This window comes from Pedobacter sp., assembly GCF_037719805.1.
Lineage (GTDB): Bacteria > Bacteroidota > Bacteroidia > Sphingobacteriales > Sphingobacteriaceae > Pedobacter.
This window is the reverse complement of record NZ_JBBJLZ010000003.1, coordinates 749,730-792,217: the sequence shown is the minus strand read 5'-3', so window position 1 is coordinate 792,217 and position 42,488 is coordinate 749,730. Positions and strand designations below refer to the sequence as shown.

Sequence of the window (42,488 nt, the reverse complement as noted above, 5' to 3'; positions counted from 1 at the left end):
CAATTTGATCAACCGGTGTGAAACGTCGTATAAAATATTGTTGAAGCAAAAGTCTCGGTGAGCAACACCAAATTGGTTTTACTCATTTTGGTGGGTTTTAAGTTTAAAAAGCTTATCCTTAAGCTTTCCGTAACCGAGGCAGTTCGTACCATTTATAATCAAATCATTGGTTATGAGGTACTGCAAGTCAGGCTTAAGGGACTGATAAAACTCGCTTACCCGCTGTTCGATTTTGCCGGTATAAAAGTCATTAAAGGCACCCAAGCCAATGGAATATCTTTCTTTCCGAAACTGCGATACTACTTTTTTAAGGTCGGCAAATACCCTATCCCACACCTCATCTTTCAAGTCCCAATACAACTGTAATTCCGCCAAACTCGGATAACCATAAAATTCCATGGCATAGCTTCCTCTTTTGTTAGCAGAATCATAAGTAAATCCTTCAATAATACGGGGGAAAAAAATCGACAAGTCAGAGGGAATGGCTGTTATAAAATTCGATTCGTCCTTAAGCTTTTTAAAATTAGAGGAGCTTTTAATTAGCACTCCTGATTCATTTACCATGACCGCATTAAAAGAACGGCTTGAGATAAGTTTCAGTTTCGATTGATAGTAATTGAGTTCGTGACCTGCATCAATCCATTCTGTGAGCTCATAACGGAATTCCTCTGGAAATGAGCTGTACCACAGCTTGATAACCTCCAGCAAATCCGATTGGTTCTCTACCTTACCAATGATTTGTCTCAAGATCTCGGTGTCAATATTAAAAATACCAATAAATGCATTGCTCATGTGTTTCTCCTCATCTCCCTTGAAGAGAAAGACGAGCTCATTTTCTAGCGACTTAATACCGGACCAGTCGTTATTAAAAGTCGGTTCCGTTTCCAGATACACTGTCTTACTTTTCGGGAATTCAGTGGGTATTGTAGTAACAAGATTAACGATGGTCTCTTCACCTCCAGCAACCCGAGACAATGCATACTCGAGAGATTCATTAACTCCATGCGAGTCTGGCACGCCCAAGATCTCGTACTCAAATTCTCGGAGATTGACACTCTCTTCAATATACTGCACATCACGCTGATTCACTACCAGGTAAATCTTACAATCAAAATTATTATAAAACTCAAGATGATAAAGGATAAGGGGTTTGGTGTTAATAGGTATCAAAGCAGGAGAAGCATAATAAGCCTTAATAAATGATAATTTATTCGAAATATTGCCTGCGGCGAGGATGAGTACATTTTTCATTTTATAGTAGATAAATTACTTCCGGGACTCTCATTTGCGTGAAGGACTTGTGGCTGCGAATTGCGTACGTCTCGAATTCCAGGCCTTAAATAGGGAAGCATGGACTTGAAAAGGTTTGCAAACCCAAATTTTCCAATTCGGTGTTGAATCCTCCAGACAATTCTGGATACATTACTATAATACACCACTAAAATTAATTTAAGTTCATACAACCGCGATACACCTTTTGAGTATTTTAAAGAAAGCTCTTTCCATTCTTCATGAGTGTAAAGGTCCCTAATTGGCCGAGAATGCATTTTTTTAGGTAAGAGCACGCCTAATATCAATGCATCATCAATTATGAAATTATTAATAATTGATATATCAGAGGCGAGTATCTTATCATACGGTATATGGCTATAATGCTTCAACTCAATATTTAACCCGTGCTTCTTACAGAGCATATGCCAATTGTATTGCTCAGCTCCGAATTTCATTCTAAAATGCCCCCAGTCAAGTGCATTATTGAATATTTTCTTTTCTATAGGGATAGCTCTTGTAGTTTGAGGCTCTGGCTGCAACGGGATATCCCATAGATCCAACAGATCTTCCAATAGTCCAATCTGAAAAATATCACTTGGATGGATCAATTGAGCAATGCGTCTTGGGTTCCTCGTATATTTAGTTGGAATGACAATTCTTTGTTTAAAAAATCGATATTTTTCTCCCCTTGGATGTTCCATCAAATAGTCCGTAAAATCTGTGTCAGAAAATTTACAGTCGCCGCGCATTTTTACAGCATAGGTCTTGGTCGCTGCCTTTAAACCATTATAAGTAGAAATCGTTTGCCGCTTGTTGTTGTTAAAAAAATTAGGCTCCACGATACTATAAGCTATAGCGCCGGGATCTTCATTGAGTATAAGCTTATCGAAATCTAAGTGCGAAACATCAGTGCCATCCCAAGTAGATAAGATGATTTCGGCCTTCGGCATCAAGCTTCTTACACTTTCAATACACTGTAATGTTTGTTGGTTTTCGTAGACGTCACCCGGCAATCCAAACACTTTTCCTTGAATCACAACAGAAATATCACTTAACACCTTCTCCTTTAAAATTACCCTGTCTACAACGTCTTTTTCCAAGGCATTCTCTTTTACTTTATCTTTTTCCATAATGTGAGCATTTAGTACTTGGATTGTATAGCCAGATACTTCTCTAAATCTTCCGGGGTTCCTAATCCATGCATCTGGTCAAAGTCAATATTAAAAATGCCAATCTTCATTCCATGGCTAATGCTATAATTGTACACCGGACAAGTATAAAATTCATTATTAACTCTATCGTTATTTTCAATCATTTCGAGTGCTCCATCCACAAAATCTTTGCCTCTGCGGAATAGATATATGCCTATTGTAGCAAACTCTGATATAACTTTTTTCTCTTGAACCTCCGTGACGATTCCCGCATCATTTATCTTGGCAAATGACCATTTTGGATTTAGCTCCAAATCTGTAAAAGTCATAATGGAACCATCAAGATTCCTATTGAGACAATCATTGATGAAATCTTCAACTGAAATGTCAACTAGTTGATCAGAATTGGCAATAAGCAATGGGAATTCGTTATCAATAATGTGCCTGCTAAACAAAACTGTGCAAGCCGTACCCTCCGTTAATTGATCAAGAGAAATAAAAGTGGCGTTGTATCTGCTCTTTATTTCTTCTACGATTTCACTTTCAGTATTAAAGTGCTCTTCTCTCCCAATAAGTATAAAATTCGCGTCCGGGTAAAAAAGGTTATCCATGACCCTAGTGATCATTGGCTTTTCGGCGACGTCTATGAATGGTTTTGGTTTTAGATATCCTGCATTCGCAAAACGGCTGCCCAAACCAGCCATGGGGATTACGATATTAATCATATCAGCGCTATATTAAAGTATACTTATCGTTGTTTGCTCCAGGTAGTTTTACTACAACGGTCGTTACATCCGTCAAAGCAACAAAGTCAGTTGCAATGCCTGGACGAATCGTTACAATGTCACCATGACCAAAAGTCTCACCGCTCATTCTAACAGTTCCATTGAGTATCACCGTAATTTCTGTGGCTATCTTATGATAGTGAAACTTATCAACATCTCCTGCTTTGTAAGTGATTACAGCCACCTCCACATCATTTGTCGAAAACAACGTTGGAGTGAAATTCCCGACAAACCAGCCACGTGTCATTTCCTCCAGCCTATATTTTTCTAAACTCATAACTATTTATAATTCTTTTCATACTCTTCAATCATTTGAGGGGAATAAAATGAATGATGCTGCTCGGCCTTAATTTTGAAATCCAACACCTTTTTATTCAGCAATACATATTCATTTATTACGGGCGAGATGTAAAAATTGCCTTCGAGTTGTACGTCATTTTTGATAACCTGAAATGCCGCTCGAAAAAATGTTCCTGCATTTTCGAAATAGTAGTATCCCACGATCGCACTATTGCTTATCGGGTTTTTTTCCGCGGTCTGTACTACAAGGCCACTCTCTATGCGTGCATAAGACCATCTCGGATGTACAGATTTAAAAGTGATAACCCCCGCGTCTGCTTTTTCTTTCTTCCAGTAACTCAAAATGTCATCGTATACAACATCTAAAATTTGATCGCCATTTAATATGACCAAGCTGTCATTATCATCTATTTTATCTATAGCCATAAGTACACTGCAAAGCCCTCCCTTAGTGTCCCGCTTAAGTTTTATTACTTCAGAGCGGGGTGCCAATAACTTCAATGTGTTGTCTAGATGAAATTTTAGCGCTTCTTCTTCCCTCATAATAAAAATGAACTCATACTCATCCGATAAGGCACCGGCGTCCTCAATAACCCTTTGAATCATTGGAACTCCATTAATTTCAATTAATGGTTTAGGGTAACTGTAACCAGCGTTGATAAATAATGCAGATGAGCCCGCAATAGGTATGATTATCTTAAGCATTGTTTATCTCCTCTATTCTTCGTTTAATATTATAATAATGGACGTCATCCGGGTTCTCTACCTTCATGACATGGGCACCCGACAAGAAAGCGGCCTTTATACCGTTCTCATTGTCCTCTACAATTAAACACTCCTCTGGAGTCAGTCCAAGTCTTTTAATAGCGGTATTGTAGATTTCTGGATCAGGCTTACTTTTGCCAACATCTTGATTGGACAGAAAAAAGTCAAGATATCTGGCGAGCCCCGACTTTTCCATCATAATTTCAATTGTTTTACGGACCGAATTTGAGCCTACTGCAAGTCCATAACCTTCTGCCTTTAACTTAGATAGTGCGAACTGGTGCTGAAAAACAGGCTTGCATTTAGAATAGACAATCTCCATTGTGTACTGCTGCTTGAGATCATTCACAAAGTCATGTAGTTTTCCCGGAAATCCGCCCTCAAGACTAAGCATTTCCAGCTTCTTTTTCGTCGGTAAGCCGTCGAATGTTACCAGGTGATCGTACCTGCTTATTTGTGCGCCAAAAATGGCTAAAGCAGAGTTTAGCGACTCATAATGCCATTCTTTTGCATCTATTAGCACGCCGTCCATATCGAATATTATTGCTTTTATCATATCAACTGTTAAAAAAACTTAAAGCATCTTCGGGTATATCTGTACAAAGCATAACATCGTCACATTCGTGCAATCGATTATCTTTTAAATATTGCCACAAGGGGATCGGGTCCCGCTTGTGCAGGTCGAAAGAAACAATTGCTACTTTTTTCCGATGGGTGATATGAGCTCTTATTAAGTCAGCATCATACCATCTGTTCACAAATGCGTCAAGCCAAATACCAGCACATTTGTCATAGAATGCCGGCTCCTTTTCATGCTCGCTCTGACGACTATATACCACAAAATCGTGCTGAAGGTATAAAAGCGCATCAGGAACAGACATATCAAATACGAAATAATTAGAGATGTTAAACTTTGATAAAACTGACTTTAAAAGAGTTTGTAATCCATCGGCCTTAACATTTATAGCCAACGGTAAGTTTGAGTTGCATTTGGCATGAATACCGAAAAATTCATCTGAATTAACAGAATAAGCATCGGCAATATCATGCGATATTACTAGTTTTCCATTGTAGTCTCTAAAATCGGTCTCCGTGCCAAAGCCTAAGTTAAAAGAGTGTTCGAAAGCAACAGCCTGGTTTTTCTCCTCTCCTTTTTTCCAATAACCTCTATGGCTAATAATTTCAATCATATAGCTAGTCCTTGAAAAACATTTTTGTAAAAATTTGAATTTTTGCGTTGATATAGAGCCGCAGTCTGCTTATAAAATATTCCATTCCCCGTAAAAGACTGAACATTTGGGATCCTTTCTTACTCCTGTATCCGCGTGACAGTCTCGTAGCTTCGCGCATCGAGTAGTTGCCCTCGGGTGCAAGCGCATATCGTAACTTTTTAGGAAAAGCAACACCCAAATCGGATATGCTAAAGAATTCAAAATTGTTAAAAAGATATTGTTCAGACTTCAAGAAATGGCCAATAAAAGTAGAGTTAATACTAACGAAATCATTCTTCCTTTTTTCTATAAAGGCTATTGCACTTGTTGTTAAATGTTGCTCTGCAACCATCTTAATGTCGTTTTTATCAGTGATCATTGACTCACTTGAAACCAAGGGTGCAGAAAAGAAAAGTTCCATATCAACTTTTTTTCCAACAAGCAGGATATCACTTGCGTGATAAAGTAAATTCATTCTTACGGGATTGCGCACATAGTAGTTAGTGGACAATACGGAATTTCTAAATATTGCATAACGCCCTTTTAACGGCTTTATATAGTCAAGTCTCTTCAATAAAGAATTGTTTAAAAACATTACGTCAGACCTGGTTTTTACGACTACAGAGTGGCTAGCTATCGCTATTCCATTCCTGCTGCTGAGTATGAGCCTATTGTGATTAAATGGACTCGAAACGCCCGGAATAACTATTGCACCAGGATCATCATTTAGAATAACTTTGTCATACTCCAACCCACTAGTTTCCGTTCCCTTCCAAGTAGACAAGATGATCTCAGAGCCAGGAAAATGGGTTCGTATACTACTTAAAACATCTTTCGTTGAAAAAATGCCGTCTGCAATAGCTGAGTCTTTCAACACAGGGCCCTGCACTACAAAAGAAAGATTTTCTGTCATATCTGTTAGTTAACCACCCAGTTAGTTCTTATTAGGCTACTGTATCCTTTTTGTTCGTTCATTAAATATTTTCTACCGATCCCGTTAATGTTTACAAGCGAGAAAGAGATGTCACACAGACGATCTTCAACCAGCTTATATCTGTTATGGATGCCGAAATCAAAAGCAATTTTATAATTGCCTGCCGCTAGTGTATTTGCAGGTATCTTAAAGATTTTCTTAAACTTTTGCATAGGAAAATATTTATGATCTTCTTCCGTATCATCGTGTAATACATAGGCCAGTTCATATTCGTACTGCGACCATAGTCGGAAACCCATAACCAGATCCATTATTGGTTCCAACGCCTCACCTTCAATCTCAATCAACAGATCAGTATTGGTATGAAAACCGTTTAATTTGTCAGCTGGATAAACTGAGGTCTTATGGATACGAAGCATCTTATCGCCTTCCATACCTTCCCAGACCTGCCTTTCGATACTTTCTACGTCGCCCAGATACGAGGGAATTACAGTATCTATGTCTCCCTTACTTATTAGTTCGCCATTTTTAAGGTAAACACCCTTATTGCAAAGCGTACTGACCGCAGACATGTTATGGCTGACAAACAAAACAGTCCGACCCTCACCTTTACTCACGTCGCCCATTTTGCCTAAACACTTTCTCTGAAATTCGGCATCTCCGACGGCCAGCACTTCATCGACTATTAGTATCTCAGATTCCAGATAAGCAGCAACTGCGAAGGCGAGACGAACGTACATTCCACTACTGTAGCGCTTAACAGGAGTGTCAATGTATCGTTCCACTCCAGAGAAGTCAACAATCTCATCGAACTTTCTTTTGATCTCATGCTTTCGCATTCCTAGAATCGCGCCGTTAAGGAAGACGTTTTCCCGGCCAGTTAATTCCGGATGAAATCCAGTACCAACCTCTAGAAGACTTGCAATGCGCCCGTGTGCCCGTATCAATCCCGTAGTTGGCGCAGTTATTCTGCTCAACAATTTCAATAAAGTGCTTTTGCCAGCCCCATTGCGACCAACAATTCCAACCGCGTCGCCCTGTCTAATGTCAAAATTTATATCACTGAGGCTCCATACAATATTGCTCTTGCCCTTAACTGTTCGATCATTTCGCTCACCAATCTTTAAATATGGATCTTCCTTACCCCTTGCTTTCGTCCACCACCTATGCAAGTCATTACCAAGACTCCCCGTGTTGATTTCGCCTAAACGGTAAGCTTTAGAAACATTCTCTATTTTTATAACTGTATCCATATAGCTTATCTTTAAATTGTATCAATGAATGTCCGCTCAGCTTTGTTGAAGAGCATTACACCGAGAACTGCAACTATAAAAATTATCCCAGCGCTAGTGGCTAAAGACGACCATGTAAAAGATCCTACACCTAAAAAGCCTTTTCTAAACGCCTCTAGAATCGGCGTCATTGGGTTAAGAGCGACCAACCATCTAAATTTATCGGGCGCTGCAGATAATGGATAAACCACCGTGGAAGCCCACATTAAAAGCTGAACCCCAAAACCCACAAGAAAGGCTAAATCTCTATACTTGGTCGTTAGTGATGAAACGATCATACCTGCGCCAACACCAAACATTCCGATCATCAAGAGTAGCAGGGGCAGCAACAAGGCAAAGGAATTGACTCCGGTTATTTCACCTCTTGCGGAATACCATGCAACCATCAACAACAATAAAAAAAGATAAATCCCAAACCTGATTAAATTGCTAAAAGAAATACTAAGCGGCATAATAATTCGCGGAAAATACACCTTTCCAAAAACGTTCGCATTATCCATAAAAACATTAGATGTCTTCGTCAGGCATTCAGAAAAATACTGCCAGCAGGTAATCCCCGCCAAATAGAAAAGTGGCCTTGGAATGCCATCGGTTGAGATTCCAGCTAGTGAACCAAATATGTAAGAGTAAATGACAATCGTGAAAAGCGGTTGTAAAAAGAACCAAAGTGGCCCAAGAACAGTCTGCTTATAAAACGATATAAAGTCTCTCTTGACTAAGAGCCAAAACAAATCGCGGTAATGCCACACCTCTTGGAGCTGGAAACCTGTAAAGCCTGAAGTTGGCTTTACTACTATATTCCAATAATCTTTGTCATGAACCTCTATGTCTTCAGTACCTGATTCTTTACTCATTAATATGAAACTCAATTTATCTAAGCATTAATTATGTGAAAATTATGTATACTGGGCTTTAAACGATCTTGCGAAATCTTCCTCAATGGCTTCGTTGTAAATATGAACCTGGTGATTTACGTACATAATCCGGTTAAGTTCCTCGCGTTTTGAATGCGTATTTTTCGAAAGCATTTTAAGAAAACCGCGGTCTTCAAATAAATTTAGAATAGCATTGTTTATTTCTTGTACATCAGGATTTTCGCTTAGGAGTATACCATTAAACTTATCCTCGATTAGATCGTTACAGCCTCTGGAATCTGAAGTAATTACGGGAACGCCCATCGCGAGTGCCTCCATAATGCAAACCGGCATTCCTTCTTTAACACTAGGAAAAACGAAGACGTCTGTAACCGCGAGATACTTATTGACGTTAGACGTAAAACCTACCTTGATAATCTGTTTGTTTTTTTTGAAAAAGTCGTTTTCGATCTTAGAAAGTCCAGATGGATGTGCAGGATCTTCCCCTCCAATAAGCAATAATTTAATATGTTTGTATTGCGGTTTTTTACTCAAGACCATCATTGCTTTTATCAAAAGATCAAAACCCTTAAAAGTCACAAATCTACCCGTATACGCTAAGACGAAGTCATCTTTTGCAATTGAAAGTTGTTCTCTAACCTCAGCTTTAGTCTCTTGACTAACAATCTTCGAATCAAACTTTTCGAAATCGCAGCCAACACCGTAGGAGTTATACATAAAAGTCTTTTCCGGATACATTTGCTTTACAAGGTCATAGTCGAAACGGTTGATCAAGTAGATTTGATCCAGCTTTTTGAAGCAAAATTTTTCTACAATCTCAAAAATCTTGCGCTTAATCGCATTTCTTACCTTAGGATAGCCTATGCCATGAACAGTACCCATCGTAAAATATGCCGGCTTTTGATATAAGAGCGTAGTAAATAAAGCAGTAGTAAAGTGTATATTTATTATGTCGGGTTTGATCTTATCAATCTGATCATTAATTTTTTTGGAAGCTATGAATTGCGAGAAAAAGTTAAAAGAACGAGGAAAATCCTGGTAATGAAATACGATACCTAGCTCAGAATATGGATACTTATCATCATAATTTATCACCTTTTCCTTCGAGCAGATCACATGCACGTCGTGCCCAATATTTATTAATCTGACCGCCACCTCTGAGATGAAATTGTTAAAACTTCCATAATCAGTAATTATTAACAGAATTCTCATCTATTCCCTCACTTACTTCTTTTCTTAGACATTATCATTAAATGATACCGAGCTCTTTAATTACACTCCATTAAGCCGTATTTAAAAAGAATGTTTGTCGTTAATATAAATCAGGTAGTTTCTAAGGCTGGAGAGTATTTATACGCGATGGTATAATTACGCTCATTAAGTAGGTATAGTGCATTCGACCGCTCTGATGGCCTGTGTTAGATAGAAGCCAGTTCTAACCTTGCCACTTAACTTCCTCACATTATGTTGATAGAAACGGTGCTGAGCATATGTTATTTGTAAGTCCCTCAATTCAAACAAACTATCCACAAGTATACCGATATTGTGCGTCTCAATGAGCGATGCGATAGCTGATTGTCTTGGTGCGACTATTGGTAGGCCAGCGGCAAGATACAAGGAGAGTTTATGCGGATTGTTATACCTTAAGTAATTACCGAACTTTTCATCCAACCGGTCGACATGTTCTCCATCCCATATGAGTCCAAAAGCTCCATTCAATTCAGCAACAACCTCTATCGGCGAGAAAGTGCCCCGCCATGTCACATTACTTGTTACCCCCACTTTTTCGGTCGCATAATTCGGTCCATATGCGTTTAAGTGCCATCCCCTTAGCACTCCTATCTTATATATAAAATTGCTTTTGCTCAAGTTTCCTGCGAATACAATTGTTCGCAATTCAACTGGCGATCGGCGCTTCGCTTGCCGGACTTCAGCTGCTGTCAGGTAGTCAAAGATCGTCAACGAAACCATTGGAACCGTTACTCCTTTCAAACTGAGCCAATCTCTCATAACATTATTGTGAACAACAATCGCATCATAGTAATTTAAGCGTTGTATCTCTTTACCACCATTATAATCATCGCTCCGACCGTACCGTAGATCATCCAGATCGTGAATTATACAAAAGAACTTTACCTTCTTTAATCTCAAGATTGAGATAACATATTTGAAAATTTTGTTTCCGCTTAACAACGGGTACTGAATTGCCACCATAGAACCCGCCTCAATATGGAAGATAAGTTTTATAATTTGAAGAAATATGCTTACCAGATAACCGCTTCTACTGGCTTTAATATTCAGATTGTAGTCCTTATAACCCTGTTGAACAAGTATCTGTGTACAATCAATAATTGCCTTAGAAGAAGCCGTGTTAAGCTTGTCGTTGAAAGAAATATAGAATTGATATTTGTTCATAATCAACTGGTCGCTGGCCTTGGTAATTTAGGTGTGTTCTTTTCCCTCATTTTCGCGAGCAAGTATAAAAGCAAGATAACGAATAGGGCATAAAAGTTTGATCGGTAACGTATAGCCGAACCCGGATTTAAGAATCCAAATGGATAATGTAAAAACAAGATTCCAATAAAAACAATCAGGTATGTCATGAATACCCTCGGATTAAAACTTAATGATTTGAGGATATACTTCAGGCGGGGTGTTAACAAGATTAAAAAACATACAATTATGGCCAGACTTTCTAAGCCAGATAGCATATGGGCCGGCTTATGTATCATCTCAGAAAACGTAGGCCCAAAAAACGAAATAAACATGCCGTATAAAGCAGATTTAAAAAACCCATAATGCTCCACCCATGGCAATTCGCTGCGAGTAGACCTTGCAAGGGTTGGGTCACTACTTTTAAAATGTATCGCCATTCCTCTCGCGAGCTCATCAATAAGATCCCGGGCAAGATAGATTACGATTACATTTGCTGCTATAATGAAAATCCCTAACCAAAAAGGGAAGTTTTTTTTGTCTTTAAAGGGATGGGTTAAAGTAAGGTAAACAATCGCCTGCAGTACAAACAGTAAGTATTGAGGCTTGAAAATTAAACACAAGTAAAGTGCAAGATAGTCGATAAACTGTAAGGTGTACTTGCCATGTAGTTTTTTTACGAGAACGACGGAGATGATACACATAAAAAAACATCCTACTGCATCTTTGCCAAGTACACTGGTCCATACACCAAAATTAGGAAGCGAAAAGAGGATAAGTATATAAGTAGAATACCTATATAAGTTTAACCGGTCTACCGCATAATATACACCATAGAAAGAAAGCAGCATAAAAGGGATGCACGCAAGAATATCTAACCGTAAAGCGCTCCTGGAAATTGCACCAATAAATTGCATTAATGCTGTGGAGGAATAAAAAATTCTAGGAGTAAATTGTAAAGCAGAATTTAAGTAGTCAAAAGTATCTCCCAAGGTAGTGATGCGCGAGAAAATATAGATCGCGAAGAACATATAAAAAACTTTTATAAAGAAATAAATGGCCCATATCTTTTTAACTTTCATCTTGTCAGATACCGTTATATAATTTTAACCACCTACTTATTACGTCGGGTATTGAATAATTGTCTTTTATATGTTTGCTTGCCGCTTCCAGCTCAGCGTGAGATTTGGGAAACCGGTATGCCCTTATCATTGCTTCGGCCATTACTTGGTGATTATCTACCTCGACAAGTTCTCCAAAACCTCCCATAACCTCTTTCACACCTCCGCAGTCAGTGCCTATAACAAATCTCCCTGCAGCCATTGCTTCAGCCACAACCATCCCGAAACCTTCAAAACTAGAGCTCAGTACAAAGCAATCGCTTTGGTTTAAAAGAAACGGCATGTCGCTCCTTCTTCCTAAAAAATGCACATAGGCGCTTATTTGCAGATCACTACTTAGCTTCTTGAGTATCTTCTCGTCGTTACCTTCTCCGGCAATCACTAAATACACATTGTCAATCTGCTGCCTTACAATCGCAAACGATTGCAACAGCATGTAATAGTTCTTTTGAGGTTCGAGTCTCCCTGCTGAAAAGAATATAAATGATTCATTATCCAGGCCAAGTTCTCCATGCAAAGAATTTGACCAATTTGCACCCTCAATAAATCTTGCAGTATCTATTGCGTTTGGCATATAGGAGGATTTATTCACATCGAAATATCCTTTGCTTAAAAAGTAGGCATAGGCCTCGCGACTAACGTTAGTGGACCATTCTGGTACCTTTCTCGTAAGCGCATAAGCATGCATCACTGTGCGACCATTCTCCCGAATATTATGGGCAGTGTTGATCAGTTTATATTTCTTATTGAAAATCTTAAAAGCCCTTGCAAACAAATTGGCGTGAATCATATGAGAATGAATGATATCGGGCTTGAAATCAACGACCAATTTCTTAAACCTAACATATCCGGACCTCAGCGTAGCGAATTTTCTAATTTCTAATTCATGCACAACGATTCCCGATTGGCGAAATTGTTTTATCATCACCCCGCCAGACTCCATAGTAATCACCTCGACATCGGAGCCTTCTTTAAGCATATTTTTAGCTAGTATCAATAACTGATGCTCTGCTCCACCAAGACGCAATCCGGTAATTAGATACAGTATTTTCACGGTTTACATTGTATTTAATAGTGCTGTCCACTGTCCAACAATTACATTGATATCAAATTTATGGGAATTTCTAAGCGATCTGCTTCCCATTTCCGTCCGTAATTCGCGATCTCCCATCAGCTTGATTAGGGCATCTGCCATTAATTGCTCATTACCGTCTTCAATAAGTATTCCGTTACCATCATTTATGATTTCGGCTGGACCTGTCTTACAGTTGTAACTAACGAGCGGCAAGCCAAACGACTGTGCCTCTAATAACACCATAGGAAAACCTTCAAACCTTGAAGACAAGCAAAATATACTGGACTCCATGTAATGTGACTTAATGTTGGCGGTTCTTGGAATTAAGCGAACCGAAGCAGCAATTCCAAGTGCTTCAACCTTCTCACTTAGCAGCTGTTCGTCTTCGCCAGAGCCGACAATATGTAACTTCCAATTTGTGTCAATTTGTAATGTAACCGTTTTCCAAGCGTTTAACAGCCTATCGAAGCCCTTCTGATAGGTTATTCTGCCCACTGCCAGAACTACAGGCTTTCTATTAATGAGCTCTACAGACATAGGAGTAAACGGTGAAGGGTTAGCAATGGTAACCAGCTTTGATTTGCACTTTAAATTAGTTTTCCATTCTTCTTTGTCTCCAACGGTTAGCGTCACAATGATAGCACTGTATTTCGCGGCTAACTTCCTGGCAATGGTCCGAATGCGAGATCCTAAGGACACATGAAAGTTGAAATGCTCCCAAACAAGATGTTTGATACCTAGCCACCATGAGCTTACGAATGCATAAACGAACATTGCTGAATCAACACTAACTAATATTTCAGGATTAAGAGTTGTCAAAAGCCCTCTTATCTTAAAAACAGTATAGGGAAGAAACTTCGAACTTTGTTTTTTTTGAAAAACGCAAGCAACCTGGATTTCAGAACGTAAGGGAAAGAAAGAGACATCTCCATACATGCTTAACACAGACACCTGCCAGCCAAGCTCGGCAAGTTTATTGGCGATCGCAGAGCAGACCCGCTCGGTGCCTCCGGCGAGCTCGACTGAGGAAATAAAAAAACAAATCTTCTTCATTCTAAAATCCGCTTGTACAAATAGATAGCAGAATAAAGTGCTATCGTTAACAAGGCCGCGGCAAGAGTACCCATAGTTAATGCCTTCGCCCGGCTATCTCTGAACTTTGGTAATGGAAACACGGGCTCATCCATAATTTGAATCAATGGAGTTTCCTTACGAAGCGACATTTTAGATACTTCAAGATCTCTTACCAACTCATACAACATGCTTCTGTTGGTCTCTGCTCCCACCTGGCTACGTTGGGATGGCAACTTTAATACCTCTCTTGCGGGGTTCAAGTTCATACTTGATGAGGAGGCCACTCTATACATTGCACCATTAAGCGCCGCTCTAATGGAGTCGGTCTGATGTTGTAGTAGCCTCAGGTTTTCCGCTGATCTTTTAGTCTTTGTTTGGATGTAATAGTCATTTACCGTTTTAACGATCTGATCATTAAACAACTTAGCGAAGTCTTCGTCAGGGGATCTTACTTCAACCCTCATAAAATTTAAGCGATCATCCTTGCCAACTTGTAAATAATTTGCGTTGATGTCATCTACAAAAGCAGTGATTAAACTATCTTGTAGTCTTGTATAGCTTTTATTCGACTTAATAAAAAAGTTAATATTCTTAAGCTTAAGATGCTCTTTCCAAGCTTCCCTAAGACCATTTATCTTAAGGTAACGGTCAATTACATATTCATTTTTACTGTCCGGAACCTTACTGAGTAACGTCTTTTTAATCATAAAGCGCGTTCTGTAAAGCTGCAGAAGATTTTCACCTTGAAACAGGCCTCCAGCCTCAGGGACATTGAATCCAAGGATAGAAACAAAATCATTTCCCCGGGCATTATTTGTATTCAGTTCCTGTAAGACAAACGTGCTTACCGCCCTGTACTTCAGCGGCTTGCTGTTTGCATAAATAAAGCCCAGTACCCCTCCAACAATCGCTACAATTACAATTACGACCCATTTAGATACGATGTACCTAAACCACTTTATAAAATTAATTAGTATCTCTTTAAATGAAATCTCTTCAGAGAGGGATTCCTGAGTTTGAGTATTTTCCAATGCGGTGTATGAAATCTAACTTGACTACGCTCATTTCGTGCTGAACACTTATTTGAATTGAACAAACGTTTTTTCACATTGTTTAAATATTGACTAAAATCCTCTCATAACGCAGTCAAAACGCTATAAAAAACAGTATTAATCGCGTCTGATAGGAGAATTTACTCGTGGATAACGGTCGACTACGCAACATCTAAATACCATCAGGTCTCTTGTTCAAGCACAACACCTTTTCTTTTAAATTGCACCTGTAATCTCTGCTGGTGGCTTACCATTTAGGGCCTTTCTCATCGATACAACACGAAATGGCAAAATCTAAAAATAACAAGATCGGGCTGAAAAGCTGGTAGGGATCATTCTAATCCTGTGCCTGGCAATAATAGTTTAGCAGTTCTTTAAAAACGACCATAAAAAAACGGACTCTCAGGTAAAAAAGAAATTAACAGAGAGCTTAAAGAGATGGTAACGGAGGCAAGTGACAGCCATTAAACGCTTAACTATGCGCGTTTCCACATTAACCTTAGCTCCGGAATGTGACTTCAAACTTATACCGACAGTGCCGTTCTAGCCAAGCTTTTAGCTTATGGAGAAGTTAATGAAGGTTTTAAATATTGAAATTATGTCAATGCGCAATGCTGATCTCATGTACATCAACGAAAATTACAACAGTAAAAGCAGCAATCTCAATATGGAAGCAAGCATGACCGGACTGGCACAAAAAAGTCCGCAAAAGAGAGTAATCGGTAGGCAGTCGGTAACTAGTCTACAAAAAATGGAACATTCGCAGTCGCCACATGATTATGACCATCAGATGAGTAAACAAATAAACGATAGGCGCCAGACTTCGCTGGCACTGTAAGCATTGCACCAGTGGACAAGGCAGATTCAATCATGCCTTCTATTGGCACTGGTCTGCTTTCGCGGTCACCCCCCTGCCCCAGGTCTGTCGCTTCTGGTAGCAACTCCCATCTGAAGGTAAGATTTTCATTCTCCGGATCTGAAACCGAAAGCATCACTGTATACTTTTCCTGAGGATTTAAATGAATAGAACCAAGCGCTGTTTTGCCATCGATGGTAATCGAACTAATCTTTGGCGCCTTGTTTTGCGGCGGTTTTCCGCTCCATAAATACTGCATAACGTCCAATACCTCTGTGCTTTCACCCTTTTCGGTAAACAATCCATACCAGGTAGGCGTCCTTTCCTGCTTTTGGCCCCATAAAAACACGTAAGATCCAAGGCAATGTTTATCCTTTGCAATGGATGCTTCATACCGGGCTTTATAAACTGCGGCTTTTTCTGTGCTTGTTTCCTCTATCGGTGCTCCCCAGGTTGTTTTCGGGCATTCCCAATGCCCGGTAGGTCCCCATTCCGTAACTAAATATGCACCGGTATATCCGCTACGCTTTAACTGCTCAGGTACCTTAGCCAAATCGCCATATACCTGCACAGAAATCAAGTCCAATGCAGGGCTTTTTACCTTTATGTAGTCAATCTCTTTCTGTCCGATACCAGCAAGCATCGTTGTCGCAGGATGGTTAGGATCCACCTCATGGATCATTTTAGCGATGTCATTCACCGCATCCCAAACCTTTGTGTTTTTATAATCCAGGTTGAGCTCATTACCAATACCCCAAGCCAATAAGGCCGGATAATCTTTATATTTTTGCACCTGTGCCCGCAACTCTTCCAATTGTTTTTTCACAGCGACCGCATCATCATAATTAAATCCATGACGTTCTCTGGCAACATTGAGCCCCATTGTAACGGTTAGCCCAAGGCTTTCCGCCTTATTAAACACAGCCTCTGCCCCATCCGCACTCCAGGTTCGCACAGAATTTCCTCCGGAGGCTTTTAGCTGTTCCATTTTAGCCGTTCCTCCAGCTCCTCTCACGAAGTATGGTTCGCCATTTCTCATCAGCAGGTAGCCGTCTCCGGATTTCACTACCTTAACTACTAAAGGTTTAGGGTTTGGCCGTGCGGATACAACTAATTTACAGAAGATTAACAGGACGAAAACGCTGAAGAAGTGTCTCATATGGATGATGTATTGTTAAAGCTAAAATATATTTATTTAACACCGTATCCAATGTTTATTTAAGGAAAACCACCGCAATAGACAAATGTTGTCGGTATGTGACTGCAATTGATCAAACGGAAACTCCAAGCTACTGGCTCACTCGATTCGTTATTTTACGACTTCTAGGTGTCGTTTATGCTGTCGCATTTTTAGTCTCGATCAATCAAATTATCCCGCTAATCGGCACGAATGGCCTCCTTCCGGCAGATCTCTACTTAAGGCAGGTTGTAGATGCGCTCGGTTCCACCAGCGCGGGCTTTTTCCGTTTGCCATCCCTTTTCTGGTTCTGGCACTCAGATACGGCATTCTTAACGGTTGCCTGGATCGGTTTCATTCTTGCATGCATAGTCGCTGCCGGGTATACAAATGCGATTGTAATGAGTGTATTGTGGATTTTATATATATCCATTATTCATGTCGGCCAAGACTGGTATGGTTACGGTTGGGAAATTCAGCTTACCGAGACTGGCTTTCTAGCCATCTTCCTTTGCCCCCTCCTGGATATGCGTCCTTTCCCAAGATACGCCCCTCCTTTTCAAGTGATCGTTCTATTTCGCTGGCTAACTTTCAGGATCATGCTTGGCGCTGGGCTAATCAAGTTTCGCGGTGATGAGGTATGGCGCAATGGCACGGCGCTCTACTACCATTTTGAAACGCAGCCCATTCCCGGGCCGTTAAGTCGCTTATTCCATTTTCTTCCTCACACACTCGCTAAGATCGGTGTTTGGTTGAACTGGTTAGCGGAGTTAGTAGCGCCTTTATTCACATTTGGACCGCGTTTAGCCAGACACATTGCGGGAATGTTAATTATACTTTTCCAGGTTACTATCATTATCAGCGGTAACCTGTCGTTTCTTAACTGGTTGACAATAATCCCAGCAATCGCTTGTCTGGACGATGGAATATGGGCCAGGATCCTACCACGGCGACTTATAATAAAGGCCCAGGAAGCTGCTGACCGTGAAGAGATATCACGACCAATGGAAATAACTACATGGGTAGTTACCGCATTAATAGGCGTATTGAGTATTCAACCTGCACTCAATTTATTATCTCCGAGACAGATCATGAACACCTCATTTGACCCTTTCGAACTAGTCAATACTTATGGAGCATTTGGAGGGGTTGGCAGGGAACGCTATAACGTAGTCTTCGAAGCAACAATGGACACCGATCCAGCAACAGCGACATGGAAGTCCTATATCTATAAAGGCTTACCTGTTTCTACTACGAGTATTCCGTCTCAAATAGCACCTTATCAGTTGCGGCTAGATTGGCAAATGTGGTTCGCGGCCATGGGAAGTCCACAGGACTATCCCTGGACATTAAATCTTATTTGGAAGCTCCTGCATAACGACTCAGGTGCTACAAGTTTGTTTGCCAGTACACCTTTTCCTGGCAAAAGACCAACATACATTCGTGCCGTCCGTTACCGATATCGCTTTGCTAAGCCGGGAAATCCCCGAGGTGCCGTTTGGAACAGAGAGCCTTTAGGAATCTGGCTCCCCCCAATGTCCGCAGACGACCCGTCGCTAATACAATTTTTGAAGGAATATGCCTGGCTTCCGCTGACGTTCAATGATCAGTAAAAAAAATACCCATAAGTAGGTATTGGAAAACAGTGGTTTAGCATTCAAATTCAGGTATTCATTTAGCCACCAATCATTATTGTTGGCGCTCCAAGCAAGATACTCCCACCATGAGTAGTTGGATCTCCCATTCTTGCTGCCGGTACGCCTCCGATCATTACCGACGAGGAACCTGCAGCAATCGTATCCGGCGGGCCGGAACACGTAAGGACATCACCAACTCTTGCGGCTGGCATACCTCCAATCAATACCGTCGGGCAACCCGGCGGCCTCACCGGTCCTCCCACATGAGGTACGGTTCCCGTTACCATCGGGCATAAGTGCATATCCCCAACTCTTGCTGCTGCTGCTGACATATTTCTTTAGTTAATCTGTACGATTGCGCCTTTAATAATAACGCTTCCCCCGGAAGACACTTCTGTCCCCGTACTTCCAGCGAGCTTTGCCTCGGCGCAGGCATTCATGTTTACATTTAGTCCATCAGCCTTAATGTCACCCGTAGCCTTAAGCACAATATTCTTACTGCTCTCAAGCAGAATACCGCTATTATCCATTACTATCTTATTTCCATTCTGATCTTCCATCTTGATCGAATTGCTTTCTTCAGATAGTACTACCTTGTTGCCACGAGGAGTTTCAATACTGATTGACTTCTTCGCATCATTAAATAGGACCTTCAATTGACTTCGTGATACATAGCCTTTCTCATGGTTGTCGTTGCTACCCGCTAGTGGCGCCGCCCTATAGCTACTGTTCAACATGCCAAGGATGATTGCAAACCTTGGATCATTATTGATAAAGCCAACGATCACCTCATCACCAATCTCCGGCCTGAAAAAAGTACCGCGGTTGTTGCCTGCGTCTAGTGTGCTGATTCTGCTCCAAATGCCTTCATCCTCATTGCTGATGTTTGGCAGGCGTACCATAATTCTATCCTCTCCCTCCGGGTCTCCTTCTAAAGTGGTGACCACTCCAATTTGCAGCCCTTGTATAGCTGGCAGCATACCTCCTGCCATCGGCTGTTGCACATTAAAGCTTTCTGCAAACCACTCTGGCTTCAGACCAAATTGGTAGGTCGTTTTCCAGTTGCCAGCGCTGATCTGCTGCCTAACCCCGGTCACAAATAACTTGCCCTCAAAACGTTCACCTATCCCATTTAACTGGATCATTTGTCCGGGTCTTACGGCGGCAGTGCCATCAGTGGTTATACTTCCCCTAATCTTCGCCAGTTTGTGCTTTAGCATTTTGGCATTCGCCCACTGTTGCAGCTCCTGCTCAGATACCGAGCCACTGTGCTGCAACATAAAGCCCTCATCACCTATCACATTAGCTAGCGTATATGAAGAAAGATTGCCTGCTGGAGAAACCCCCGGGTCTTCCGCTTCAACACCAGTGATCAAGGCATTTCCTGTGGAATCCCAAGCCGTCGCCTTTACCGTTTTGAGCTGCAGCCTTGCGTCGATCTCCGCATCCAAATCATAAACAGTTGCACCATAATGTATTGACAATGCTATTTCCGCATTAAAATCCGGCTTAACAATATTGAGCTTTCCATCTTGCGGTATACAAAGCAATCCGTTCGCGTCTACCCTGCACAGCAGAAAATCCCAGTCCGTACTGTTGTACTGGACAACTTCATCGTGCTGCACCTGAGTGCCTGCTACCTGATGATCAATTCCATACATATCAATCAGTTCCTCCATGATATCGCTGTCCTTCATATCCTTGAAGTACTTGTTTTTACAGGATACGGTCATCTTCACCGCTTTATCTTTACATTCCACCATAAGTAAAGAATTGGTCTTTGTTACTTTAATGCCGTGCGTGATGACAATCCCTTTAAAAATTGTTTCTTCTATACCTCGGTACCCTGCCTTTATTTCTAATTCCCTTCCCGGCTCGAAATCAGGAGTGTTACTGACCTCAAAAGATGCTTTTGAAGGTTCTCCGTCGATGATGATAATACTTGCTGAAGGCATGCGGTTGACTTCCTTGTTCACGATGATGGACAAGACCTGGTATGTTCTTGAAACCTTATGACCATCCGATAGCATTGTGAAGGTGCAAACACTTATAGAGGCATCTGAAGGTATGGTTCTTTCGTCTGGCATAATGAATATAATCTGATTGATTAGTGGTGAAAAAAATACGGGTGTCCCTTGTTTAAGCGGGCTGAAGTGAAGAACCTATTTAACCCTCTCCACTTCCATATTTTGGTTAAATCTCAAAATGATGAACTCTGCCGGACGAACCGCAGCCAATCCGATTTCTACGATCATCCTTCCTTCGAGGATATCCAATGCAGTCATGGTTTTGTTCAAGCCAACGGCCACGTAAAATGCATGTTCTGGTTTGGCACCCTGCAATGCACCCTGGCGCCATAGTGTAGTTAAAAATTTTTCGAGCATATTCTGAACCCTAACCCAGGTATTGGAATCGTTAGGGTCGGAAACAAATCCTTCCGTTGCTTTCTTACAGCTTTCATCCACCATGTTAAAGAAACGTCTTACAGGTACATAACGCCATTCATTGTCGTTCCCAGCGAGTGTTCGCGCGCCCCATATTAATATTCCTTTGCCTGTAAAGGCCCGGATCACATTAATTGACTTGCCGTCTATAGGATCTACGTTCAGGCCGCTTTGCATCTCATCAGTAATTTGTTTAGTTAAGCCAGATACCATATTCAGCTTAATATTAGCAGGCGCCTTCCAAACACCACGTGTACTATCGATCAGCGCATATAAGCCGGCGACAGCTGCACTAGGTGGCAAAATCACCTTTAACTTGTTTAGTTCCAGCTTAACCAGAGACTGAAGTTCTGAACTCAGGGCATCAAAGGCAATTGTTTCGTCAGAAGCTTCAAATGTGCCATCATCATCCATGTCCTTCCTAAGCAAAATTTCAATAGCAGCATCGGTAGTGTCATACAAATAATTTAATGAGGTGCGCAAAAAGGGATGGTAAGCAGCACCATATTTCAGATTAGTGGTTCCAACCCCGCTGGTCGACCTTAAGGCCTCTTCAGTATCTCCATAGCAGTCCATCACCACAAAACGGTCCATGAGTTGTCCAGCCTGTAACAGTGCCATGTTGTATACATCATAACATTCCGCAGCACTGTTCATTGCCGTCGCCTGAGGGAATACAAGCAAAGTAGGCTCATCGTAACGTTTAGCCATTTCCAAACCGGCAAGCATATTAGCAGCGGCAATATCCTGTGAATCGGTACTGCCAACGCTGATTATGTAGCACCGACCGCCACCATTTGCAAAATACAATTGGATATGGTAGTACATTGTTTGCTTAGTGGGTGCTAAAATACTTGCTACGATTATTCTTTTCTCAACATCAAAAGTGGCAAAAGTATACGTCTCCTCAATCAAAACGGAAACTGCTTCCGGCGGCGTTTTTCCAAAATAGGTTTCATATTCGATCAGAGAAGTAATCTTTTTAGCCTCCGAAACTGCTACAGCTCCAATGGTTTCAGTTGGTAATGGCGTTCCTTCAACGCCTGCTCTTTGCGTATAACCTATAAATGCCGGAATAGCCGTTTCTACCTGGACTACTGAAAGCGGAAACTTTGAAATTTCCTCAACGTAGACACCCGGTGTTTTGTAAGATTTTGACATACCTATAGTTATTGGGTTCAATAGTTTAATAAAATACTAGGGATAATTGGATATTGCCGTTTTGGACAACTCCCTAGCTGATCCTTACCTGGATTTGGCAGTAGTAAAACATAGCCAAGTAGACCCCAAGTGAGCACTAAGGTCTTAATGAGTCAACCGTGAAAAGTATCTTATACGCCATTATACTGGTAATTTTTTTCGGCCATTAATTTCTATTTCAGTAATGATGCCCCCACCGGCGATTAATGCCTCCTCATCAAGAGTCACCTGCCTCACCTTATACAGCACCGATGGCATATATTTGCCGCCTAAAATGCTCCATAAATGGTTGATCTGCTCAAATCCCATTGAATGCAGGTCAAGCATCAGCCTCTGTATTTTCGGGTCAAGTCCGGGATGAGTCTGAGGAGTAAATACTTTTTGATACTGAAAGAACTGGATAATAAATCCGAGCCATTTCAGGGACTCTGCATAATCCGCCCTGTTCACAGCCAGGACAATATACAGGTTGAGGTAGAGGGGAGGATTTTTATAGATCACTCTACTATCCGCTCTTAAGTCGTTTGGATGCTGTTTGGGAACACGATCTTCTTCCACGTTGACCAGCGAGAGTATGGCTTTATTTGATAAGGAATTAACACTAGTAGTGTCATTATCCATTGCCTTGGAAAGATTTTCGAGAACAAGCCTGGGATCGGTATTGACACCAAGTTTTTGGGAAAGGTATTTGTTAACCTCGTCAGCGATAAATTTTAGGGTCTCGTTTATCATACCTCAGCGTTTAACTAGCTCGTACACTAAGATATCAGGATGGAGCTCCTAAAAAAATAGCTATAAGTAGTCATTTTGTGGGTAGCGTTACGCCCAGTCATCCCAGTGAAGACCGGGACCTCGGACTGGGTGGCATCGCCACTTCCTTGTGTTTGCCAAAACACTAAAATCTCAGGATGACGAAGTTTTTACACCTGTCATCGCCACTTCTCTGCGTTTGCCATAACACTAAATCTTACATCACGCTGCGCATATCATTAGTCTGAGAAAAATTATTTCTTTTCTCTATAAAAGACTTCTAATAACTTGTATATTAGGTATGTACAATCGCCAAAACCTACAGTTATGAAACCCTATTCCTCAACAACGATGGGACAGCACTGCGATGCAGAACTGCTGATCATAGGAAACAACCTTGAAAGAAATGTACTGAGTATAGAAGACGTAGGAGACTACATTCCAGGGGGGGTCATGGTACAAGACTTAAAGATCATGACGAATACTTATATGAACCGATACGGCTGCGACTATCTCAGACAGGATAGGCAAGCGTTGCTCGCCATGGGTCCGCAGTTTTTTGAAAGATTCTTCCCTCCGGAGGAAATGAGAATTATAAAGCCTGAATTGCGAAAATTTGTAATGGAAAACAACGGAGAAAAAGTACATTCTTTTTTCCAGCGGATCCGTCCCGATGAAACGACCAAATATGAATGGTTCTACACCACTTCAAGGTTATATCCAGGGAGTGGTGTAGACGGCTCCTTAAAGATATTTCATGTGGCCGTCAAAGCAGATATGCTAAGTTACATCGGGAGAAAATTGAATGACCTGGTGGACATGGACGTGTACGTCACAAAACATCACCATCTCTTCGCAACGCTGAGTTTAAGGGAGAAGCAGATTATACGCTTGATAGCAGACGGAAACACCAGCATACGGATTGCAGAACAACTATTTTTATCCATCCACACTGTCAATAACCACCGCAAAAATATCCTTCACAAACTAGAAGTGACCTCTATTTCACAACTCGTTAAGTTTGCCACAGCCTTTGCCATTATCTAAGTCCCACGCACAATTCCCTATTCTACCAGCAACTGGATCACCACTACTTTCTGACTCCGCATGAGTTCAACAGCCACTATTTTCTTTTCAACCCGAGTCCTTAACGCGGCAATCAGCTGATTTACATTATCAACCGGCTTACCCTCCACGCTGCGAATCACGTCTTTAGCCTGGATACCAGATTTAAACAGTAGTGATCCGGGCGCAGACTTAAGAACAATTATACCGTTCTCATCTGGGAGTCCGTAAGCCGACCTGTCCCCTAATCCTTGTACAGACTTCACCATACCACCAAGCAGTGAAACCTCGATTTGAAAAGTTCCTGCACTTTCTTTCACATCCAGCTTCGGGATCACCGGGCTGCCAGCAAGCTTTCTAAGTGGTGAATACTGAACACCAAACACCTGAGGGAAATTCGTGAAGCCAATATTCAATGCATCCGAAGTTTCTTTAACCCTGAAATCTCCGCTTTTAGCATCTACGAATTGCGGGTCGCCATAACTGCTTCCGAGATCATTTCCAAGCGCCTGGCTTTTCGCTAAAGCATCTTGAGTAGGAAAGAAGTTGCCGTTAACTTCTTTGCCCCAATAATTCATCCAGATCGGTGCATAAGATTGCATCACGATATTATGGCTAAAAACATCAGCACTCGCTTTGAACCAGACATGTGGATGAAAGGAGTTGTTGATCATAATATTATTCTCCACGATCCGGTGAAAACCTTCTCGGAGCTTTAAACCACCGTTCAGACATACGTTATTGTAAATGTGATAATTGGAAGAGCCGTCATCCAAATCTATGTCCCAGCCATGATCGCAGCGGAACCTGTTGTCATGTATCACGTTCTGGTTAACGGCATCCAGTAAGATCAACTCAGGGTGCTCAGTCGTAATTTTATTCATGTATTCTCGGTCCGGATCCCAGAAGCGGTCTCTCCCCCAGGAATTGAATGCCCCATGATCTCCGGTTTCCAGTACAGTATCAAAAACATCATTATGAGCGATCTGATGACCTCCCCAACAGCCGTCTCCAATATTAATTCCGGCCCTGGGAGTATGATAAATGCTGTTATAGGTCACTGAAATCTGGGAAGACATCGCAATCTGAACCCCGGTTGCCTGTTTTTCCAGCTCTCCCAGATGGTGAAATAGATTGTCGTTAACGCTGCATTGCTGAGGATAATCCCTCGTAAGCGGTCCTGGCTGAAGATCTACTTTTTCCAGCGGAAGGTGCTCGACATAATTAAACAGCGGGGAACGCACCGCCTTTGGCGATCCTACAAAAGAAACCGCACTTGCTCCAATCTCATAGATGTGACAACGCTCAACAAGGCCAGAGCGATTATAATTACTGAATACAATCGCATTTCCACCCAGTCCCTGAAATTTGCAACCTAGTATGCGGGCATGTTCAGTCCCGTCCAACAACACGGCTCCACCGCGATACATGGTCCAGTCGCTTCTAAGCAATGGCTCCTTCGTGTCCATGAAGCTACGCTCATTGTGTAGGAAAGTTAATCCCTGAAGGGTGATGTTCTTGAGCGGAGCATCCGCATTCCCCAAGAGTTCAATGGAATTTTTAAACCTGGAAACTCCTATGACCGCAGTTTTCAAGTTAGTTCCGGTTGCGGGATGATAGTAAAGTATAGAGCTGTTACGGTCGAGGAACCATTCTCCGGGAGCATCCAGCTCTTCAAAGATATTCTCTACAAAACGCCTTTCTGCATGAAGCGGACTCGGACGGTTATTCTGATAGCCGCCTTCAAGGACAAGCTCCCCTTTCGCATTTTTACCAGTCATTTTGAAATCAAAACTTCCCCATTCCCCGCTATGTAGACCATGCAGGTAGCCACCTGCGGGATTCTTCCAGCCAGCGACCCTCTGGCTAGATACTGCATCTGCTGCCGTACCGTTATAAAAGCGCGCAGTGGTATCAAAATTTGGATATCGGGCCAGTATTTGCAGCTTCCCATTTACATAAAGCCGCTCAAAGGTTACTCCTTTTGGTATTTTCGCAGTCCTTATTCCCGTCGTAGCACTGGCCCAGCTAAGCGTCAGTTTCCTGCCCGCACTGATCACTGTCTCCCCATCCGAAGCACCTTGTATCATTAAAGATGCAGCTTGAAAAGAACTGGAGGAGATTTTTAAGGTTTGATCCAGATAATAGGTGCCTTTAGCCATATTAATGATGACATTTCGGTTCTTCAATGCCGCTGCCTTTGCTACGGCACTAGCCAGCGTAGACAGTGGTTTTGCTCTAGTACCAACAGCGCCGGGCATTCCTGATTTTGATACATAGAGCGTCACCGGATCTGAAGCAAACAGCTGGAGGGACAGTAAAAGCAGGTAGGCAAATGAAAATAAGGATTTTGCACGCATTTTTTTAATCATTGAAAAGCTAAACATCTGATTTTTATCGTAAGGTTACAAGAAATAGCTACATTAGTTATACAAACAACCGCTAAAGTAAATACCAATGTTCTCTTCCACCATCTTTCAATCGTGTAGAGTGAGAATTCGCATCATCCTGCTGTTATGCTGCTTCCTTTTATTCCGCCCTGAACTATCGGCGGAAGATATCCTGGTGACTAGCAACGCTGACAGCGGTCCAGGGACATTACGGGAAGCGCTTGCCACTGCAGGCACCAACGGTAATACAAATATTGACCGGATCACTTTTAATTTACCGGGCAGCAGTCCACTTGATCGTATCATTGAAATACGAACCGAACTGCCCACAATTACTACCGACGTCATTATTGATGCGTCAACCCAATCAGGGCCGAATGCAGCAATTAACGGCGCAAAAGTCACAATTGACGGAAGAAGTTTCGATTACGTTCCTCAGCAGACACAGACGCTGTTTAAGATTATAAACGTGGGTAGATTCGAGTTATACGGCATCGTCATCAGGAATTTCATTGATTATGAGACAGATACTGGTGTTTTCCCAAAAAATATCATTATGCTTGATTTTTATGGCATCAATCAGAAGGTGGTATTAGGAGCTCCTGGAAAGGGTAATGTGATTTACAATACTGGCGGTATCCGTTGTCGTCAGGACTTCATGATCAGTAACAGACCACAAGTGCGCGACATGGTGATGAAGAGTAATATTTTTGGCATAAAGGAAAATGGAGTAGACATCGCTACAGAAGTGATTCCCCAAATCTATCTAATGCGTACCTTTATTTCGGAAATCGGTGGCGAGACCCTAGTAGAAGGAAATCTAATATATGGTGCTTTTACAATTGCCTATGCCGACACTGAGGAAATGATACCGGAAAATATCGTTTGTATCATGAAAAACAATACTTTTTGCGCAAATAAAGACGGTGACAATCAAGGTCAGGTTGATCAATATGCAACTTTGAGCGTAGGACTTTACACGCCCGGTTTAACTAGAAATAGCGGATCTACAAGTGTTAGGATTGAGGATAATGTCTTTGGTTGTAAGGTTAACATGGGTGGGCTCAATAATGTAGATGTAAAGATATCTGGCAATTACTTTGGAACTTCTCGAGACCGATCGAAAAAATTGCCTATTCACAATGAGGCGATCCTGATATCTCAGATGAATGGTAGGGTGTTAGTTGGCGGTAGTACAAATGCTGAAGGCAACATCTTCACAAACACAGGGACTTACTCAACGATTAATTATGAACCTTTTTCAATACGGTCTTATGAAGTGAGAAATATTGAGCTAAGCCACAATTCTTTTTACTGCAACAAAGGGATTCCCTTCATTCACCAGGATACAGGCCCCTTTGCTAAGCCGATAGAGGTCATTTTAAAAGAAAAAACACCAACCTATGTAGCCGGAACAACTAAACCTGGTGCCAGGGTAGAACTGTTTTATACTGATGCGGAATGTACAAATTGCCAGCCTAAAAAATACTTTGCTACCGTAACTGCAGATAATAACGGGATTTGGAAATACGAAGGGGCAATAGAAACTGGCGTTTCAGTAATGGCATCCGCTACGCTTAATCAAATGAGTTCTGAATTTTCTGATCCAAGAATTTACTTGTTGCCTTACAATGAACCTTTTTTCAAGATCACACATCAAACTTGTGACAGCTTCAACGGGACGATAAAAAATGCGTTTACTGTGAATGTAGATAAGATAGCATGGTTGGACGAGAAAGACAATGTAGTAGCCACTACACTTGACGTTGAGAATCTACCTGCAGGTAAGTATAGGTTAAAAGCAGACCAATTTGGATGTATTACCTATTCCGATTGGGTGGAAGTTGAAAACAATATTCCTCAGCTTTCTTTCAATGCCATACCTGAAATTATACATGCATCATGCGGAAAAGGTGGATCGGTATTAAATTTATACCCGAACTATTATACAGAGATACAATGGCTCGACAAGAACGGCACAGTAAAGGGTAAGGACCGCGAATTGCGAGATGTCCCTGCTGGCGAATATACTTTAAGGTTGACGGGCTTAGCAGGTTCGGGATGCGTCAAAGAGTTTGGGCCATACATTATTGCTAATGTCAGTGGTCCTGTAATCGATGACACTGCCGTACAACAAAAGGACGCCACTTGCGTTGCCCCCACTGGTAGCATCCGAAACATAAAAGTAACCGGTACCGGAAAACTTACCTATGTATGGCGAAATGCCATTGGCGAGAAAATAGGTCAAGATGCCGACATTGATCAATTGTCAGAGGGAGCTTATAAGCTTCAGGTAACTGATGAAAGCGCCTGCGGAATCATAGAATCTGCAGAATTCATTATTAAGAACATTAACAAGATTGAACTGGATGATCAAAATGCAATTTCGACACCTACCAGCTGTAATTCACCTACAGGTTCAATTAAAGGCATTACACAAACCGGTGCCGCAACATTTAAATGGCTTGATGGAGACTGAGAAGTTGTAGGAAACACTTTAGAACTGAGCGGTGTACCTGCAGGCACTTATCACTTAGTAATCACCAATACTTTAAATTGCACTGTGGAAAGCAGGCCATTTACTATCAGCGTTGCTACGACCATCTTTCCTTTTTACAACGTGTCTGCCTCTCCTTCCAATTGCGATCAGTTCAACGGAAAAATAGATATCGACTTTGGGACTGGTATTCGTCCCGATCAGATCAGAGTGGTAGATCAGGGCGATGCAGCCGTAGGAAACACTTCCAGCATTGCCAATCTAAGGCCTGGTAGCTACAAGATTTTTTTTAAAAACGACGGAGAGTGCGAAACATTTTACAGGCAGATCGAAATCACTCAGGTTCCAATGTTAGAGGTTAACGCCAACGCTTTGTCAGTTATTGGAGATGATTGCAACCGGGGAAATGGCCGCATCAGCGGGATTAGTATTAGTGGAGGTCTTCCGCCCTATACTTACGTTTGGGTGGAGAATGCATCAGGACAGAGTTACTGTACGCTTGATCTTTTAAATCTGCATGCAGGCATTTACAGGTTAACCGTACGGGATGTAAACGGCTGTACGATAGCAACTGATGCGATAAGTCTCCAAAACACGGGAGAGTTCATTGCCGCCCCTCTGGTACAGCCAATTAACGTCTGTCCAGGAATGCGCGTACAAGTAAATGTGAAAAATCAGCAACCAGGTTCAGGAGTGTACAGCCTATATAAAGGTACATCAACAGTACCGGAGCACACTAATAAAACAGGAGACTTTACAATTACGGCAGAACCAGCTTCTTCCTATTACTTAAGTTACAGGCTCGGTGAATGCGAAAGTGTTCATGTACCTGTCAAACTAAACTTCGAGGGTATCAGTATGCGTATCCCAAGCACGTTCTCACCAAATGGCGACGGTGTTAATGACGTTTGGTTGATCCATGATTTAGCTAAATACAAATACATTTCGATCACTATCTTTAACAGGAATGGCCAAAAGGTATTTAGTGAAAATGGTTCTGGTAAGCCGTTTGACGGCACCTGGAAGGGTTCAGTCTTGACTATAGGAACTTATTATTACGTCATCAACATGAAGGGCACCTGCGGTAATCTCACCGGTAGCGTTACAATATTAAAATAATTCATAAGATGATACCCAGAGGGAAATTATATATTAGTACAAGGGACATTGTCTCGGGAATGTACTTTTGTCTTACAGACCGCTTTTCCTCTCCAAACGCGAATCAAGATACCGATAAACTCATCTGCCTTTCCGTTCGGACGGGTTTTGATTTGGCCCTAGAAGTCTTAAATTTTGCACCTGGGTCAGAGATCTTAGTCACAGATATTAATATACCCGATATGTTCGGTATTATTGAACGTCATAACTTAACGTCCATTCCAATCCCAGTCAACAAGCACACATTAAATATTTCAGCCAGGACAATAGAAGCTGCAATAACTCCGCTCACAAAAGCAATTTTAATCACTCATGTCTTTGGTGGAGTCAGCGAAACAGACAAAATCATAGCGGTTGCAAAAAAGCATAATTTAATCGTATTTGAAGATTGTGCACAGGCGTATGCCGGTAATCTCTATGACGGCAATCCTGAATCAGATGTGGTGATGTTTAGTTTCGGCTTTATTAAGACGAATACAGCAATTAAAGGGGCAGTGATAAAAATAAGAAATCCAGTGCTGTATGCCGCAGTTGTTTTGCGGAACGGAACATATAAACGACAAGATACCATAGGGTACCTCAAAAAGCTCTTTCAAGTTGCTTTTTTCAAAATGTTAATGAGTAAGCTTGTTTACACCGCTTTTTATAAGATCATGATAGCTAAGGGAAAAGATTTCGATAAGGTTTTATCAGGGTTCATCAAAAGCTTTCCCGGGGAGAAGATTTTTGAACAGATTCGCTACCGGCCGTGTAGGCCAAACGAACAGCTACTACAAAAGAAACTTAAGAACTTCAACCAAAATGATATCACTAAACGGGTGCAGCTAGCTAATGACATTCTACAAAATATTCCGGATAGTTACAAAGTAGGCTTAAAAAACAGGAAGCATACTCACTGGGTGATGCCTGTCGAAACCAATGATCCAAACGGCTTGGTTGAGTATTTACGCAAGAACGGCTTTGATGCCTCGCAAAAAGCTTCAAGTATGGTCCAGTTGAAAAAGACCCATCCTCCCTGCCCTGAGGATTTGATATTAGAAAAGCTCGTTTATTTGCCTGGTTATTCTCAAATGAGCGCAAAGGAATGCGAAAAATTGACAGCGCTCTTAATTGCTTACTGAGGCTAGCTTAAAAAACTGAAAAAGGCCTTAAATCGATGATTTGAGGCCTTTTTCAGTTTGTCGGGGTGGCAGGATTCGAACCTACGACCTCCTGCTCCCAAAGCAGGCGCGATACCGGGCTACGCTACACCCCGAACTGGTATCTTCTTTTTTTACTTCAAACTAAATCCTTTCCAGGCTTTTGATAAGTTCATCGGAGTGCCTTATTTCTGAAGTGCTGCAAAGATATAAAAATTAATATGCCCACCTAAAATATTATGAAATAAATTAAACTGTCGCATCGCCTACTCATACCCCGAAGGATACGTATCAGGAATTTCATTTCTTGGTTTAATCTTTAGTGGTTTAAGCGCGGTGGTCTTGTCAATATAGACGAACGCATCATATCTAGACGGCATAATCGATGGCACATAGTTTCCTCGTTCACTATTTGGGTTATACTGAACACCAATGGCCCGATGGCCAATGGATGACGCAACCTCATAATTGCCCCACATCAAGGTCGGCCATCTGTCATACTGATGCAAAAGGGCAGTAGCTTGTAAGCTGTCCTTCAACGGACCGCTTACAAGCTGATTTACCCGGTAACTGTCTGCCCACTGGGCCTCAGCCGAGATCATATCGAAACCTTTTTCCTGAATAAGTCGCTTCGAAATAGCAGAGCGCCATTTGTAATACTCAGTTGTACCATGTGAGGCCTCTCCGAGCAGTACTATTCTGGCGTCTCCGATAGCAGTGACCAATAGGCCTAAATCCCGCTCATTTAGCAGCGGATGAAATGGCAAATTCTTTAACGTAACTTCCGGCGTTTTCTTCTTACATGAAAGCCCAATCATTAGCGTTACAAGCGCTAAGACACTGAGTATCTTCTTCACCTTTTCCATAACATTTCGCTGCTGATGGAGCACTAAACCTCAACTCTCTAAACGCTATTCTGCTGCTTTTTAGTCGTATTTTCTGGGTCTGTTTCTCTTATAGCCTCACCTCCGGACTCATCCTTAAAGTGCTTGCCTTTTCCGTTTTTACTTACACCGGGTGCACCCTTTTGCGGATTTTCCTTAACTTCTCCTTTGTGGTTCGGCTTTGATCCGTCTTCGGATGTGTTGCCAACATTACTTTTCTGAGTCATAGCTTTGATTTTAAACAATACTAGCCATCAACCCTATCGTTTTTACTTTTGTTTGTCACAATCCTAAATTATGTAGTCCTTGCAATCTTGGATTTAAAGTGTAACGTTTAATGATAGATGGGGTCTTACAGATAATTAAATAATCTTAATGAAATGACTGGTAAATATCCCCTGCTCTGCGTCTTCTTGACCACTATTTCCACTGCAATTGTATCTTGCAGCAGTTCTAGCAATGATAGTATTCCAGCGTCAAAGGAAGCTAGTAAATTCTCTAAAGAAGAAGTCAAGAATGTGGTCTCCAATTTTAAGGAAGCAATTCCATTGGATAGTACTACTGTTATTCTTTATCCGCTGACCTTTAGTGTTGCTCAAAAAGATGAAGACGAGGTGAGAAGCTATTCGTCGAGTCCGGTGGGTGGCCCATACTGGAATATTGCCTTCTATGACACTAAAACCGGAGTTTCAAAACTGCTTGCTTCGGGACCAGCGATACGTATCAATTCATTTCAAAAGATGAAAGATGTGATGATATATTCAGTAACGTCCATCGATTACGATGGCGATGGAGAGCTCAACGAGCATGACCCTATATATCTGTACATCTCGGACCTGGCCGGAAATTACTTTAGACAAGTTACACCTGATAGCATACATGTAAGTAGCTTCCAAAGTATTGACAAATCGAACTTTTTATTGATTCAAGCTCAGATAGACTCAAGTAAAGACAAGAAGTTTGGCAGCAATGATCCGATCGTACCAATGATATTTGATATCAAAAAAGACGAAACTGCAAGAAACACGTTTAGTAGTGCTTTTACAGCAGAGGTAAATGGTGTTTTCAACAAAACGTACAAGAACTAAACATTCGCTTCGTTATAATATCGATTAGTCGGTATCTGCCCCATGATAAATGTAACAAACCCAGACTGCATTTGTTACTCCATAAAGCCTATTATGAGAATCCAGCGTAGAGACCATACAAGCATCCTGCAAAAAGCAGCGAGAATACTCTTAGGCACGTTTATGGTTTTCGCCGGCGTAGCCCATCTGACCTTTCAGCGTAAGGCTTTTCAGGCACAGGTTCCAGATTTTGTTCCGGTCTCAAAGGACCTGACTGTAGTACTATCCGGGTATGTGGAAATTGCATTGGGCCTGACACTGATATTTTGGAGAAAGCAGAGGATAAACACAGGTTTTTTTCTGGCAGTATTTTTTATCCTGGTATTCCCTGGGAATATCGCTCAGTACGTCGGTCACAAAACAGCATTCGGTCTTGATAATGATCAAAAACGGTTAGGAAGGCTTTTCTTTCAGCCGGTGCTGATCTTATGGGCGCTCTGGTCTACCGGCGCATTATCGAAACTTGTTCAGCAAAAGCAGCTGAATAACAGATAAACTGATGCTACCTACTCGACTTAAGCCGAGGCTCCATCACTTCGCTTATTGATGATGAGTTCGTCAACAGTCAACTTCCCAACCTTTAGGTCTTTAATGACCGCGCGTTTTATAACAATCGTACCGATGGCCAGTGCACCGATAGCAACTGCGCCGACTGCCAAAGCGCCAATCGCTAATGCGCCTAGTGCTGAAGCACCTATTGCACCCGCTCCCAGCGACCCGGCTCCAACTGCTACGGCTCCCTTGGCTTCTGCAGCCGTTGTCTTAAATAAAGAAGAATCTAAAAGTTTCATATTTTTAAATTTGGCATGAGAAAAGCAAAAACAGCACCAAGATGGAGTGCATAAGACTTACTGGTATTTATCTACGTAATCTTGAAGTCCGCCTCTCCTACCAATACCTACTGCTTCAAACTTCCATGCGCCATTGCGACGGTAAATTCTTGCGAACTCAACTGCAGTTTCGATGGAGAAATCTTCTTCCAGCTCGTATTTCAACATTTCTTCGCCATTGACGTCAATTATCCGAACGAAGGAATTTTTCACTTGTCCGAAGTTTTGTCTCCGGGAAGCCGCTTCATGAATTGTAACTACTACACACAATTCGCTGACGGCTGGATTTACAATGGAAAGATCCACATTTATGGATTCATCATCACCATCGCCCTCTCCTGTTAGGTTGTCACCAGTATGAATAAGTGCCTCGTCCGGCGAAGTAAGATTGTTATAAAACACGAAATACTCATCAGAAATTAATTTCTTATTTTGTCCGAGCATGAATACGGAAGCATCTAAATCGAAATCATGACCACTGGAAGAACTGTTCGTATCCCATCCCAATCCTATACTAAATTTCGGACCTGTTAAATTTTCACGTTGTCCTTTTTGTAAATTGATAGCCATGCGCGTAAGTTTGTTATAGGTAAAGAAGGTAGTTCAAATTTAAGAGATTTTTTACTTAGTTCTCCAAAATTAAAAACCTGCCAGGCACCCTATCGGTCAGCCAAACCTCATTTTCTGAAAGATAAAACAGATAGCCATTGTGATGCATTTCTCCGGCAAGTACTCTAAAAACCGATGGCTTTCCATGCCTACGCCCGACTTGTACTGCCGTCTCTCTGTCCTTACTCAAATGTAGATGCTGGCGGTTCCGCTTTTCAAGCCCGCTGTTTAAAATAGAAGCTATTGAGGTTTCGCTAGTTCCGTGGTAAAGTATTTCTGGTGGCTTTTGCGCCTTGTAACCCAATTCAACTTCGACCGAATGGCCCTGACTAGCACGAATTCTTTGCTTGCTTTCGTCAAAAGCGAAGCGTTTTTTGTTATTGGTGTCTACGACATAACTCAACAACTCCATATCTAAATGCTGACCATGTTCGTTAGCCTTTTTTAAGAGTTCATCTACAATCGCCCAGCCCTGAGCATCGAGTTCAATGCCAATCCGCTGTGGCTGGTGCCTTAATATCAAGCTTAGAAATTTGCTGATACGAGTAATATCTTTTTCTTTCATTGTGCTCACCAAATCATCGCAAATACGCCCAGTAAAATAAAATTGCTGGTAATAAAATCTTTATTTGGGATCAATTGAGATGCCATTTTTCTCACGGATAAGCTGGAAAAGGTGATCAGGCCGAACGACAACGTAGTCTTCATTTAACGAATTAGCTACATTTTTAAAACTTGTTGGCGATATGTTAGTCCAGGGTTGCGCCTGAATGATCAAGAAACGTGGTGAGGATCCATTCCAACCCTTAGCTCCCTTAGCGATATGATCTTTCATTGCTTGTTCAGTCGTACAGTAGTTACAGGCAAGCGCCATTCCCGGTAAACTATTGTTATAGATAGTGAGTCCGCCACCAGTATTCTGAGCAGTTACCCCAAGTAATGATGGTGCCTGACTTGCGAAGACCTTCCCAACATTTGGATTAATCCCGCCAACGATGGTGTTCCAAATCGTAATCACCCGCAAACCCGCACGCTTGTTATAGTCTTCGGTTTTAGCAACAAAGCGTTTGAGCAAACTTTCATCAGACCACGTATTTGGATAGGTATACCCATACCCGGACGGGCCTGAAATCAAATTATCGTTAACCGTGGAAGTTTTCCAGTAATAGTTCAACGCTGCAGGCATCGCATCCAGCATCGCGGGCGAAACCGTCCATCCCATCGGGACTTTACCGCGGTCTGGATTGTCCCAAAGCTTACGCATCAAATGCTCCGTATATTGTAAATTGTCTCCATCACTCAACACGAAGGCAACATATATTTTATTTTTAAGTGTTGGTTTAGGAGGTATGGGCTTAGTATTTACAACTCTAGAGGTTCCACTATGCACCGTTAAATTAGAACACCAATCACTAGCTATCGTTGCAATTCCGTATTTGGAAGCCCGCTCGACTCCTGGCGCTTCTTCGGGCCACCAGCCCATAAAACTTGCCCCTGGTGACATGGAAGCCAAAAATTTGTTCAGCAATTCACTTTCAGCAGCTATTTTAGGATCTAGCCAGATCACTGCAGCACCTAAGGCGACTGCATATTCACGGAGCGCTGCTTTATGTGCATTTGGATTGAGTCCGATGAGCAGACGGTGATCAAGACTTGGCCAATAGTTATCATAGAGTGATTGGTAAACTTCAAGCTTGCTGCTGAAAGTCCCCTGCAAATCATTAAGAACTAGCAAGTTATAAGGAGGAGCAGTTAACTTGGACAACAACAATGGTGAGGCAATCAGTGCCCCTTTATTCTTGGCAAGGACCGTAGCTAAATTTATGGTATGTATCTGGGAAGGATCATAAACGATCAACCCTGAAATCTCTGAGCGGTACTTCAAAATGAGGTCCCATTTGTCGGCAGGTTCAGACCACTTTAAACCAAAGGATTGAAGCCAGGTATAAGGCCCTTCGGCGAAAGCATCACCTTCATAGGAGAAAATACGTGGTTTAGTTTTGTTAACGATTCCCTTTAGCGATGCAAACAGGTACATCTCTGCTGCGGATTTTGTAGCGTTCTGACGGAGCATAATTAAATCCTGGACTTTCGCAGGAGCTCGAAAAGAAGGTAGCAGCTGACCGGCTGGCCATTTGATTTGACCCATTGACGGCATAACAAGCAACTGAAGCAAAAGAAAGCATAAAGCTTTAGTTATAAACAAATTAAGCTGTTTAATCATTTTATCCGCTATTTGCTAATATGATCAAAGATACGTTTAAATCTTTAATAAACACTCGTCCTCCCGGTGAAGACCGGGACCTCGGACTGGGTGCACTTGGATAGTCCGAGGTGCTGAAATAAATCCAGCATGACGGTATTGCTAAGACTCCTATAAGTGACGAATCAGTGCAACTGTAAATGCTATTTTTGCGATAGTGTCAGCAATAGATTTTCCAGAGCGTCCATGGTCATTTTGTAACCTTGTTTGAAACCATCAAGTAGGCTTTCCATTCGCTCGAAAGATTCATTGAACACCGTAATACTCACTTTTGTGATACCGTTTTCTTTGCTGAAGGTATAATCCCATTCAGAGCCCGGCAGTTGAGGGTTTTCCTCTTCGTCTGCAAAAGCATTGTGCATTTTAAAATTGGTTTTCGGAGTAATAGAGGTATAGGTCTGTATCGCCCAGCTCTCCTTGCCCTCAGGACTCACCATCGCATAAAACCTCTTCCCTCCCACTTCAAAATTCATGTATTTAGTTTTGGACAAATAAGGAGCAGGTGCCGTCCATTGATCTAGAATTTCGGAAGTAGTGAAAGCATCCCAAACCAAAGAAAGTTCGGCCTCAAATTCTCTAATTATCAATACCGTTTTTGCTGCTTTGTCAACGGTGAACTCAGATTGTAGGTTATTTTTCATCTTTATTAGTTTTCAGGGTTAATAGCACTTTGTCGAGTTGATTGAATCGAGTGTCCCACATTTGCCTGAACTGGGCTAACCAGTTATCCAGCTCTTGCATTTTCTTTGGCTCGAGGTGATAATAGATTTCTCTGCCCGATTGCTCAGGTCTAACTAATTCGCATTCCTGTAATACCTTAATGTGTTTTGATACCGCTTGCCGGCTCATATCAAACTTTTCAGCCATCGCATTGGGCGTTAACGCTTGAATGGCAATTAAAGTCAGAATAGCCCGTCGAGTTGGGTCAGCTATGGCCTGGAAGATGTCCTGTTTCATTTTCAATACTAATTACGCAACCTTACGGTTGCAAATATAAGTGCAACTTGTGAGTTGCGCAAGTATTTACGTTAATATTTAAAATGTGAGGTTTACGCCTTTAGAGGCCATACATCAACACATAAGTCTCTCTGAGATTTTAGTGTTTTGGCGAACACAAAGAAGTGGCAATGACAGGTTTAAACCCGGTCTTCCTGAATTTATTTCAGGACCTCGGCATAACTGTACCACCCAGTTCGAGGTTGCGGCCTACGCCGCAAGGACGAGTAGGATAACCTGTCATTGGTAATTTATTTCAGCACCTCGGAATAGCGATGCCACCCAGTCCCAGGTTGCGGCCTACGCCGCAAAGACGGGGCAGGATAACAAGTCATTGGTATTTATTTAATCAGTTCCAAAGCTTTTTCCATAAACTCATCCCTGCCTTCTGCCACTCCTTTGATGGTTTCCTTCACAAGCACGTCCGGTTGTATGCCGATACCTTGCAACTGACTTCCATCCTGCTGTTTTACATTCATACCGGTGAAGCGAATGGTATATCCTCCTGGCAAAGGAAAGGAAGTCACATTGCCGTTAGCCCCGGCTGTTGGTTGTCCAACGATAGTCGCAAGCTTATACTGTTTGATAAAGCCCATATAGCTTTCAGCATAACTAACCGCACCACCGGCAGTCAAAAAGATAATCTTAGCATTTAAATGTGGCTTTGAGGGTTCCATCGACCAGCCCATCGACTCATAGGTTACACCTTCGTAATCAGGCCGTGTGATTTGAGGTACAAACATCCATTTATTGTCGTCCTTAACGGTTAAGAGGTAGTTGATAAATTCATTGTTGTTCCTTGGATACCCTCTGAGGTCGCATATAATGGCCTTTGCAGATTCAAGCTCCGGTAAACGGGCCTTAATTGCTTTCATTTCCGTGGTACCAATGTTAAGGTAATAAACACCGTTGTCCATTTTCTTAATGGTTGTGGTGTCAATCTTGCTTCGTACGCTACCGCGTTGTAGCCGAAGCTGTTTTTCTTCCCCATTGGCCGACAGGTAACTGAGCGATAGCTCAGATCCTTTTGCGCCGTTAAAAAGTTGCGGCAATGCCCTTACATCTTTCCATTGTGCAGATCCGGAGGTGGTGCTTCTCACTGCCTCAAATCTTTCCATTGCAGGTTTGCCGTCAATCTTTGTAATGATGTCTCCGGGCTTAAGACCCAGATCTCCTTTGGCACCCGGCAAACTGTCAACCTGAGCAATCACCAATTTACCCTCAACGTATTTCGCTGACAGTGGAACGTTATAGCTATTTAAATAATTACCACCACTGATATAAACGTGACCATCTTTCAATTTTTCGGTCATTATGCCCAACAATTCTAAATACTGATCTGAAGTTTTTACCTCATATGCTGCGCTTAAAGCTTTCGGCAATTGAGCAGGCCAATCTGATTTGACTTCCTGGTGGTATGGATAAAAGTGCTGAAAGATATTCCAGGCAATCATCACACCTGTTAAGCGTACGTATCGGTCCTGATCGCTAAACGTCTCAGGCTGTGCCTTCGCTATCTTTTCATTCAGGATTTTCAATTTCAGTGGATTAGCAATTGGAAAGGTGGATTGCTCATCCCCCATTAATACCAAGGGCGCAATAACGGTAAGGTCATTGCCGACTGATTTAGTAACAGTTGCACCAAACGTAGCCTTTACGTCAAACAATTGCTTTTCGACTTTATAAACGGTATTGTCTGTAATGAGCAGGGCGGTTTTACCGTCCGGAATATCCTGATTAACCATCCTATAATTATATCCGCCTGAACCGATCCTCCAGTCGTTCGGTTTATCGTTATCAACCAATTCAAAAGATGCGTTTTTAATGGGCACATTGGTCCATTTACCGTTCTCCTCCACTTCGAGTTTGAAATTATCAACCCACATTTTGCCCATTCCGCTAAGAAATGCACCAAAAACAATGCCTTTGGCATCTTCATCCACAAGCCCAATGGTTTCATACACCTTCCATTTGTCACTTTTGATGGGCCTGGCATCCATGTTATCAAAGAAACCCATTTTATCAGACTTGTCTACCCTTAGCCACATCTGCGCTTGTCCGCTGCTCACTTCCGCTTTAATGTTTGAACTCAGGCGAATCCATTTACCCTTAAAAGGTGTCGCGTCCATGGAACTGGTTACATTGCCAAAACCCTGGGTATTCATATCCATTGTAGCAACGTTCCTGTTGGTTCTGATGCTTTTATATAATCCTGGTCCAACTCCATGACCATAATGTTGCCAGGTAACTTGCTTAGGGTATGCAGAACCAGCTGGTGTGATGGACTTGAGATCAAAGGCTGTGGCTTCTTTTAGTCCGGAAATCCTCACCGAGGGTGCAATAGGATTAAACAGTGAGTTTAGTTTTTCTTTCAGGGCTGTGCTGTTCTCAGCGTTTTCAACCTCCTTAACACCATAATATAAAAACTGTTCCCAATTGACTTTAGAAGCTTCTTCGGAAGGGTGAAAGTATCTGACATAGCCATAGACTTTTGAAAAGGTACTGAGGTTGGCCACCTTCTGTTCTTTGCTGACCTGTGCGTTTGTGTGGTAGGAAATGAATAGAGCAACCACAAAAAGAGAAATGAATTTCATGTTTAATTGCGTTAATTAATTAAATACAAAGAAATCCATCTACGGCGATGAACACTTAACACTATTTAACTTAAAGATTGGCGATTAAACATAACCTTTTCGCTACAAACCAAACAACACCAGGTAACTGTTGTTAAAATATTGAGTTTCTTCCTATCAAAAACAAGGTTGCGACAATATAATGTGTCAATAACATAAATTTAATCTCCAAGATCAAAGCATCCCCTATGAAAGATTGGAACAAAAAAGAAGAATCTTACAATCTGACGGAAGATGAAAACAAAATCTTAGATCAGATCGGACTGAACGACCAGGCCTCACGAAGAAGGTTCTTAAAGCAACTATCTGCGGCTAGTTTAAGCGTTCTAGCTTCCACCTATTTTACGTCAGATCTATTTGCCACTTCAATAAAAGACCTTCCTGATGATGTTAAGGTCCTTCTTAATGAAGTAAAAGTAAACCTGCGGGTAAATAAAACGGTGAAGCCACTCACATTGGATTCCCGTACGACCTTGCTTGATGCACTTCGGGAACGTCTGGCGCTCACTGGTTCGAAAAAAGGCTGCGATCACGGCCAATGTGGCGCATGTACAGTAATTGTAGATGGCCAGCGAAAACTTTCCTGCCTTACATTGGCAGCTTCCTGCGAAGGCAAAGAGATCACCACTATTGAAGGGCTGGCAGAAAATGGTCAGCTCCATCCCATGCAACAAGCCTTTCTCAAACACGATGGTTTTCAATGTGGCTATTGTACTCCGGGTCAAATTTGCTCCTCCGTCGCACTCTTAGACGAAGCAAAGAAAGGTGATGCAAGTTATGTAACCGAAAACATAAAGGATGCTAAAGGCAATCTTATGCTTTCCGAAGAAGAAATCCGGGAAAGGATGTCTGGAAATATCTGTCGATGCGGTGCCTATAATAACATTGTTCAGGCATTTAAGGAAGTTCATTCCGGAAATGATGAAATGCCAACCTGGGAGTTTGCCACACCAGAACAAATGGCGAAAGCGAGAATCTAAGCTTGTTTAAAAAATTACTATGAGACCATTTACTTATACAGGTGCGCAGACTACCGCCGAAGCACTAAAGGCTGCAACTGCCATTGCAAATTCCCATTACCTTGGGGGTGGAACCAACCTATTGGATTTGATGAAGGAGGATGTCGAACGACCTGATCAACTTATTGAAATCACCAATCTGGAGCACAAACAAGTCATCAGGAACGAAAGAGGAGGCTTAACGATTGGGGGAATGCTTAGAAATTCGGAGACTGCCAATCACCGCGAAATACGTGCTCAATATCCATTGCTATCGATGGCGATGCTTTCAGCAGCAACTGCACAAATACGAAATATGGCTACGAACGGAGGAAACCTGTTACAGCGTACCCGTTGTCCGTACTTTTTCGAAGTATCAATGCCCTGTAACAAGCGCGAGCCCGGGACCGGATGTGGCGCATTAAAAGGCGTGAATTCCTTGCATGCCATCTTTGGCTGGAACAATAAATGTATTGCCGTTCATCCTTCAGATAT

40 protein-coding genes and 1 tRNA gene (1 of these 41 only partly in view) are annotated in these 42,488 nt (G+C 41.9%); 9 read left to right on the top strand and 32 right to left on the bottom strand.

The genetic code is table 11. The features are described 5' to 3' along the window. Positions 1-78: 78 nt before the first annotated feature. From WKF66_RS13120 to WKF66_RS13040, 17 genes are all read right to left on the bottom strand, one after another. A complete protein-coding gene (locus tag WKF66_RS13120) occupies positions 79-1,251 on the bottom strand; it encodes a glycosyltransferase family protein (RefSeq protein WP_489674915.1) in 1,173 nt (390 codons plus the stop codon). After that, positions 1,248-2,402, bottom strand: a complete 1,155-nt coding sequence (locus WKF66_RS13115; RefSeq protein WP_489674914.1) for a WavE lipopolysaccharide synthesis family protein — start codon at positions 2,400-2,402, stop codon at positions 1,248-1,250. The genes WKF66_RS13120 and WKF66_RS13115 overlap by 4 nt, the downstream gene beginning before the upstream one ends. An 11-nt stretch (positions 2,403-2,413) precedes the next feature. After that, on the bottom strand, positions 2,414-3,148 hold the full coding sequence (locus WKF66_RS13110; protein ID WP_489674913.1) for a glycosyltransferase family 2 protein: 735 nt from the start codon (positions 3,146-3,148) through the stop codon (positions 2,414-2,416). Between the two features lie 7 nt (positions 3,149-3,155). Continuing rightward, positions 3,156-3,485 carry a cupin domain-containing protein gene (locus tag WKF66_RS13105; RefSeq protein ID WP_489674912.1) on the bottom strand — a complete coding sequence of 110 codons (330 nt, stop codon included), beginning with the start codon at positions 3,483-3,485 and terminating at the stop codon, positions 3,156-3,158. 2 nt (positions 3,486-3,487) lie between these two features. After that, positions 3,488-4,213 (bottom strand): glycosyltransferase family 2 protein, encoded by a 726-nt coding sequence (locus WKF66_RS13100; protein WP_489674911.1) that lies wholly within the window; start codon positions 4,211-4,213, stop codon positions 3,488-3,490. After that, entirely contained in the window at positions 4,206-4,829 is a 624-nt protein-coding gene (locus WKF66_RS13095; RefSeq protein WP_489674910.1) for an HAD family hydrolase, read from the bottom strand. Before WKF66_RS13095 ends, WKF66_RS13100 begins: the two co-directional genes overlap by 8 nt. A gap of 1 nt (position 4,830) precedes the next feature. Next, positions 4,831-5,463 carry a PI-PLC domain-containing protein gene (locus WKF66_RS13090; protein ID WP_489674909.1) on the bottom strand — a complete coding sequence of 211 codons (633 nt, stop codon included), beginning with the start codon at positions 5,461-5,463 and terminating at the stop codon, positions 4,831-4,833. 4 nt (positions 5,464-5,467) lie between these two features. Next, complete coding sequence (locus WKF66_RS13085; protein WP_489674908.1) at positions 5,468-6,397, bottom strand: WavE lipopolysaccharide synthesis family protein; 930 nt, start codon at positions 6,395-6,397, stop codon at positions 5,468-5,470. Positions 6,398-6,402: 5 nt separating this feature from the next. Then, positions 6,403-7,671, bottom strand: coding sequence for an ABC transporter ATP-binding protein (locus WKF66_RS13080; protein WP_489674907.1), 1,269 nt, complete (start codon positions 7,669-7,671; stop codon positions 6,403-6,405). 11 nt (positions 7,672-7,682) lie between these two features. Next, positions 7,683-8,564 (bottom strand): ABC transporter permease, encoded by an 882-nt coding sequence (locus WKF66_RS13075; protein WP_489674906.1) that lies wholly within the window; start codon positions 8,562-8,564, stop codon positions 7,683-7,685. A gap of 42 nt (positions 8,565-8,606) precedes the next feature. Next, the gene (locus tag WKF66_RS13070; protein ID WP_489674905.1) at positions 8,607-9,797 is read right to left on the bottom strand and encodes a glycosyltransferase; all 1,191 of its coding nucleotides are present in this window, start codon (positions 9,795-9,797) and stop codon (positions 8,607-8,609) included. Positions 9,798-9,962: 165 nt separating this feature from the next. Then, entirely contained in the window at positions 9,963-11,000 is a 1,038-nt protein-coding gene (locus tag WKF66_RS13065) for a glycosyltransferase (RefSeq protein WP_489674904.1), read from the bottom strand. A gap of 2 nt (positions 11,001-11,002) precedes the next feature. Continuing rightward, complete coding sequence (locus tag WKF66_RS13060; protein WP_489674903.1) at positions 11,003-12,049, bottom strand: hypothetical protein; 1,047 nt, start codon at positions 12,047-12,049, stop codon at positions 11,003-11,005. 55 nt (positions 12,050-12,104) lie between these two features. Continuing rightward, on the bottom strand, positions 12,105-13,193 hold the full coding sequence (locus tag WKF66_RS13055) for a glycosyltransferase (protein ID WP_489674902.1): 1,089 nt from the start codon (positions 13,191-13,193) through the stop codon (positions 12,105-12,107). A 3-nt stretch (positions 13,194-13,196) separates the two neighbouring features. Beyond that, on the bottom strand, positions 13,197-14,267 hold the full coding sequence (locus WKF66_RS13050) for a glycosyltransferase family 4 protein (protein WP_489674901.1): 1,071 nt from the start codon (positions 14,265-14,267) through the stop codon (positions 13,197-13,199). Beyond that, on the bottom strand, positions 14,264-15,319 hold the full coding sequence (locus WKF66_RS13045) for a lipopolysaccharide biosynthesis protein (RefSeq protein ID WP_489674900.1): 1,056 nt from the start codon (positions 15,317-15,319) through the stop codon (positions 14,264-14,266). Before WKF66_RS13045 ends, WKF66_RS13050 begins: the two co-directional genes overlap by 4 nt. 758 nt (positions 15,320-16,077) lie before the next feature. Further along, positions 16,078-17,355: a glycoside hydrolase 5 family protein gene (locus WKF66_RS13040; protein WP_489674899.1), complete on the bottom strand. Its 1,278-nt coding sequence runs from the start codon at positions 17,353-17,355 to the stop codon at positions 16,078-16,080. Positions 17,356-17,453: 98 nt separating this feature from the next. Between WKF66_RS13040 and WKF66_RS13035 the strand changes: the two genes are divergently transcribed. Then, positions 17,454-18,986, top strand: coding sequence for a lipase maturation factor family protein (locus WKF66_RS13035; RefSeq protein WP_489674898.1), 1,533 nt, complete (start codon positions 17,454-17,456; stop codon positions 18,984-18,986). A gap of 62 nt (positions 18,987-19,048) precedes the next feature. On the opposite strand, the gene WKF66_RS13030 is transcribed toward WKF66_RS13035, so the two are convergent. From WKF66_RS13030 to WKF66_RS13015, 4 genes are all read right to left on the bottom strand, one after another. Continuing rightward, positions 19,049-19,342, bottom strand: a complete 294-nt coding sequence (locus tag WKF66_RS13030) for a PAAR domain-containing protein (RefSeq protein WP_489674897.1) — start codon at positions 19,340-19,342, stop codon at positions 19,049-19,051. Between the two features lie 6 nt (positions 19,343-19,348). Continuing rightward, positions 19,349-21,097, bottom strand: a complete 1,749-nt coding sequence (vgrG, locus tag WKF66_RS13025) for a type VI secretion system tip protein VgrG (protein ID WP_489674896.1) — start codon at positions 21,095-21,097, stop codon at positions 19,349-19,351. Positions 21,098-21,172: 75 nt separating this feature from the next. Further along, on the bottom strand, positions 21,173-22,615 hold the full coding sequence (locus tag WKF66_RS13020) for a phage tail sheath family protein (protein ID WP_489674895.1): 1,443 nt from the start codon (positions 22,613-22,615) through the stop codon (positions 21,173-21,175). 180 nt (positions 22,616-22,795) lie between these two features. Continuing rightward, positions 22,796-23,386 (bottom strand): Pvc16 family protein, encoded by a 591-nt coding sequence (locus WKF66_RS13015; protein WP_489674894.1) that lies wholly within the window; start codon positions 23,384-23,386, stop codon positions 22,796-22,798. Between the two features lie 345 nt (positions 23,387-23,731). Here WKF66_RS13015 and WKF66_RS13010 point away from each other — a divergent pair, with 345 nt between their 5' ends. Next, the gene (locus WKF66_RS13010; protein WP_489674893.1) at positions 23,732-24,451 is read left to right on the top strand and encodes a response regulator transcription factor; all 720 of its coding nucleotides are present in this window, start codon (positions 23,732-23,734) and stop codon (positions 24,449-24,451) included. 17 nt (positions 24,452-24,468) lie between these two features. On the opposite strand, the gene WKF66_RS13005 is transcribed toward WKF66_RS13010, so the two are convergent. After that, entirely contained in the window at positions 24,469-26,829 is a 2,361-nt protein-coding gene (locus WKF66_RS13005) for a peptide-binding protein (RefSeq protein ID WP_489674892.1), read from the bottom strand. A gap of 130 nt (positions 26,830-26,959) precedes the next feature. On the opposite strand from WKF66_RS13005, the gene WKF66_RS13000 reads away from it, so the two are divergent. From WKF66_RS13000 to WKF66_RS12990, 3 genes are all read left to right on the top strand, one after another. Beyond that, complete coding sequence (locus WKF66_RS13000) at positions 26,960-29,338, top strand: hypothetical protein (RefSeq protein ID WP_489674891.1); 2,379 nt, start codon at positions 26,960-26,962, stop codon at positions 29,336-29,338. A gap of 84 nt (positions 29,339-29,422) precedes the next feature. Then, positions 29,423-30,475, top strand: a complete 1,053-nt coding sequence (locus WKF66_RS12995) for a T9SS type B sorting domain-containing protein (RefSeq protein ID WP_489674890.1) — start codon at positions 29,423-29,425, stop codon at positions 30,473-30,475. 8 nt (positions 30,476-30,483) lie between these two features. Further along, positions 30,484-31,635 carry a DegT/DnrJ/EryC1/StrS family aminotransferase gene (locus WKF66_RS12990; RefSeq protein WP_489674889.1) on the top strand — a complete coding sequence of 384 codons (1,152 nt, stop codon included), beginning with the start codon at positions 30,484-30,486 and terminating at the stop codon, positions 31,633-31,635. A gap of 60 nt (positions 31,636-31,695) precedes the next feature. Here the strand turns inward: WKF66_RS12990 and WKF66_RS12985 are convergent. From WKF66_RS12985 to WKF66_RS12975, 3 genes are all read right to left on the bottom strand, one after another. Beyond that, positions 31,696-31,769, bottom strand: a tRNA-Pro gene (locus WKF66_RS12985). Positions 31,770-31,919: 150 nt separating this feature from the next. Further along, positions 31,920-32,519: an erythromycin esterase family protein gene (locus WKF66_RS12980; protein WP_489674888.1), complete on the bottom strand. Its 600-nt coding sequence runs from the start codon at positions 32,517-32,519 to the stop codon at positions 31,920-31,922. A gap of 38 nt (positions 32,520-32,557) precedes the next feature. Next, positions 32,558-32,764 carry a hypothetical protein gene (locus tag WKF66_RS12975; protein WP_489674887.1) on the bottom strand — a complete coding sequence of 69 codons (207 nt, stop codon included), beginning with the start codon at positions 32,762-32,764 and terminating at the stop codon, positions 32,558-32,560. Positions 32,765-32,917: 153 nt separating this feature from the next. On the opposite strand from WKF66_RS12975, the gene WKF66_RS12970 reads away from it, so the two are divergent. Together WKF66_RS12970 and WKF66_RS12965 are read left to right on the top strand one after the other, a co-directional pair. Then, positions 32,918-33,625, top strand: a complete 708-nt coding sequence (locus WKF66_RS12970; protein ID WP_489674886.1) for a hypothetical protein — start codon at positions 32,918-32,920, stop codon at positions 33,623-33,625. A gap of 93 nt (positions 33,626-33,718) precedes the next feature. Further along, positions 33,719-34,159 (top strand): DoxX family protein, encoded by a 441-nt coding sequence (locus WKF66_RS12965; protein WP_489674885.1) that lies wholly within the window; start codon positions 33,719-33,721, stop codon positions 34,157-34,159. A 20-nt stretch (positions 34,160-34,179) separates the two neighbouring features. Here WKF66_RS12965 and WKF66_RS12960 read toward each other — a convergent pair whose 3' ends face one another. The 7 genes from WKF66_RS12960 to WKF66_RS12930 form a co-directional block, all read right to left on the bottom strand. Further along, on the bottom strand, positions 34,180-34,455 hold the full coding sequence (locus tag WKF66_RS12960; RefSeq protein WP_489674884.1) for a hypothetical protein: 276 nt from the start codon (positions 34,453-34,455) through the stop codon (positions 34,180-34,182). A 57-nt stretch (positions 34,456-34,512) separates the two neighbouring features. After that, positions 34,513-35,064, bottom strand: a complete 552-nt coding sequence (locus WKF66_RS12955) for a TerD family protein (protein WP_489674883.1) — start codon at positions 35,062-35,064, stop codon at positions 34,513-34,515. Between the two features lie 55 nt (positions 35,065-35,119). Beyond that, a complete protein-coding gene (locus WKF66_RS12950) occupies positions 35,120-35,668 on the bottom strand; it encodes an RNA 2'-phosphotransferase (protein WP_489674882.1) in 549 nt (182 codons plus the stop codon). A gap of 60 nt (positions 35,669-35,728) precedes the next feature. Next, the gene (locus WKF66_RS12945; protein ID WP_489674881.1) at positions 35,729-37,309 is read right to left on the bottom strand and encodes a hypothetical protein; all 1,581 of its coding nucleotides are present in this window, start codon (positions 37,307-37,309) and stop codon (positions 35,729-35,731) included. A gap of 200 nt (positions 37,310-37,509) precedes the next feature. Further along, complete coding sequence (locus WKF66_RS12940; RefSeq protein WP_489674880.1) at positions 37,510-38,007, bottom strand: SRPBCC family protein; 498 nt, start codon at positions 38,005-38,007, stop codon at positions 37,510-37,512. Continuing rightward, positions 37,997-38,323: an ArsR/SmtB family transcription factor gene (locus WKF66_RS12935; RefSeq protein ID WP_489674879.1), complete on the bottom strand. Its 327-nt coding sequence runs from the start codon at positions 38,321-38,323 to the stop codon at positions 37,997-37,999. Before WKF66_RS12935 ends, WKF66_RS12940 begins: the two co-directional genes overlap by 11 nt. Before the next feature lie 380 nt (positions 38,324-38,703). After that, a complete protein-coding gene (locus WKF66_RS12930) occupies positions 38,704-40,956 on the bottom strand; it encodes a S41 family peptidase (protein WP_489674878.1) in 2,253 nt (750 codons plus the stop codon). 227 nt (positions 40,957-41,183) lie between these two features. Between WKF66_RS12930 and WKF66_RS12925 the strand changes: the two genes are divergently transcribed. After that, positions 41,184-41,975 carry a 2Fe-2S iron-sulfur cluster-binding protein gene (locus WKF66_RS12925; protein WP_489674877.1) on the top strand — a complete coding sequence of 264 codons (792 nt, stop codon included), beginning with the start codon at positions 41,184-41,186 and terminating at the stop codon, positions 41,973-41,975. Positions 41,976-41,994: 19 nt separating this feature from the next. Beyond that, a protein-coding gene (locus tag WKF66_RS12920; protein WP_489674876.1) for an FAD binding domain-containing protein crosses the window boundary here: on the top strand, positions 41,995-42,488 show its 5' end (the start). Its footprint extends 499 nt past the window's final position; only the first 494 of its 993 coding nucleotides appear in the window; its start codon is at positions 41,995-41,997; its stop codon lies off the right edge, out of view.

Coding starts and splice junctions, on each gene's coding strand:
- WKF66_RS12950 (WP_489674882.1), bottom strand. CDS start 35,668: ATGAAAGAAAAAGATATTACTCGTATCAGCAAATTTCTAAGCTTGATA.
- WKF66_RS13070 (WP_489674905.1), bottom strand. CDS start 9,797: ATGAGAATTCTGTTAATAATTACTGATTATGGAAGTTTTAACAATTTC.
- WKF66_RS13105 (WP_489674912.1), bottom strand. CDS start 3,485: ATGAGTTTAGAAAAATATAGGCTGGAGGAAATGACACGTGGCTGGTTT.
- WKF66_RS12935 (WP_489674879.1), bottom strand. CDS start 38,323: ATGAAACAGGACATCTTCCAGGCCATAGCTGACCCAACTCGACGGGCT.
- vgrG (WP_489674896.1), bottom strand. CDS start 21,097: ATGCCAGACGAAAGAACCATACCTTCAGATGCCTCTATAAGTGTTTGC.
- WKF66_RS13010 (WP_489674893.1), top strand. CDS start 23,732: ATGAAACCCTATTCCTCAACAACGATGGGACAGCACTGCGATGCAGAA.
- WKF66_RS13065 (WP_489674904.1), bottom strand. CDS start 11,000: ATGAACAAATATCAATTCTATATTTCTTTCAACGACAAGCTTAACACG.
- WKF66_RS13080 (WP_489674907.1), bottom strand. CDS start 7,671: ATGGATACAGTTATAAAAATAGAGAATGTTTCTAAAGCTTACCGTTTA.
- WKF66_RS12980 (WP_489674888.1), bottom strand. CDS start 32,519: ATGGAAAAGGTGAAGAAGATACTCAGTGTCTTAGCGCTTGTAACGCTA.
- WKF66_RS13060 (WP_489674903.1), bottom strand. CDS start 12,049: ATGTTCTTCGCGATCTATATTTTCTCGCGCATCACTACCTTGGGAGAT.
- WKF66_RS13040 (WP_489674899.1), bottom strand. CDS start 17,355: ATGAGACACTTCTTCAGCGTTTTCGTCCTGTTAATCTTCTGTAAATTA.
- WKF66_RS12975 (WP_489674887.1), bottom strand. CDS start 32,764: ATGACTCAGAAAAGTAATGTTGGCAACACATCCGAAGACGGATCAAAG.
- WKF66_RS13085 (WP_489674908.1), bottom strand. CDS start 6,397: ATGACAGAAAATCTTTCTTTTGTAGTGCAGGGCCCTGTGTTGAAAGAC.
- WKF66_RS12930 (WP_489674878.1), bottom strand. CDS start 40,956: ATGAAATTCATTTCTCTTTTTGTGGTTGCTCTATTCATTTCCTACCAC.
- WKF66_RS12960 (WP_489674884.1), bottom strand. CDS start 34,455: ATGAAACTTTTAGATTCTTCTTTATTTAAGACAACGGCTGCAGAAGCC.
- WKF66_RS13095 (WP_489674910.1), bottom strand. CDS start 4,829: ATGATAAAAGCAATAATATTCGATATGGACGGCGTGCTAATAGATGCA.
- WKF66_RS13100 (WP_489674911.1), bottom strand. CDS start 4,213: ATGCTTAAGATAATCATACCTATTGCGGGCTCATCTGCATTATTTATC.
- WKF66_RS13090 (WP_489674909.1), bottom strand. CDS start 5,463: ATGATTGAAATTATTAGCCATAGAGGTTATTGGAAAAAAGGAGAGGAG.
- WKF66_RS12965 (WP_489674885.1), top strand. CDS start 33,719: ATGAGAATCCAGCGTAGAGACCATACAAGCATCCTGCAAAAAGCAGCG.
- WKF66_RS12940 (WP_489674880.1), bottom strand. CDS start 38,007: ATGAAAAATAACCTACAATCTGAGTTCACCGTTGACAAAGCAGCAAAA.
- WKF66_RS12925 (WP_489674877.1), top strand. CDS start 41,184: ATGAAAGATTGGAACAAAAAAGAAGAATCTTACAATCTGACGGAAGAT.
- WKF66_RS12970 (WP_489674886.1), top strand. CDS start 32,918: ATGACTGGTAAATATCCCCTGCTCTGCGTCTTCTTGACCACTATTTCC.
- WKF66_RS13075 (WP_489674906.1), bottom strand. CDS start 8,564: ATGAGTAAAGAATCAGGTACTGAAGACATAGAGGTTCATGACAAAGAT.
- WKF66_RS13050 (WP_489674901.1), bottom strand. CDS start 14,267: ATGAAGAAGATTTGTTTTTTTATTTCCTCAGTCGAGCTCGCCGGAGGC.
- WKF66_RS12990 (WP_489674889.1), top strand. CDS start 30,484: ATGATACCCAGAGGGAAATTATATATTAGTACAAGGGACATTGTCTCG.
- WKF66_RS13015 (WP_489674894.1), bottom strand. CDS start 23,386: ATGATAAACGAGACCCTAAAATTTATCGCTGACGAGGTTAACAAATAC.
- WKF66_RS13005 (WP_489674892.1), bottom strand. CDS start 26,829: ATGCGTGCAAAATCCTTATTTTCATTTGCCTACCTGCTTTTACTGTCC.
- WKF66_RS13020 (WP_489674895.1), bottom strand. CDS start 22,615: ATGTCAAAATCTTACAAAACACCGGGTGTCTACGTTGAGGAAATTTCA.
- WKF66_RS13115 (WP_489674914.1), bottom strand. CDS start 2,402: ATGGAAAAAGATAAAGTAAAAGAGAATGCCTTGGAAAAAGACGTTGTA.
- WKF66_RS13110 (WP_489674913.1), bottom strand. CDS start 3,148: ATGATTAATATCGTAATCCCCATGGCTGGTTTGGGCAGCCGTTTTGCG.
- WKF66_RS13120 (WP_489674915.1), bottom strand. CDS start 1,251: ATGAAAAATGTACTCATCCTCGCCGCAGGCAATATTTCGAATAAATTA.
- WKF66_RS13030 (WP_489674897.1), bottom strand. CDS start 19,342: ATGTCAGCAGCAGCAGCAAGAGTTGGGGATATGCACTTATGCCCGATG.
- WKF66_RS12955 (WP_489674883.1), bottom strand. CDS start 35,064: ATGGCTATCAATTTACAAAAAGGACAACGTGAAAATTTAACAGGTCCG.